The organism is Pseudomonas sp. B21_DOA, from assembly GCA_030544685.1.
Taxonomy (GTDB): domain Bacteria; phylum Pseudomonadota; class Gammaproteobacteria; order Pseudomonadales; family Pseudomonadaceae; genus Aquipseudomonas; species Aquipseudomonas fluorescens_AO.
On the sequence record CP086683.1, the window covers coordinates 4950427 to 5008097 of the forward strand.

Here is a 57671-nt window from a genome sequence, read left to right on the forward strand (position 1 = left end):
GAAACCGGGACCGATCTCGATTTTCCAATCTGCGGCGCGCAGCGTGGCCAGCCCTTCGTGCATGAACCCGAGCCAGGCGGAATCATCCGGCAAGGTAAACATCTCGCCAGGACGATCCATTGCACTCTTGCGCGTGGCTTTCTTGAAGCCATGTTTTTGCAGGTTCTGGCGCAGCTTCTTTTCCAGCGCCGGTTGACGCTGAATGCGCTGGGTTTCGCTGCCGTTGAGGATCATCACTTCCGGGTTGCGATCCACCACCGGATGACCGTTGTAGGTAAACAGCAGAGCGGCACGGTGCTCCAGCACGTATTCCCAGCGTGAGCGCTCTCGACCACTGACCAGGGTCAGTTGCGGCTGCGGCAGCACGTCATCGATGATCCGTTCGGTGAGCTTGTGTGGTGGCGCAATATTGGTAGCCGCGCTCATGCGATGGCTGAACTGCATAGCCTGACGCGCCGGAATGTCTGGCGCCAGGGTCAAATGGCAGGCGAGCTTTTCTTCCAGCTCAGTGAACAGCGGGCCAACCTGGCGCTGCTGGCGATCAAGATAATAAAGCGGCTCCAGCGCCAGCACGGTTTCCTGCGCGGCTTCGGCACTGCTCCATTGCGCGCGGAATCCGCCGTCAGCCTGCTCGGCCCAAGAGAACTCACCCACGCGTTTCGCCCCCGGTGTCAGCGCTCGCAGGTCTTCGAAGTCGAGGAACAGCCGCGAGGTGCGCAGGAGCATGTCCAGCAATTCGGCGCCACTGCTGCCTTCCAGCGGATAGCCGCTGTAATAGGCGTGATGGGAATGCATGGCGACCAACAGCCGGGCGATGCGCAGATCCAGCTCGGACAGGTAGCCGGGCTGGCGCATGAGCATTTCCGCGAGCGAGTACATCGGTTTGACTTCGCGTAACTCGCCGCTCTTGAGCTGATTGACCTTGAAAATATCCAGCAGCCACTTGCCGTTCGCAGACGTCGGTTTGAGCTTGTAAAACAGACGCGTGCCTGCGGTTTGCGCACTTTCTTCAGCGGGCTTGGCCGGCACGGGAATTGTCGAAAGCCAATGCTCCAGCGCTCGTCCCAACGGGGTCTGCGCGTCACTTCCAGACGCATCCTCGCCAGTGCCCAGCAGGTGATAGAGCACCGCTGCGCTGTGCTTGCAGTCGATTGCAACAGGACAGCTGCACAGGCAACGCAGGTTTACCGACCCCAGCCGATCTTCGGACAGGTAAATGCTTTGCGCATACGTCTGGGGGTGAGAACCGACGCAGAACGCCTCAATCTTCCTGTCATCGATCTCGAGGATCTCGACCCGGTCATCGGCGGCATAAGCCCGGGCCTTGGCCAACGCCTTGCTACTGAATGCGTGGGTCCATGTCAGCCCTTTGAGCCGCTCGATGAAAATGCTCATGGACAGTCCTTAGCTGGCCAGCACCCGGGCCAACGTTGATTTCACCTTGCCCATGCCGTCGTGCAGGGCCTGCTCGATTTCGGCCATGGTGATGACTTCTGTGGTCTTGCCTGCTGCAGGATTGACTACCAAGGCGAGACAGGCGTAATCCAGATCCAGCTCACGGGCCAGCGCGGCTTCCGGCATGCCGGTCATGCCGACGATGTCGCAGCCGTCACGTTCCAGTCGCACGATTTCGGCCACCGTTTCCAGCCGCGGCCCCTGGGTGCAGGCGTAGACGCCTTGATCGCTGTATTCGCAGCCTTCGGCGGCCACTGCGGCAATCAGTTGCTGACGCAACGGCTCGCTGTAGGGAAAGCTGAAATCGATGTGGGTGACGTGCTCCAGATCATCAGCGAAATAGGTGTGCTCGCGCCCACTGGTGTAGTCGACGATCTGGTGCGGCACACAGAAATGCCCGGTGCCCATGGCCGGATGAATCCCGCCCACCGCATTGACGGCGATGATCGCTTCGGCACCGGCCTGCTTCAGCGCCCACAGGTTGGCGCGGTAGTTGACCTTGTGCGGCGGGAAACGATGCGGGTGACCGTGTCGGGCGAGGAACAGCACTTCCTTGCCGGCGTACTCACCAATCTGCACCTCGGCCGAAGGCGCGCCGTACAGGGTGTCGACTGCCAGCGACTGGCGAATGCTCAGGCCTTCGAGCTGAGTCAGGCCAGTGCCACCGATGATTGCGTAAACGGTCATAACGAAAAATCCTTAATCGATCAGTTGAGCGTCTTTGAGCGCGCCGAGGGCGGTGAGCCAACGCGGGTCCTGACGATAATCGGTGCTGGCGAAGGCCTGCCCGCGCATCTTCGCGATGCGCGCGGAAGGCTTGACCTTCATGCGCTGCGCCGCGCTGAGCGCCAGCTCGGCTGCCGCACGGTCGTTGCATACCAGACCCATGTCGCACCCGGCACTCAGCGCGGCTTCGATGCGGCTGGCAGCGTCGCCGACCACGTGGGCGCCGGCCATCGACAGATCATCGCTGAAGATCACGCCCTCAAACTGCAATTCGCCGCGCAGGATGTCTTGCAGCCAGCGTCGGGAGAAACCGGCGGGCTGCGAGTCGACTTGCGGATAGATGACGTGGGCCGGCATGACGGCGGCCAACTGCTTGCTCAAACGGGCGAAGGGCACCAGATCATTGGCGCGGATTTCGTCGAGGCTACGCTCGTCGTTCGGAATCGCCACGTGGGAGTCTGCCTCGGCCCAGCCGTGGCCCGGGAAATGTTTGCCAGTGGCGGCCATGCCGGCGCTGTTCATGCCGCGAATGAATGCACCGGCGAGCAAGGCTGCGCGCTCGGGATCGCCTTCGAATGAACGGGTACCGACCACAGCGCTGCGCTGATAGTCCAGGTCCAGCACCGGGGCGAAACTCAGGTCGAGCCCGACTGCCAGCACTTCGGTGGCCATGATCCAGCCGCATTGCTCGGCGAGATACTCTGCATTCGGGTTATCGGCGATGGCGCGCATGGCCGGCAGACGGACGAAACCCTGACGCAAGCGCTGCACGCGCCCGCCCTCCTGATCTACCGCCAGCAAAAGATCCGGGCGAATCGCGCGGATCGCGGCGCTGAGTTCGCGCACCTGGCGTGGATGCTCGATATTGCGGGCGAAAATGATCAGGCCGCCCACTTCGGGCTGACGCAACAATTGGCGATCTTCGGCCGTCAGCCAGATACCGGCGACGTCCACCATCAACGAGCCTTGCAGGCCAGCAGTCATAGAGATTCCTTGAAAACGAAAAACCCGATCTGCTTGCATTCGCTACCGTGGGCAATGCCCGGACGGTCAGCAGAATTCATGCAGATCGGGTTCAGTACGAGAGTCGGCATGGCCGGCTAGCTTAGCGGATACCAGCTGCCGCGCCCACCCGTGCGCGGTCAAACCTTGGCGGCGACCGGCATGGATTTGCTGCGCGGACGCAGTTGCGCACTGGCCATGGCTGTATCGGTGACGCCGGTTTCGGCGCGCATGCCGGCAGCGAGGAACGGCACCATCAGGCGCATCACTTGTTCGATGGAGGTATTGACGCCGAAATCGGTCTCGGCAATCGCGCGCAAGGCCTTGATCCCGGACATGCTGAACGCAGCGGCGCCAAGCATGAAGTGCACGCGCCAGAACAACTCGATCGGCGGAATGCGTGGAGCCGCTTCATTGACCAGCAGCATGTAGCGGCGGAAGACCTTGCCGTACATGTCTTCCAGATAACGCCGCAAGTGGCCTTGGCTCTGGCTGAACGCGAGGCCGAGCAAGCGCATGAAGATCGACAGATCGTTACCGCTGCGAGGCTGCACGACGAGCGCTTGCTCAACGAGTATTTCCAGCAGCTCTTCGAGGGTCGGCTTGTTTTCCGGCTTGGCCTGACGGCGCTCCAGCTCCTTGTCAAGGCTGGCGCAGAACGGTCCAAGGAAACGCGAAAACACCGCCTGGATCAGCGCCTTCTTCGAGCCGAAGTGATAATTCACTGCAGCCAGATTGACGCCAGCCTTGCTGGTGATCAAACGCAATGAGGTTTCAGCGAATCCTTTCTCCGCGAACAACTGCTCGGCAGCATCAAGAATGCGTTCAACGGTTTCCGACTGGGCCATGGCTACTCCGCCTGACAAACACTTGTTTGAAACATACGTTTCAGCCTGTGCCTTGTCAAGCCTGCCAGTTCGTTTTGGGAATGGTCGGTCAGATATTTAACCACATAAGGCGCCCGCATTAATAAACACCCTCGCGACCGCTCGGCGGCCGGCAAAAAACGCCCATTGCCAACAGCGCTTCACTGTATATAATCCCAGTCACTGTATAAAAAGACAGAGCGATCAATATGCTAAAGCTGACGCCACGCCAAGCCGAGATTCTGGCCTTTATCAAACGTTGCCTCGAAGACAACGGCTATCCGCCCACCCGTGCGGAAATCGCTCAGGAACTGGGTTTCAAGTCGCCCAACGCGGCGGAAGAACACCTCAAGGCCTTGGCCCGCAAAGGCGCGATCGAGATGACGCCCGGCGCTTCCCGCGGCATCCGTATTCCCGGCTTCGAAGCCAAGGCCGACGATTCAACACTGCCGATCATTGGCCGAGTGGCTGCCGGCGCGCCAATCCTTGCCCAGCAGCACATCGAAGAATCCTGCAACATCAACCCGACCTTCTTCCATCCCCGCGCCGACTATCTATTGCGTGTGCACGGCATGAGCATGAAGGACATTGGCATCTTCGACGGCGACTTGCTGGCAGTTCACACTACTCGCGAAGCCCGTAACGGCCAGGTTGTGGTTGCACGTATCGGCGACGAGGTGACGGTCAAACGCTTCAAGCGTGAAGGCAGCAAAGTCTGGCTCATCGCCGAAAACCCCGAGTTCGCCCCTATCGAAGTCGACCTGAAAGATCAGGAACTGGTGATCGAAGGCTTGAGTGTCGGCGTCATTCGCCGCTAAAGGAGGCTCCATGCAGTTCCACACACACCTCAGCAAACACAACTGCCTTTGTTTGAAGCGTTTCTGGCGCAGCCGATAGCGCCGATCCTCAAAGACGTGGTCGAGCGTGACTGGAATGCCAAACCTGACGCTTTCAGTGAGCTGTCACTGCGCGGTGCAGCCGGGAACTGCCTGAACCTGCTCGCGCCGATCCTGCGTGAACTCAGCGAGGATCAGGATGCTCGCTGGCTGACGCTGATCGCACCGCCCGCCAGCCTGACGCAATCATGGCTACGCGATGCTGGCCTGAACCGCGAGCGCATTCTGCTACTGCAACCGCGCGGCGCTCAAAGTGCCCAGCAGCTGGCGTGTGAAGCGTTGCGCCTGGGTCGCAGCCACACCGTGGTGACCTGGCTCAATCCGCTGAATGCAAATTCTCGGCAACAACTGATCAGCGCCGCGCGTACGGGCGAAGCTCAGAGTCTGAATATTCGTTTGGGTTGATTGATGGTAGTGCGCGCTGTGTGAAGCGCAGGGCTTCTCCAGGGACAGAGAAGCCGATCTATAGCGCAAGCGACCGAGAAAAGGCCAAGGCGAGGATCAATGAAGAACCCGCGGCCCCTCATCCTTATCAAACTCACCTTCAACCATACGACCTGCCATCTGCACGCCGACGCTCAACATTGCTTTGGCAATTTCAACGTGCTGGCCTTGCAGGAACGCTTTGGCATCCTCGGAGAAATCCAGCGTCACCAGAGAACCTTCGTCCTCAGCCCTGCGCAGTTCGATTCGGCCGTCTGGTAACTCGACAATTTCTAGAAAGGACGTTGGCATAAAGGTCTGTTCTCCACGAAAGGCAGCGATTATATAGACATCATTCGAGCTTCGCTCAGGATCTTGACCAGCAGCATGTTTCAGATTGCCACTGCGCCAAACTGCCTCAGCACTCGTTCAAGCCTTCTCGGAAACGGATGGCCAAGCCCTTGAGGTTCTGCCGCCAGCTCTCCAGCTCTTCTCGATTCAATTCTTCTGGCGCTTGTTCTTCATCAAGGTTAACCGCTTGAATCAGCGGTTGTGTCACGTCGCCTTTCGGCTTGTGTGGCGCCCTCGGTGGCTGAAACAGTGCTGCGTGCGCCGCCAGCAGTTTCGCCAGCCAGGTTTCCGGATTACCGGCCAGCTCGACCATTTCCGCCAGCTCCGGGATCGCTATCGATTCCAGCACTTCGCGCCTCAGCAACTCCTCCGCCCTCGGCGAATTGGCCTGCGGCAGACGATAAAAGCCAGCGATCTCATGACACAAGCCCAGCAGCGCGCCGTATAGGTGGAACAACGCCGACTCACGCCCGGCCTGGATCAGCGCCAGAGAATTCATCGCCCGCCCTTCTTCAGCACGCGCCAGAGCTTCGAGTGACAGACCGGCGAAATAGATCTTCTGGTTGGTGCGGGTATAGAGTTCGTGGGCCATGACGGCAGCCTCCACAACGAAATAATTGCTTCACACAGGCCCGGCAGTGTCATGGATCAGCCGATGCCAGCGCAAGCACAAAACAAAAAGGCCGCATGAAATCCCGAAGGTTTCATGCGGCCTTTTCGCTGTTCAGACTAACGCTTACTCAGCCTTGGCCTTTGCGCTGCGCTTGTCTTCAACTGTCCACTTGCCACCGTCGTAATACGCCTTCCAACCCGTAGGCTTGCCGTCGACTTCGGTCTGCACGTATTGCTCCTTGGTCTTGCGGCTGTAGCGGATAACCGCTGGCAGACCGTCGGGATCCTTCTGCGGAGCTTCGCACAAGAAGTGGTACTTCGGATCGATCTCGTCCTTGTGCGGCAGAATCTCGATCACCAGCGGGGCACGGGTCTCGCGGTTTTTCGGGAATTGGCTGGCCGCGAGAAACAGACCGGAGGCACCGTCACGCAGGATGTAGGTGTCGTTGACCTTTTCGCATTTCAGCTCGGGCATCTTCACCGGGTCCATCTTCGGCGGCGCCGCGTCACCGCTCTTCAGCAGCTTACGGGTGTTTTTGCACTCCGGGTTGGTGCAACCGAAGAACTTGCCGAAACGGCCGGTCTTGAGCTGCATTTCGCTGCCGCACTTGTCGCATTCCAGACTCGGACCTTCATAGCCCTTGATGCGATAGCTGCCCTCTTCAATTTCGTAGCCGGCACAGTCCGGGTTGTTGCCGCAGATGTGCAACTTGCGCTTTTCGTCCAGCAGGTAGGCGTCCATCGCCGTGCTGCAGATCGGGCAGCGATGCTTGCCACGCAGTACCAACGATTCCGATTCGCCCTCGTCGTCCGCTGCGATTTCATCGCCCGGCACCAGGTTGACGGTAGCCTTGCAGCGCTCTTTCGGCGGCAGGCTGTAGCCCGAGCAGCCGAGGAACACGCCAGTCGAGGCGGTACGAATCTGCATCGGACGACCGCAGGTGGTGCACGGAATGTCGGTCATGACCGGCTGGTTGGCGCGCATGCCGCTGTCCGGGTTTTCCGCTACTTCGAGCTTCTTCTTGAAGTCGCCGTAGAATTCGTCCAGCACGTTTTTCCAGTCGCGCTCGCCCTGCGCCACGTCATCGAGGTTCTCTTCCATGCCGGCGGTGAAACCGTAGTCCATGAGATTGGAGAAGCTCTCGGACAAACGCTCGGTGACGATGTCGCCCATCTTTTCCGAGTAGAAACGACGGTTGTGCAGGGTCACATAACCGCGATCCTGAATGGTCGAAATGATCGCTGCGTAAGTCGAGGGACGACCGATGCCACGTTTTTCCATTTCCTTGACCAGGCTGGCCTCGGAGTAACGCGCCGGTGGCTTGGTGAAGTGTTGCGACGGATCGAGCTTGATCAGCTTCATCACGTCGCCCTGGGCCATGTCCGGCAGCACGTCATCGTCGCCAGGCTTGGCAATCTGCGGCATCACGCGGGTGTAACCGTCGAACTTGAGGATACGGCCCTTGGCGCGCAGCTCGAAGTCGCCAGCGCCGACGCTGACGGTGGTCGACAGGTATTGCGCCGGCAGCATCTGGCAGGCGAGGAACTGGCGCCAGATCAGCTCGTACAGACGCTCGGCATCACGCTCCATGCCCGCCAGCTTGCTCGGCGTGGTATTGGCGTCGGACGGACGAATCGCTTCGTGAGCCTCTTGCGCGCCTTCCTTGCTGCTGTAGACGTTCGGCGTTTCCGGCAGGTACTTCTTGCCGAATTCGTCTTCGATGTAAGTGCGCGCCATCGCCACGGCGTCGGCCGAGAGATTGGTCGAGTCGGTACGCATGTAAGTGATGTAGCCGGCTTCGTACAGACGCTGGGCCATCATCATGGTTTTCTTCACGCCGAAACCGAGGCGGTTGCTCGCAGCCTGCTGCAAGGTCGACGTAATGAACGGCGCCGACGGCTTGCTGCTGGTCGGCTTGTCTTCGCGCTTGACGATGCTGTAGCTGGAAGACTTGAGCTTCTCCAGCGCGGCCATGGCCTGGGCTTCGTTCAGCGGCTTGAAGGCTTCGCCTTTTTCGCGAGCCACTTCGAAACGCACGGCCGAGCCTTTGGCAGTGCCGAGATCAGCGTGCACTTCCCAATATTCTTCCGGAATGAACGCACGGATTTCTCGCTCACGCTCGACCACCAGCTTCACGGCAACCGATTGCACGCGACCGGCAGACAGGCCGCGGGCGATTTTGGCCCACAGCAACGGCGACACCATGTAGCCAACCACGCGATCGAGGAAGCGACGCGCCTGCTGGGCGTTGACACGATCAATGTCCAGCTCGCCCGGCTCGGAGAAGGCTTCCTGGATCGCCTTCTTGGTGATTTCGTTGAACACCACGCGCTTGTAGCGGCTGTCGTCACCACCGATGGCTTCGCGCAGGTGCCAGGCAATGGCTTCCCCTCGCGATCCAAGTCGGTTGCGAGATAGATGGTGTCAGCATCCTTGGCGAGCCGGCGTAGCTCTTCAATGACTTTCTCTTTGCCGGGAAGAATCTCGTACTTGGCCTTCCAGCCGTGTTCGGGATCGACGCCCATACGCGAGACCAGCTGCTTGCGCGCTTTGTCTTTAGGCGAGAGCACCGGACCTTCGCCCGCAGCTGCCTTGCCGCGCTTGGCGGCTGGCTCTTTGCTGGCGCTAGCCGAACCGCTGGTGGGCAGGTCTCGGATATGGCCGATACTCGACTTCACCACGTATTGGTTACCCAGATACTTGTTGATGGTCTTGGCCTTAGCCGGGGATTCCACAATGACCAGCGATTTGCCCATGGATCAGAAAATTCCTGAATTCTAGAAGTGAAAGGCGGTTGGCGCCTGACGCGGCACCGCTATATATAGTTGATACAAGGTGAGGTCAAGCGCAGGGTTGTCTGCGCAGCCGCCTCATGCCTTGTCAAAAAGGCTCGGTTCGGCTTGCACCAAAGCAAAGCGCGGCACCTGCTCGCCGTCAACCTCGACCGACTCGACGAACATGCTCAACGGGCGCACCCAAAAGCCGTAATCGCCATACAGGGCTTGGTAAAAGACCACTTCTTCTTCGGTTTCGGAATGCCGCGCAACACTGAATACACGGTATTGCGGACCTTTGTAATGTTGGTAGAGCCCAGGTTGTATCGGCATGCTTCGGCCCTCACTGAAATCTTTTCAAAAATAAATAAAAAACCCAAAAACAAAAACCGGGGCACTGGGCCCCGGCTTCCATCGACGAGACGCTTAAACGCGTTCGAAGACGGTGGAGATGCCTTGGCCGAGACCAATGCACATAGTGGCCACCCCGAAGGTGCCGCTATTCTGCTTCATCACGTTCAACAGGGTGCCGGAAATACGCGCACCGGAGCAACCGAACGGGTGACCCAGGGCGATCGCGCCGCCGTGCAGGTTAACCTTCTCGTTCATCTTGTCGAGCACTTTCAGATCTTTCAGCACTGGCAAGGCCTGTGCGGCGAAAGCTTCGTTGAGCTCGAAGAAGTCGATATCGTTGATGCCAAGGCCCGCACGCTTCAGGGCTTTTTGTGTCGCCGGCACTGGACCATAGCCCATGATCGCCGGGTCCACACCCGCCACTGCCATCGAACGGATCACTGCCATAGGCTGGATACCCAGGTCCTGGGCACGCTGCGCCGACATCACGATCATGCACGAAGCACCGTCGGTGATCTGCGACGAAGTACCGGCAGTCACGGTGCCGCCCTTCGGATTGAATGCCGGCTTGAGCGCCGCCAGACTTTCCAGGGTGGTTTCCGGACGAATGGTTTCGTCGTAGTCGTACAGTTTCAGGAAACCATTCTCGTCGTAACCCTGCATCGGGATGATTTCGTCCTTGAACTTGCCTTCCACGGTTGCCTTGTGGGCCAACTGGTGGGAACGCACGCCAAAGGCATCCTGTTGCTCGCGGGTGATGCCGTGCATCTTGCCGAGCATTTCAGCGGTCAGGCCCATCATGCCCGAGGCTTTCGCTGCGTACAGCGACATGTGCGGGTTCGGATCGACACCGTGCATCATGCTCACGTGGCCCATGTGCTCGACGCCGCCGACCACGAACACGTCACCGTTGCCGGTCATGATCGCTTGCGCAGCGGTGTGCAGCGCGCTCATCGACGAGCCACACAGGCGGCTGACGGTCTGGCCAGCAGAAGTGTGCGGGATCTGGGTCATCAGCGACGCCATGCGCGCGATGTTCCAGCCCTGCTCCAGGGTCTGGTTGACGCAGCCCCAGATCACGTCCTCGACTTCCGCCGGGTCGACCTTGCTGTTGCGTTCCAGCAGTTTGCTTATCAGGTGCGCCGACATGTCTTCAGCGCGGGTGTTGCGGTGCATGCCGCCCTTGGAGCGGCCCATCGGAGTACGACCGAAGTCGACAATCACGACGTCTCTAGGATTCAAGCTCATAAGTTCACTCTCACTCTAGTTGGGGGCGCTTAACCGAAGAAGCTCTGGCCGTTTTTGGCCATTTCGCGCAGCTTCGCGGTCGGGTGGTACAGCGCGCCCAAATCAGCGTACTGGTCAGCCAGGGCAACGAACTCGGCGACACCGATGGAATCGATGTAGCGCAGCGCACCGCCACGGAATGGAGGAAACCGATACCGTAAACCAGACCCATGTCGGCTTCGGCGGCGGTTTCAACGATGCCGTCTTCCAGGCAACGCACGGTTTCCAGGCACAGCGGGATCATCATCCAGTTGATGATGTCTTCGTCAGTGACTTCGCGCTGCTCGTAAACGATCGGCTTGAGCACTTCGAGTACCGACGGATCGGCGACTTTCTTCTGCTTGCCTTTCTTGTCGGCCTCGTAGGCGTAGAAGCCTTTGCCGTTCTTCTGGCCCAGGCGCTTGGCTTCGTACAGCACGTCGATGGCCGAGCGACGGTCATCCTTCATGCGGTCCGGGAAACCTTCAGCCATCACGTCACGACCGTGGTGACCGGTGTCGATGCCGACCACGTCCATCAGGTACGCAGGCCCCATCGGCCAGCCGAATTTTTCCATGACTTTGTCGATGCGGACGAAGTCGACACCGGCGCTGACCAGTTTGGCGAAACCGCCGAAGTACGGGAACAGCACGCGGTTGACCAGGAAGCCCGGGCAGTCATTGACGACAATCGGGTTCTTGCCCATTTTCTTCGCGTAGGCAACGGTGGTGGCGATGGCCAGTTCGCTGGACTTCTCGCCACGGATCACTTCCACCAGCGGCATCATGTGCACCGGGTTGAAGAAGTGCATGCCGACAAAGTTTTCCGGACGCTTGAGGGCCTTGGCCAGCAGGCTTATGGAAATAGTCGAGGTGTTGGACGCGAGGATGGTGTCCTCTTTGACCTGACCTTCGACTTCAGCCAACACGGCTTGCTTGACCTTCGGGTTCTCGACGACAGCTTCGACCACCAGATCGACGTGACCGAAGTCGCCGTAGGACAGGGTCGGACGAATGCCGTTGAGCACTTCAGCCATCTTCGCAGCGGTCATGCGCCCCTTGTCAACGCGGCCAACCAGCAGCTTGGCGGCTTCGGCCAGACCCTGCTCGATACCGTGCTCGTTGATGTCCTTCATCAGGATCGGCGTACCTTTGGAAGCCGACTGATAGGCGATACCGCCGCCCATGATGCCGGCGCCCAGTACGGCAGCCTGCTTCACGTCTTTGGCGATTTCGTCGTAGGCCTTGGCCTTTTTCTTCAGTTCCTGATCGTTCAGGAACAGGCCGATCAGGCTCTGCGCAGCAGAGGTCTTGGCCAATTTGACGAAGCCTGCAGCTTCCACTTCCAGAGCTTTGTCGCGACCGAAGTTTGCGGCTTTCTGGATGGTCTTGATCGCTTCAACCGGCGCCGGGTAGTTCGGCCCAGCCTGGCCAGCTACAAACCCTTTGGCGGTTTCGAAAGCCATCATCTGCTCAATGGCGTTCAACTTGAGTTTTTCAAGTTTCGGCTGGCGCTTGGCCTTGTAATCGAACTCGCCGGAGATGGCGCGCTTGATCAACTCGAGGGCAGCTTCCTGCAATTTTTCAGGGGCGACTACGGCGTCGACGGCGCTGACTTTCAGCGCGTCTTCAGGACGGTTTTCCTTACCGGCGGCAATCCACTCGATGGCATTATCAACACCGATCAAGCGTGGCAGACGTACGGTGCCGCCGAAGCCTGGGTAGATGCCCAGTTTGACTTCCGGCAGACCGATCTTGGCCTTAGTGGACATGACGCGATAGTCGGCCGCCAGGCACATTTCCAGACCGCCACCGAGGGCGATGCCGTTGATGGCCGCGACGGTTGGTACGTTGAGGTCTTCGAAATCGCTGAAGATCTTGTTGGCTTCGAGATTGCCAGCAACAAGCTCGGCATCCGGCAGCTTGAAGTTGTCGACAAATTCGGTGATGTCGGCGCCGACGATGAACACGTCCTTGCCGCTGCTGACGATCACGCCCTTGATCGAAGCATCTGCCTTGATGGTGTCTACAGCCTGACGCAATTCGTTCAGGGTTAGACGGTTGAACTTGTTGACGGACTCACCCTTGAGGTCGAATTTCAATTCGACGATGCCACTTTCAAGAGCTTTAACCGTGATGGCTTTACCTTCGTAAATCATCAACTGATCTCCACGATATGGAAGCTGAACAGTACACGTCGGACGCAGACTTATGGCTCAGAAGGACGCTTTGCTCGTCGATACTGACACCGTCCGCCTGGCACACCCGCCAACGCGATAGTCGGGATTCTGTAGGAGCAGTCTGTAAGACAAACGCTCAATTCATACGCCCGTTTGATTCGGGTACGCCACCTTCACGGAATTTCTGACAATTGTCAATCGCCCTAAATTCGGGCTGAAACGCGACTTTGCAGTCATTTCTGCACCATGATGAGCAGCAACACCTGCCTCGATGTTCAGCCATTCATAGAATCAATAGTTAGAAAAGTCGCCCTAATTCCCGCCGAGCCCCGCCCAGAAGGCTACGCTGGGTGGACTGCAAGGAAATCTGCCGAGGCGAAAAGCGCCTGCCGCAGAAAAGATTACCGGCCTGCCTGGCCAACCCGCCCGACGAATCATGTCGGGCTTTTTATTGGGCGTCTGCCGGACGTTCTACACCGTTGCAGTGAGAAAAATCGCCGTCTCACGCCAGCGCTTTCAGCGTCGCGTCGATATCCTGCAGAACCGTCGCCTCGCCCTTCTCGCCCCAGTACAAGGCGATCATCTGCTTGTCCGCTTCGATCTTGAAAACATTGCCCGGCAATTTTTCGAAATAATCGAGCAGCGCCCGGTCATCGCAGACTTCTTGCCATTGATTGACCCACACGCCCGGGGTTTTCTGCCAATAGGTCCAGCACGCCGGTTGACTGCCACGCCGGGGTCGGTGGTACTGGGCGCAGGGATTCGGCGGCTCCGGCAGCAGCCAGTGTGGCCACTCCTGCGGCGCCAGCTGCATCGCCAGGCCGATGCGTCGCGCCTCCATGCGCAGCGCCATGCGCCCGCTCTGCGCGCGCGATGGGCGCAACCATGCCAGTGGACTTAAAACTACCAGCAGGATTGACACCACCAGCCAGACCGTCATATCTGTACTCCCGATTTTTGATGAGCCCATTGTCTCACTAGCGAACCAATGCGCTTGAAACCAGCCATACTTACCAATATCGAACCCTCAGGAGGAGCACCTCATGCCCTACCACCACATACTGGTCGCCGTAGATCTGACCGAAGAGTGCGACCCTGTGATCCACCGCGCCCGCGAGCTGTCGGTGAGCAATAGCGCCAAGCTGTCGCTGGTGCATATCGTTGAACCAATGGCCATGGCCTTCGGTGGCGACGTGCCGATGGACCTGTCACAACTGCAACAACAGCAGTTCGATCAAGCCAAGGAACGCCTTGAAAAACTCAAATCGAAATATCCCGAGCTTGAGGGCGCCAATTGCCATCTGACCTACGGCCAGCCACGCCAGGAAATCCATCATTTCGCCAAGGAACAAGCGTGCGATCTGATCGTGGTCGGCAGCCATGGCCGTCATGGCCTGGCATTGCTCCTCGGCTCGACTGCAAATGACGTGCTGCACGGCGCGCCTTGCGATGTGCTGGCGGTGCACCTGGTCAAACGCTGATCTGTCTTGCTCTTTGTGGGAGCGAGCCAGCTCGCGAATACCTCGGCACATTCAACTTCGGTGCTGCGCGGAACACCGCTTTCGCGAGCAGGCTCGCTCCCACAGGTGACGTGCTCCCGCCTGTAGATCGCATTACATATGAAAAGCCCGGCGCTCATTACTGAGCGCCGGGCTTTTTCACCTCAGGAGCAATCAGGCATCCAGCTCGGCCCAACGCTCCACCAACGCATCCAGCTCGGCCTGCAATTGCTCCAGCGAAGCAATCACTTTGGCCGTTTCCGCCGGCGGACGCTGGTAGAAACCGGCTTCAGCCATTTCCGCTTCAACCGCGGCGATCTGCTGCTCCTTGGCGTCGATGTCGCCCGGCAAGGCTTCCAGTTCGCGCTGCAGCTTGTAGCTCAGCTTCTTCTTGGCAACCGGAGCAGCAGCCGCAGGCGCAGCCACCGGAGCCGGCTCAGCGGTAACCACCGCCGAATTCAGGTCAGCCTTGCCCGACTTGCTTTCAGTCACGCCCAGCAGACGCGGCGAGCCGCCCTGACGGATCCAGTCCTGATAACCGCCGACGTATTCACGAACCTTGCCTTCACCTTCGAAGACCAGGGTGCTGGTCACCACGTTATCGAGGAATGCCCGGTCGTGGCTGACCATCAGCACGGTGCCGTTGAAGGTCAGCAGCACCTCTTCGAGCAGCTCGAGGGTTTCCACGTCGAGGTCGTTGGTCGGTTCGTCGAGTACCAGCAGGTTCGCCGGCTTGCTGAACAGCTTCGCCAGCAACAGACGCGCACGCTCGCCACCGGACAACGCCTTGACCGGCGTGCGTGCACGCTGCGGGCTGAACAGGAAGTCGCCGAGATAGCTCAGCACATGGCGGCTCTGCCCGTCGATGTCGATAAAGTCGCGACCTTCGGCGACGTTGTCGATCACGGTTTTTCTAGATCCAGCTGATGGCGCAATTGGTCGAAGTAGGCGACGTCGATGCGCGTGCCCTCTTCCACTTTGCCGCTGGTCGGTTGCAGACCGCTGAGCATTAGCTTCAACAGTGTGGTCTTGCCGGTACCGTTGGCGCCGAGCAGACCGATACGGTCGCCGCGCTGCAGGACCATTGAGAAATCCTTGATCAGGAAAGGCCCGCCCGGATGCGCGAAGCTGACGTTCTCCAGCACCATCACCTGTTTGCCGGACTTGTCCGCGGTTTCCAGCTGGATGTTGGCTTTGCCGGTACGCTCGCGACGCTCACTGCGCTCAACGCGCAGGGCTTTCAGGGCGCGGACGCGACCTTCGTTACGGGTGCGCCGGGCCTTGATGCCCTGACGGATCCACACTTCTTCCTGAGCAAGACGCTTGTCGAACAGCGCGTTGGCGGTTTCTTCAGCGGCCAGCGCAGCTTCTTTGTGCACGAGGAAACTGGCGTAGTCGCCGTTCCAGTCGATCAGGCCGCCGCGATCCAGTTCGAGGATGCGCGTGGCGAGGTTTTGCAGGAAGGAACGGTCGTGCGTGATGAACAACACGGCCCCTGGAAATCCTTCAGCGCTTCTTCGAGCCAGGCAATCGCGCCGATGTCCAGGTGGTTGGTCGGTTCGTCGAGCAGCAGCAGATCCGGTTCGGACACCAGCGCCTGCGCCAGCAGCACGCGACGACGCCAGCCGCCGGACAACTCGGCGAGGGTCTTGTCGGCCGGCAATTGCAGGCGGCTCAGGGTGCTGTCGACCAACGTCTGCAAGCGCCAGCCGTCACGGGCTTCGAGGTCGTGCTGAACGTGCATCAGCTTGTCCAGATCAGCGTCGGTGACAATGTTCTGGCTCAGGTGATGGTATTCGGCGAGCAAGGCGCCAACACCGTCGAGGCCCTCAGCCACCACATCGAATACCGTCCGGTCGTCGGCCACTGGCAATTCTTGCGGCAATTCGCCGATTTTCAGACCGGGGGCACGCCACACCGAACCGTCATCGGGCTTCTGGTCGCCCTTGACCAGTTTCATCATGCTGGACTTGCCAGTGCCGTTGCGGCCGATGATGCACACCCGCTCACCACGGGCGATCTGCCAGGACACCTTGTCCAACAACGGCATAGCGCCGAACGCAAGGGACACATCGCTGAATTTGAGCAGGGTCATGAGCTTCTCCAAAAACCGGGCGCGCATTCTACCTGACTTGAGGCTTCAGCAGGCCGGCAATTTGTCTGTCGAAGCACTCTGCACAACATTTGTTGCGAACTTGTGCAGCGAGGCGCGCAAAGCTTTCGCCGCTTGCTGGCAAAAGGCTAAGCTACAGGCAATTCAGTGCGGATCCCGATCGGCACTTGTCATGATTTCTCTGCCCGGATGTCTCATGCGCAGTCGCCTTTTCAGTGTTTTGTCCTGCTTGTTTCTTACCGCCACTGCCGCTCAATCCGTCCAGGCGGTGGACCTTTCCACCCAACGCCAGTATTACGATGAAGCCAAGCGCGCCTTGGCCAAAGGTGATACCGGCCCATATTTGCGCTACAGCCAGGCGCTCGCCGATTACCCGCTCGAACCTTACCTGGCCTACGACGAACTGACCGCGCGCCTGAAGACCGCGAGCAACGCGGAAATCGAGAAATTCCTCGCCGAACACGGTGACCTGCCGCAAGCCAACTGGATGAAACTGCGCTGGTTACGCTGGCTCGCCGACCGTGGCGACTGGGCGACCTTCGTCAAGTATTACGACCCGAAACTGAATTTCACTGAGCTCGATTGCCTCAACGCGCAGTATCAGATCAGCCACGACAAGAAGGCTGAAGGCTATGCCAGTGCGGAAAAACTCTGGCTGACCGGCAAATCGCAACCGGCTGCGTGTGACGCCCTGTTCGGCATCTGGGCTGCCGACGGCCAACTGACCGAGCAGAAACGCTGGGAGCGCACCAAACTTGCCGCGCAGGCACGCAACTATCCGCTGGCCAACAGCCTGATCAACGGCCTGACCACCCTGGCCCCGCGCGGTCGCTTGCTGGTCGACGTGGCGCAGAAACCCGAACTGCTCAACCAGCCGTCGCGCTTCACCCCGGCCGACGAGCCGATGTCCGACGTGGTCAGCCTCGGCCTGCGCCGCCTCGCTCGGCAGGACCCGGACAAGGCCATGGCCCTGCTCGACGGTTACGCCAGCAGCATGCATTTCTCTCGCGATGAAAAAGTCGCGATCGCCCGCGAGATCGGCTTGACCCTCGCCCGGCGTTTCGACAGCCGCGCGCTCGACGTAATGACCAAATACGATCCGGAACTGCGCGACAACACCGTCTCGGAATGGCGCCTGCGCCTGCTGCTGCGTCTGGCACGCTGGAATGATGCCTACGAGCTGACCAAACGCCTGCCGCAAGACCTCGCCACCACCAACCGTTGGCGCTACTGGCAGGCGCGCAGCCTGGAACTGGCCCAGCCACAAAACCCGCAAGCGCTGACCCTGTACAAGAATCTGGCGCGGGAACGAGACTTCTACGGCTTCCTCGCCGCAGACCGTTCACAATCGCCTTACTCGCTGAACAACAAGCCGCTGGTGCTCAGCCAGGCGCTGATCAACAAGGTCCGTAACACCCCGGCGTGCGCCGCGCGCTGGAGTTTCATGCACGCGGGCAGATCGTCGACGGGCGTCGCGAGTGGTATCACGTCAGCCGTCATTTCAACCGCGATGAAATGGTCGCCCAGGCCAAACTGGCCTACGACCTGAAATGGTACTTCCCGGCGATCCGCACCATCAGTCAGGCGCAATACTGGGACGACCTGGATATCCGCTTCCCGATGGCGCACCGCGATACCCTCGTGCGTGAAGCCAAGGTCCGCGGCCTGCATTCGAGCTGGGTGTTCGCCATCACTCGGCAGGAAAGTGCCTTCATGGACGACGCGCGCTCCGGCGTCGGCGCCAGCGGTCTGATGCAGTTGATGCCCGGCACCGCCAAGGAAACCGCGCGCAAGTTCAGCATTCCACTGGCCTCACCCCAGCAAGTGCTCGATCCGGACAAGAACATCCAGCTCGGCGCCGCTTATCTCAGCCAGGTGCACAGCCAGTTCAACGGTAACCGCGTGCTCGCCTCCGCCGCCTACAACGCCGGCCCCGGCCGCGTGCGTCAGTGGCTGCGCGGTGCCGATCACCTCAGTTTCGACGTCTGGGTGGAAAGCATCCCGTTCGACGAAACCCGCCAGTATGTGCAGAACGTGTTGTCGTACTCGGTGATCTACGGCCAGAAGCTCAACTCGCCGCAACCGCTGGTGGATTGGCATGAGCGATATTTTGATGATCAATGAGCAGGCAGTGACCGCATGAGAATGAAAAATGCCCGCATCGTGAGATACGGGCATTTTTTTATGGATCATTACCAGTCGGTTACTGGATCGGTTAATCAGGCTGACCATCATTGAACTGCAACGCCGCCAGCCGCGCGTACAGCGGATTGCTGGCGATCAATTGCTGATGTGTCCCCACCGCTACCAGCTTGCCTTGATCCATCACCGCAATTCGATCAGCGTTCTTGACCGTGGCCAGCCTGTGGGCAATCACCAGTGTCGTGCGGTTTTCCATCAGCGTTGGCAGGGCCTGCTGGATCAGATGCTCGCTCTGGGCGTCGAGGGCACTGGTGGCTTCGTCCAGCAGCAGGATCGGCGCGTCCACCAGCAAGGCGCGGGCGATGGCCAGACGCTGGCGCTGACCGCCGGACAATCCGAGGCCGCCGTCGCCGAGGTGAGTCTGATAGCCGTCCGGCATTTGTTCGATGAAGTCATGGGCGTGGGCAATTCGCGCAGCTTCCTTGACCTGCGCGAGCGTGGCCGTCGGGCAGCCGTAGCGAATGTTCTCTTCCACACTGCCGAAAAACAATGCAGGAGTTTGCGAGACCAGCGCGAAACAGCGGCGCAGGTCCAGCGGGTCAAGACTGGTCAGTGGCACGCCATCGAGGAGAATCTGCCCCTCGCGCGGATCGTAGAAGCGCAGCAACAGGTCGTAGACCGTAGATTTGCCCGCGCCTGACGGCCCCACCAACGCCAGGGTTTCGCCTGCTCTCACCGCCAGATTCAAGCCATCGACTGCGTAGCTTTCCGGACGCGAGGGGTAGGAAAAGCGCACGTCGCGCAGTTCAAGCTCACCTTTGACCCGCACCGGCAACGTCACCACCCCGGTCGCCGGGGGCTGGATGATGCTTTCCGAGCGCAGCAATTCTGCGATGCGTTCAGCGGCACCCGCAGCGCGTTGCAGTTCGCCGATCACTTCGCTCAGCGTGCCGAACGCGCTGCCGACAATCAGGCTGTAGAAAACGAATGCCGCCAGCTCGCCGGCCGAAATACGTCCGGCCATCACATCCATGCCGCCGACCCACAACATCACCGCCACCGCGCCAAGCACCAGCACGATCACCAAAGTGATCAACCACGCTCGCTGGAAGATCCGTTTGCGCGCGGTTTCGAACGCCTGCTCGACGGTCGAGGCGAAACGCTGCTCGTCCTGCACCTGGTGGTTGTAGGCTTGCACGGTTTTGATCTGGCCGAGGGTTTCCGACACATAGCTGCCAATGTCGGCGATACGGTCCTGGCTCTGGCGCGACAGATTGCGCACACGGCGGCCGAAAATCAGGATTGGCGCGATCACCAGTGGCAGGGCGATCACGACAATGCTGGTCAGTTTGGGATTGGTGATGAACAGCAACACCACACCGCCGATCACCATCAGTAGATTGCGCAGAAACAGCGAGAGCGAGGAACCGATCACCGACTGCAGCAGTGTGGTGTCGGCGGTCAGGCGCGACTGGATTTCCGAGCTGCGGTTGTCCTCATAAAAGCCCGGATGCAGATACACCAAGTGATTGAACACTTGCCGGCGAATGTCGGCGACCACGCGCTCGCCAATCCATGAAACAAGATAGAACCGTGCAAAAGTGCCCAGCGCCAACCCGAGCACCAGCAGCATGAAAATACCGATGGACTGATTGAGCAGATGTGGCGAGCGGGTCATGAAACCCTGATCGACCAGCAACTTGATGCCCTGCCCCATCGACAACGTAATGCCCGCTGTGACGATCAACGCGAGCAGCGCGCCGAAAGCATGCCAGCGGTACGGCAGGAGAAAATGACTGGTCAGGCGCAGGGCGCGCCGGTGTCGGGAAGAAAGCATGGAGATCATGGAATTCACGTCTGCGCAGATGAATCGGGCCAGCCTACAGACCCAGATGGGGTGGAACTCTGTAAATCACAATGAGTCAGGTTAAATATGCCCGGGATGTCCGGATGCTAGAAACGATTGGTCTAAGGTTGCGGTTGAGACGAATCGTCATTTCTGTTTGAGTAGAGATGCCGCCCCGCCGACAGACCGCAGGGAGTTGTCACAGCCTGGTCACGTGGCGGTTTTACCTTAGGCACACAACCTGATGAGGAGACAGGCCATGTCCTTGCAACACAGCAGCGAAGACAAGATTGAAGTGATCCGCACCCAACCCGACCAGTCTCTGGGTTGCTCGATTATCGATGAGCAGGGCCGCGAGGTACCGATCACTGAAGACATGATCCAGAACGCCTGCCGCGAACTGGAAAAGCGATTGGTCAAGCCTGCCGAACAAGAGTGATATAGCCACCGTCTTCCTGACCCGGTCCTGAGTGGCCGGGTTTTTTGTATCTGTAATTTAGCTGTGTATCGTGTCGGAGCTGCCGAAGGCTGCGATCTTTTGATCTTCAAAAGCAAGATCAAGAGATCGCAGCCTCGTTTCACTCGACAGCTCCTACAGGACACGGGTTGCCCCCAGCGCCTCAACCATCTGCCGCAACACCAGCGCATCACCTTCAATCCGCACCTTCAGGCCTTCGATCTCGCGTCGCACCGGGTACTGCTTGCGCAGCACGTCAAACGCCGCACGCTGTTCAGCGACATTTCCCACCAGGCTGCGGCGAAAATCCGCATCATCGCGGCGCGGGTCGTACACGCCCCGGCACAACATCGCCAGCGCCCACGCAGGATCGCTGTCACCGTGCAAGGAAACTTCCGACAACCAGGTTGCTGGCAGCAGATCGCTGAGCTGAATCGCCGCAGGTTGACCGCTGAAAGCGCAGTAGGCCTGATAGATTTGCGCGGTGCCGCGTTGCTTGCCATCGAGGCTGTAACCGGCGATGTGTGGCGTGGCCAATACGCAGAGCTCCGCCAGCGCAGGGTCAACTTCCGGCTCTTTTTCCCAGACGTCGAGCACCGCTTGCAGGTCCTCGCGCTCCAGCAGCACCTCACGCAGCGCAGCGTTATCCACCACAGGGCCGCGCGCCGCATTGATCAGCCATGCACCCTGCTTGAGTTGCTGCAGACGCTGTTGATCGAACAGGTGCCAGGTTGCAGAGTCGCCGCTGCGGGTCAATGGCGTATGCAGACTGATCACGTCGCACTGCTCGATGATCTGTTCAAGGCTGACATAATCGCCGCCCTCGGCGGCCTGACGCGGCGGATCGCAAACCTTGACGTTCCAGCCCAAGCCCTTGAGGACCTTGATCAAGCGCCCTCCCACTTCACCGGCGCCGACGACGCCGTAAGTGCGCTGACTCAGATCAACCCCTTCGATTTCTGCCAGTGTCATCAGACTGCCCAGTACGTAATCGACCACGCCCCGGGCATTGCACCCCGGCGCGCTCGACCAGCAGATCCCGGCCTCGTTGAAGTAATCCAGATCCAGATGATCGGTGCCAATGGTGCAGGTGCCGACAAAGCGCACCTTGCTGCCCTCGAGCAGCGCACGATTGACGTTGGTCACCGAGCGCACCAGCAACACATCGGCCTGCTCGACCGTCGTGCGGTCGATGGAGCGACCCGGACTCGGCGGATGTCGCCGAAACCGGCAAAAAAGCATCGAGCAGCGGGATATTTTCGTCGGCAACAATCAGCATGGCGGGCTCCTTGGGCGGATCGGCAGTTTAGGTGCAGACGCGTCGATCGGCCAGCAGGGTTTGCGCTTACAAATACGCAACAGAGGATTTTTCCTGACCGAGGCGTCAGCGGCGTAGAATGCGTCGCCTTGCGTATCAACACTATCCGGACGCTTTGCCTGTGAACCCTGTAACTGACCAACCTGTCGCCGTCTCCCTGACTCGCCCAGCGCGGATTCGTCTGGAGCTGAAAAATCTGCTCGCCCTGGCGTTGCCGATCATCATCGCGCAACTGGCGACCACCGCCATGGGCTTCGTCGATGCGGTGATGGCCGGGCGCGTCGGGCCCAAGGATCTGGCGGCAGTGGCACTGGGCAACTCGATCTGGGTCCCGGTGTTTCTATTGATGACCGGCACACTATTGGCCACCACGCCAAAAGTCGCTCAACGTTTCGGCGCTGGCAAGCACAGCGAAATCGGCCCGATCGTGCGGCAGGCGCTGTGGCTGGCATTGGTCGTCGGCTTGATCGCTACCTCGATGCTGGTCGCCGCCGAGCCGGTGCTGCACCTGATGAAGGTCGATCCCGAATTGATCGGCCCGTGCATGCAATACCTGCACGGCATCGCCAGCGGCTTGCCGGCGGTGGCCTTTTATCACGTGCTGCGCTGCACCAGCGACGGCATCGGCCGCACCCGCCCGGCCATGGTGCTGGGCCTGTGCGGTCTGGCGCTGAACATTCCCCTGAACTACATCTTCATCTATGGCCACTTCGGCGTGCCCGCCATGGGCGGCGTCGGCTGCGGCTGGGCCACGGCGATCGTGATGTGGGTGATGGCGCTGGGCCTGGCCGGTTACGAACGCTGGGCGCCAGCCTATCGCTCAAGCGAACTGTTCAGCCGCTTCGACTGGCCGCAGTGGGCGGTGATCAAGCGTCTGCTGTCGATTGGTTTACCGATCGGCATCGCGGTGTTTGCCGAGTCGAGCATTTTCGCCGTGATTGCACTGCTGATCGGCAGCCTCGGGGCGACGGTGGTGGCCGGGCATCAGATCGCGCTGAACGTCAGCTCGCTGGTGTTCATGATTCCCTATTCGCTGGGCATGGCGGTCACCGTGCGCGTCGGCCAGGCGCTGGGCCGCGAGGAACCCCGTGAGGCGCGTTTCGCTGCAGGTGTCGGCATGGGCACCGCACTGGCCTACGCCTGCCTGTCGGCGAGCCTGATGCTGGCTCTGCGCGAGCCGATTGCGGCGATCTATACCGCTGATCCGACGGTGATTCACATTGCGGCCATGCTGATCGTCTATTCGGCGCTGTTCCAGTTTTCCGATGCGATCCAAGTGACAGCAGCCGGCGCGCTGCGTGGTTATCAGGACACGCGGGTGACGATGATCCTGACTCTGTTCGCCTACTGGGGCATTGGTTTGCCGGTCGGTTACGCGCTGGGCCTGACCGATTGGCTCGGCGAGCCACGGGGCCCGAGCGGGTTGTGGCAGGGTCTGATTGTCGGTTTGAGCTGCGCGGCGCTGATGCTGTCAATCCGGCTGACACGCAGTGCGCGCAAGCGAATCCGGATCAGTCGTTCGGCGGGTTGATCACCCATAAAAAAGACCTGCATTTGCAGATCTTTTTGCCCAGATTCAGGACTTCTTGCGAATCCAGTAAAGATAGGTACCGGCCTCTTCATGCTGGCTGACCAGTTCATGGTCAAGAAACACGCAGAACTTGGGGATATCGCGCTTGGTCGAGGGATCGGTAGCGATCACCTTGAGCAGGCCGCCGGGCACCAGATCGCGGATGTGCTGGTGCAACATCATCACCGGCTCCGGGCAATTGAGGCCGGTGGCGTCGAGGGTGCCGTCGACCGGGGTATCGATCATTTCACTCATGGTTCACTCCAGAAACTGGCCGGCATTGTCGCGCATTGCTTGGGATATCGTCCAACCCATGTGGCAGCGAGCCTGCTCGCGAATGCGGTGCTTCATCCAACATTGATGTCGGCTGACAAGACGCTTTCGCGAGCAGGCTCGCTCCCACAAGAGTTCGCTCTGCTTCAGCGGGACTTGGGCTTTTTGCTGTCGTGCCGGCGCAGATGGCAAGTCACCTCCTCACGATCGTGATACAGCTGCTTGCAGCCGATATCAACCTTGATCCCCGTGCCTTGAATCCATCGGCAATGCGCTCGAGCAGCCGCTTCACTTCGGCATAACGCTGCTTCATCGGCAACTTCAGGTTGACCACCGCCTCGCGGCAATGTCCCTCGCCAATCCACTCTTCCAGCATCGCGGCGTTGCGCGCCGGTTTCTCGACGATGTCGCAAACCATCCAGTCCACCGGCTGCTTGGGCTTGAAGGTAAATCCGTCCGCCATCAGATGCTGGACCAGCCCGGTTTCCATCAGGCTTTCAGCCATCGGGCCGTTGTCGATCGCCGTCACCAGCATGCCACGGTTGACCAGTTGCCAAGTCCAGCCCCCGGCGCGGCGCCGAGGTCGACACCGGTCATATCGCTGTGCAGGCGATCTTCCCACTGATCACGCGGGATGAAGTGGTGCCACGCCTCTTCCAGCTTCAGGGTCGAACGGCTTGGCGCTTCGCGGGGAAATTTCAGGCGTGGAATGCCCATCGGCCACATCGCCGAATTGCCGGCATCGGCCAGGCCGAGAAAAACTTCGCGGCCGCTTTTGAAAGTCAGCAACAAACGCGGCTTGCTGGCGTCCTCCACCAGTTTGCCAGCGGCGATCAGTGCCTTGCGCAGCGGGCCTTCGAACTTCTTGCAGAAGTTCGACAGCTCCTTGCCGTCATTGGTATCGACCACTTCCAGCCACAGACTGCCGCACACCGGGAAATCGGCCATGTGCGCGAGAATCACGCTGATCCGGTCGTTTTCCGGCAGATCGATGAAAAAGCCGCGCGCCCACTGCCGCGGGAAGATCAGTTCGGCGAAACGCTGCCCGCGCATCAGGCGTTCGGCACCGTCTGCTTCGGTGCAGACAAACTCGGCGCAGGCCGCAGCCGTTTTGGCTTTGGCGTAACCGGCGACATTGAGACGGGCGGCAAGGTCGGAAATCTCCGAACAGACTTCGCCTTCGAAGCCGGGCCGGCAATGCATGAATAGGGTGTTCATTCTTACTCCTGGGCAGCGGTCGATCATTCGACCGCTGCGCGATGCTCAAGCCTTGCGTTGCCGCAATGCCTGTCACGAAAACCGGCGCATGATAGCCGAAGTCGGAACCTTGGTTCCGTCCATAGAGTCCAGTTATTAGCCAGCTACTCAAAACAGGGCTAGGTTTAATGCTCTGCCCGTCCCCTCAGTCCGTAGCCGTGCGGACTCAAAGGAGTGATCGTAATGCCGTCCCTCGATAGTCTGAAATCACTGAAAACCCTACAAATCGACGCCACGACCTACCACTATTTCAGCCTGCCGGAAGCCGCCAAGAGCCTGGGCGACCTCGACAAGCTGCCGATGTCGTTGAAGGTGCTGTTGGAAAACCTGCTGCGCTGGGAAGACGAAAAAACCGTCACCGGCGCCGACCTCAAAGCCATCGCCGCCTGGCTCAAGGAGCGCCGCTCCGATCGAGAAATCCAGTACCGCCCTGCCCGTGTATTGATGCAGGATTTTACTGGCGTTCCCGCCGTGGTCGATCTCGCCGCCATGCGTGCGGCAATGGCCAAGGCCGGCGGCGATCCGCAGCGGATCAACCCGTTGTCGCCGGTGGATCTGGTGATCGACCACTCGGTAATGGTCGACAGGTTTGGCAGCGCCAGTGCGTTTGAACAGAACGTCGACATCGAAATGCAACGCAACGGCGAGCGCTATGCCTTCCTGCGCTGGGGCCAGAGTGCGTTCGATAACTTCAGCGTGGTACCGCCGGGCACCGGCATCTGCCACCAGGTCAACCTCGAATACCTCGGCCGCACCGTGTGGACCAAAGACGAGGATGGCCGCACCTACGCCTTCCCCGACACGCTGGTCGGCACCGACTCCCACACCACCATGATCAACGGTCTCGGCGTGCTCGGCTGGGGCGTTGGCGGGATCGAAGCGGAAGCGGCGATGCTCGGGCAACCGGTGTCGATGCTGATTCCCGAAGTGATCGGCTTCAAACTCACCGGCAAGCTCAAGGAAGGCATCACCGCTACCGATCTGGTGCTGACCGTGACGCAGATGCTGCGCAAGAAAGGCGTGGTCGGTAAATTCGTCGAATTCTATGGCGACGGTCTCGCCGATCTGCCACTGGCCGACCGTGCAACGATCGCCAACATGGCTCCAGAGTACGGAGCGACATGCGGTTTCTTCCCGGTCGATGATGTCACGCTGGAATACCTCCGCTTGTCTGGCCGGCCGCCGGAAGTAGTGAAATTGGTTGAGGCGTACACCAAGGCTCAAGGCCTGTGGCGTCTGCCGGGTCAGGAGCCAGTGTTCACCGACAGCCTGGCGCTGGACATGGGCAGCGTCGAAGCCAGTCTGGCCGGGCCGAAACGTCCGCAGGATCGCGTCTCGCTGCCGAACGTCGCGCAAGCCTTCAGTGATTTCATCGACCTGCAATTCAAACCCACCAGCAAGGAAGAAGGACGCCTGGAAAGCGAGGGCGGTGGTGGCGTCGCCGTGGGCAACGCCGATCTGGTCGGCGAAGCGGACTACGAATACGAGGGCAAGACCTATCGCCTGAAAAACGGTGCTGTGGTCATCGCCGCGATCACTTCCTGCACCAACACTTCCAACCCGAGCGTGATGATGGCGGCCGGGTTGCTGGCGAAGAAAGCCGTGGAGAAAGGGCTGACGCGCAAGCCTTGGGTGAAGAGTTCATTGGCGCCGGGTTCGAAAGTCGTCACCGACTACTACAAGGCTGCCGGACTGACGCAGTACCTCGATCAACTCGGTTTTTCGCTGGTCGGCTATGGCTGCACCACCTGCATCGGCAACTCCGGGCCACTGCCGGAGCCGATCGAGAAAGCCATTCAGAAAGCCGATCTGACCGTCGCATCGGTACTGTCCGGCAACCGCAACTTCGAAGGTCGCGTGCACCCGCTGGTGAAAACCAACTGGCTGGCCTCGCCACCGCTGGTTGTCGCCTACGCATTGGCCGGCAGTGTGCGTACCGATATCAGCAGCGAACCGCTGGGCGAGGATCAACAGGGCAATCCGGTGTATCTGCGCGATATCTGGCCGAGCAGCCGGGAAATCGCCGAGGCGGTTAATCAGGTCAACACTGCAATGTTCCACAAGGAATACGCCGAAGTGTTTGCCGGCGACGAGCAATGGCAAGCCATTGAGGTACCGCAAGCGGCGACTTACGTGTGGCAGGACGATTCGACCTACATCCAGCATCCACCTTTCTTCGACAATATTTCCGGTCCTCTGCCGGAGGTGAAAGATGTCAAAGGCGCGCGGGTATTGGCTTTGCTCGGTGATTCGGTAACCACAGACCACATCTCCCCCGCCGGCAATATCAAGGTCGACAGCCCCGCTGGGCGTTATCTGCAGGAGAAAGGTGTCGAGCCGCGCGACTTCAACTCCTACGGTTCACGTCGTGGCAACCATGAAGTGATGATGCGCGGAACGTTTGCCAACATCCGAATTCGCAATGAAATGCTCGGGGGCGAGGAAGGTGGCAACACAATTTACATCCCCACCGGGGAAAAAATGGCGATTTACGATGCAGCCATGAAATATCAAGCGTCGGGCACGCCTCTGGTGGTGATTGCCGGCCAGGAATATGGCACCGGATCAAGCCGTGACTGGGCGGCCAAGGGTACCAATCTGCTCGGCGTCAAAGCGGTGATCGCAGAAAGCTTCGAGCGTATTCACCGCTCCAATCTGGTCGGGATGGGCGTCCTGCCGTTGCAGTTCAAGCTTGATCAGAATCGCAAGAGTCTCAACCTGACCGGCAAAGAGACGTTCGAGATTTTGGGATTGACCGGCGTTGAACTGACGCCGCGAATGAACCTGCCGTTGGTGATTACTCACGAGGATGGGCGTCAGGAAAAGATCGAAGTTCTGTGCCGCATTGATACGCTGAATGAGGTCGAGTACTTCAAATCCGGCGGGATCCTGCATTATGTGTTGCGGCAGTTGATTGCTTCGTAACGGGGTGACATTCGCAGCAGGCTGCGATCTCTTTGACTTGGGTTTATAAGAGCAAGATCAAAAGATCGCAGCCTTCGACAACCCCTACGTACAGGCGAAAAAAACCCGCCGAAGCGGGTTTTTCCCAAGACCATTATCGACTCCCTGTCGGCAGCGATCCTTGCAATGGTCGATCGTCCATGATCCTGAAACACTCCCTGTGTCCCAGTTGATGTGTGTAGATTACCCAGTGGATCCAATCAGCAATAGTCGTAAAAGCTACTAACGCGTGTAAGACATTCGCCATACAAACACTTCCGAAAACCCTTAGGCCCGTCAGGCACCGCCGCTTTCGCGAGCCTTGGCGCTTTCGGCGAGAAACTGTTCAAGCCTGCTCAATTGCTCCTCCCAACCGCGACTGTCCATGTAATACGCCTCTTTCTGACGGATATCAGGGATGTGCGCGAAGCCGGATTCCGAGACCTTGAGTAGAGTGCCGTCTTCGAAGTCCTGCAATTCGAACTTGACCAGTGTGGTCGGCTCTTGTGAATAGTCGATCTTCGGGTTGACCGCATACGGGTGCCAGCGAAAAGAAAACAACTGCTGCGGCTCGACCCGCTCGATCAGCACATTCCACAATACGTGTTCATAACCGGGGTAAGTGACCTGGCCCTGCGTCCACTCGCCGGCAATGAAACGCCGGCCCTCGAGCGCCACGCCAAACCACTGGCCAAACGCCTCCGCATCGACCAATGCGCGCCAGACGTGGGAACGCGACGCCTTGAGCGTGATCTTGCGTTCGAAACTGTTAGGTACTGGTTTCATACGTCACCTCCTGTTCTGAACACTAGGCTTGTATGACCACATGTCCAATGCGAAGTTGTATCCAGGCGCTGCAGACATCGATTCGAGCGGACACATCCTGCGGCAGTTTGCACTCTGTGATCGGCGCCGCTTGACCTGTTATCTTTCCAGCGAATCCGCAGAAACAAGGACGAATCATGCAGCCCTCACTTGCCGATCGATACCGCGGCGCCCTCCTCGGCCTGGCTTGCGGCGATGCGGTCGGCACAACAGTTGAGTTCCAGCCGCGAGGATCATTCCAGCCGCTGAGCGACATGGTCGGCGGCGGCCCGTTCCAGCTCAAGCCAGGGCAGTGGACCGATGACACTTCAATGGCACTTTGTCTAGCCGAGAGCCTGCTGCGCAAAAACGGTTTTGACGCGGCCGATCAAATGGGCCGCTACCTCAATTGGTGGAAATGGGGATACCTGAGTTCCACCGGTGAATGTTTCGACATCGGCATGACGGTCAGCCAGGCGCTGGAACAGTATCAGCGAACCGGGGAGCCTTTCGCAGGCTCGACTGACCCGTTAACTGCCGGCAACGGATCGCTGATGCGATTGGCGCCCGTCGTGCTGTTCTATTTTCCTGATTTTCGACAGATCCAGACCTCCGCTGCCGATTGCTCGCGCACAACCCATGCCGCGCCGGAGGCAATTGAGTGCTGCCAATTGCTGGCTGATCTGATCACGAGAGCGCTTGAGGGTGCGGAGAAAACACAGCTTCGCCGGTCGCCATTGTTAGAGCTTTCCCAGCCCAAGGTGGTTGCTATCGCGCAGGGCGATTACCTCGATAAAACGGAAAACGAAATCAAAGGCAGCGGCTATAGCGTGCAATCGCTGGAAGCTGCCTTGTGGTGTTTCCATCGAACGCAGACCTACGCTGACGCGGTACTGAAAGCAGCCAATCTCGGAGATGATGCGGATACTACAGCGGCTATCGTGGGTCAGTTGGCCGGCGCTTACTATGGCGTTCGGGCGATCCCGGAACACTGGCTGGAGCAGCTGCATGAAGGCGAGGAAATCGCAGCCACGGCGGATCGCTTGCTGGAAGCTTCCAGGTCACGCACCTGACCATCGTTACACTGTTTTGCTCCTTCCACTTGATACAGCGAGAACCTCATGTCAAAGCATCTGCTTCTAGCCTTCGCGCCCTTTTTGTTTTTCCCTTTCGCCCATGCCGCCGATGATTGTGCCAACGCCAGCGATCAGGCGACGATGAATCAATGCGCGGGGCAAGCGTTCAAAGCGGCAGACAAGGAATTGAACGCGGTTTACCAGCAGATCACCGCACGCTTGAAAGACAATCCAGACGGCAAGAAGCTGTTGGTGGGCGCACAGCGGGCATGGATTGGATTTCGGGACTCGGAATGCAAATTTTCGGCATCAGGAGTGGCGGGCGGGAGTGTTTATCCATTGATTTACAGCGATTGCCTGACCAGCATGACCAAGACGCGTGTCGAGGCGCTCAAGCAATATTTGAAATGTGAGGAAGGTGACATGAGTTGCCCGGTTCCTGGGGCGTAAGCGCAGGCTCAGCTAGCGTGAGCCTGCGCTGCGGAGCCACCATGCGTCAGACGTGCGGATCACCCGGTGCTTTACTCGGCGCAGCATATTGGGGCTTCAGGTGGCCATCCTGATCGAGTAACCAGGCATCCATGATCTGCCGGACCACTGGCCCTGCCACTCGGCCTCCTGCCTCGCCATTCTCGATCATTACCGAGATGGCGATCTTTGGATGCTCTGCCGGTGCGAATCCAACAAACAAAGCGTTGTCACGGTGACGCTCGAGGGTTTTTTCGCGGTTGTAGCGTTCCCCCTGCTTGATCGCCACCACTTGCGCCGTACCACTCTTGCCGGCGATGCGGTATTGCGCCCCCGCAGCGGCCGCACGGGCAATGCCTCGAGCATCGTGCATGACCATCTGCATACCGTGGTTGACCTGCTCCCAATCGCGCGGGTCCTTGAGCAGGATGTTCGGCATCGGGTGCTCGTCGACCGGCGCTACGCCGTCGACCGATTTGGCCAGGTGCGGCCGATTCCATATTCCTTTGTTGGCAATCAGTGCAGTAGCTTGGGCCAATTGCAGCGGCGTGACCTGCATGTAGCCTTGGCCGATGCCAAGAATAACGGTTTCACCGGGATACCAGGCCTGTCGCCGCGTTGCGCGTTTCCAGGCTTGCGACGGCATCAGACCGGGAGACTCTTCAAACATGTCCAGCGAGACTTTTTCACCGAGGCCAAACATCGCCATGTAATCATGCAGACGATCGATGCCGAGCTTGTGCGCCAAGTCGTAGAAGTAAGTGTCGTTGGAGCGCATGATCGCCGCGTCCATGTCCACCCAGCCGTCACCGCTGTGGTTCCAGTTGCGGTACTTGTGGTCGAAGTCCGGCAGTTGGTAGTAGCCGGGATCGAAGACGCGGGTTTGTGGGGTCACGACGCCGGCGTCCAGGCCTGCGATAGCGACTTCTGGTTTGATCGTCGAGCCTGGGGCGTACAGGCCGCGCAATACTCGGTTGAACAGCGGCCGGTCAATGGAATCCCGCAGCGCCGAGTATTCCTTTGAGCTGATACCCGTGACGAACAGATTCGGATCGAAGCTGGGATTGCTGACCATGGCCAGCACTTCTCCGGTGGATGGATCAAGAGCAACCACGGATCCACGGCGATCACCCAACGCGGCTTCGGCGGCTTCCTGCAATTTCACGTCGAGGCTCAGAACGATGTTTTTGCCGGGCACCGGATCGGTGTGCTTGAGTACCCGCAGCACTCGGCCTTGAGCGTTGGTTTCGACTTCTTCGTAACCGACATGGCCATGCAGCTGCGTTTCATAAAAACGCTCGATACCAGTTTTACCGATGGACTGCGTACCACGGTATTCAACGGAGTCGAGAGTTTTGATTCTTTTTCATTGATCCGACCGACATAACCGATCGAATGGGCGAAATGCGCGCCGAGGGGATAGTGCCGGACAAACTGCGGTTCGACATCAAGTCCCGGTAAGCGAAACTCGTTAACCGCCAGGACGGCAATCTGCTCTTCCGTCAGCTCATAAAATAGGGTGACCGGTGTGAACGGATGCCGGGATTGCTTCATCGCCTTGTCGAATACCGTGCGGTCTTCGGCAGGCAGGTGCAGCAAGTTGATGACTTCGTCCAGCTCCTGATTGACGTCAGTTGCGCGCTCACGGGTGATGGTCAGGTTGTAGCTGGGGCGATTGTCGGCGAGCAACACACCGTTGCGGTCATAGATCAATCCGCGCGTTGGCGGGATCGGCAGGACATGGACACGGTTGTTTTCGGAGATGGTCGAATGGTAGTCGAACTCTACGACCTGAAGGATGTACAGGCGCACCACCAGAGCACAGCTGATGGCAAAGACGAACAGAGCACAGGCAATCAATCGTTTATTGACCAGCCGCGTTTCTTTTTCATGATCCTTGATCGGGATTGGTTCAGGCATTTCTACAGCAACTCTTTGACATAAATGAGTGCCGATCCGTGGTCAGGACATCAGTCCGTTAAAAAAACGAGCTGCACCATACCAAAACCGGCCGTCCACTTCAGGATGAATTTACCCGATTGCAGCCTGAAAAATTTTCTCGCAGGCAAAACAAAACCCCAACTGCTTTCGCAATTGGGGTTTCGGAATTTAATCTTGACGATGACCTACTCTCACATGGGGAAACCCCACACTACCATCGGCGATGCATCGTTTCACTGCTGAGTTCGGGATGGGATCAGGTGGTTCCAACGCTCTATGGTCGTCAAGAAATTCGGGTACTGACTCGTGACCAGATGGTCTCGCTTCAGCAAATTGGGTATGTGACAGCTGGTGTTTGTGCGTTTCGAACTTTCGGTTCGTTTCGTCTTCACACACCGCAATCTGGTGCCTTCTCAGGTCAGCAAATTGCTTGGGTGTTATATGGTCAAGCCTCACGGGCAATTAGTATTGGTTAGCTCAACGCCTCACAGCGCTTACACACCCAACCTATCAACGTCGTAGTCTTCGACGGCCCTTCAGGGAACTCAAGGTTCCAGTGAGATCTCATCTTGAGGCAAGTTTCCCGCTTAGATGCTTTCAGCGGTTATCTTTCCCGAACATAGCTACCCGGCAATGCCACTGGCGTGACAACCGGAACACCAGAGGTTCGTCCACTCCGGTCCTCTCGTACTAGGAGCAGCCCCTCTCAAATCTCAAACGTCCACGGCAGATAGGGACCGAACTGTCTCACGACGTTCTAAACCCAGCTCGCGTACCACTTTAAATGGCGAACAGCCATACCCTTGGGACCGGCTTCAGCCCCAGGATGTGATGAGCCGACATCGAGGTGCCAAACACCGCCGTCGATATGAACTCTTGGGCGGTATCAGCCTGTTATCCCCGGAGTACCTTTTATCCGTTGAGCGATGGCCCTTCCATACAGAACCACCGGATCACTAAGACCTACTTTCGTACCTGCTCGACGTGTCTGTCTCGCAGTCAAGCGCGCTTTTGCCTTTATACTCTACGACCGATTTCCGACCGGTCTGAGCGCACCTTCGTACTCCTCCGTTACTCTTTAGGAGGAGACCGCCCCAGTCAAACTACCCACCATACACTGTCCTCGATCCGGATAACGGACCTGAGTTAGAACCTCAAAGTTGCCAGGGTGGTATTTCAAGGATGGCTCCACGCGAACTGGCGTCCACGCTTCAAAGCCTCCCACCTATCCTACACAAGCAAATTCAAAGTCCAGTGCAAAGCTATAGTAAAGGTTCACGGGGTCTTTCCGTCTAGCCGCGGATACACTGCATCTTCACAGCGATTTCAATTTCACTGAGTCTCGGGTGGAGACAGCGCCGCCATCGTTACGCCATTCGTGCAGGTCGGAACTTACCCGACAAGGAATTTCGCTACCTTAGGACCGTTATAGTTACGGCCGCCGTTTACCGGGGCTTCGATCAAGAGCTTCGCGTTAGCTAACCCCATCAATTAACCTTCCGGCACCGGGCAGGCGTCACACCCTATACGTCCACTTTCGTGTTTGCAGAGTGCTGTGTTTTTAATAAACAGTCGCAGCGGCCTGGTATCTTCGACCGGCATGAGCTTACGGAGCAAGTCCTTCACCCTCACCGGCGCACCTTCTCCCGAAGTTACGGTGCCATTTTGCCTAGTTCCTTCACCCGAGTTCTCTCAAGCGCCTTGGTATTCTCTACCCAACCACCTGTGTCGGTTTGGGGTACGGTTCCTGGTTACCTGAAGCTTAGAAGCTTTTCTTGGAAGCATGGCATCAACCACTTCGTCACCCAAAGGGTAACTCGTCATCAGCTCTCGGCCTTAAGATCCCGGATTTACCTAAGATCTCAGCCTACCACCTTAAACTTGGACAACCAACGCCAAGCTGGCCTAGCCTTCTCCGTCCCTCCATCGCAATAACCAGAAGTACAGGAATATTAACCTGTTTTCCATCGACTACGCTTTTCAGCCTCGCCTTAGGGACCGACTAACCCTGCGTCGATTAACGTTGCGCAGGAAACCTTGGTCTTTCGGCGTGGGTGTTTTTCACACCCATTGTCGTTACTCATGTCAGCATTCGCACTTCTGATACCTCCAGCAAGCTTCTCAACTCACCTTCACAGGCTTACAGAACGCTCCTCTACCGCATCATCCGAAGATGATACCCGTAGCTTCGGTGTATGGTTTGAGCCCCGTTACATCTTCCGCGCAGGCCGACTCGACTAGTGAGCTATTACGCTTTCTTTAAAGGGTGGCTGCTTCTAAGCCAACCTCCTAGCTGTCTAAGCCTTCCCACATCGTTTCCCACTTAACCATAACTTTGGGACCTTAGCTGACGGTCTGGGTTGTTTCCCTTTTCACGACGGACGTTAGCACCCGCCGTGTGTCTCCCATGCTCGGCACTTGTAGGTATTCGGAGTTTGCATCGGTTTGGTAAGTCGGGATGACCCCTAGCCGAAACAGTGCTCTACCCCCTACAGTGATACATGAGGCGCTACCTAAATAGCTTTCGAGGAGAACCAGCTATCTCCGAGCTTGATTAGCCTTTCACTCCGATCCACAGGTCATCCGCTAACTTTTCAACGGTAGTCGGTTCGGTCCTCCAGTCAGTGTTACCTAACCTTCAACCTGCCCATGGATAGATCGCCCGGTTTCGGGTCTATTCCCAGCGACTAGACGCCCTATTAAGACTCGCTTTCGCTACGCCTCCCCTATTCGGTTAAGCTCGCCACTGAAAATAAGTCGCTGACCCATTATACAAAAGGTACGCAGTCACAGAACAAAGTCTGCTCCCACTGCTTGTACGCATACGGTTTCAGGATCTATTTCACTCCCCTCTCCGGGGTTCTTTTCGCCTTTCCCTCACGGTACTAGTTCACTATCGGTCAGTCAGTAGTATTTAGCCTTGGAGGATGGTCCCCCCATATTCAGACAAAGTTTCTCGTGCTCCGTCCTACTCGATTTCATGACTAAGAGATTTTCGCGTACAGGGCTATCACCCACTATGGCCGCACTTTCCAGAGCGTTCCGCTAATCTCAAAGCCACTTAAGGGCTAGTCCCCGTTCGCTCGCCACTACTAAGGGAATCTCGGTTGATTTCTTTTCCTCAGGGTACTTAGATGTTTCAGTTCCCCTGGTTCGCCTCTTGCACCTATGTATTCAGTACAAGATAACCATCTTATGATGGCTGGGTTCCCCCATTCAGACATCTCCGGATCAAAGTCTGTTTGCCGACTCCCCGAAGCTTTTCGCAGGCTACCACGTCTTTCATCGCCTCTGACTGCCAAGGCATCCACCGTATGCGCTTCTTCACTTGACCATATAACCCCAAGCAATCTGGTTATACTGTGAAGACGACATTCGCCGAAAATTCGAATTTCTCAACTAAGAGAACTCACAAATTTTACCTTAGCCTGATCCGTTACCAGTGAAAGTAACGTTCAGTCTATCTTTCTATCACATACCCAAATTTTTAAAGAACGATCTAGTCAAAGACTAGAAATCAACATTCATCACCGAACCGGTGGAATGCTCATTTCTAAGCTTTCAAACTTCAGAAGCAGTAGTGGTGGAGCCAAGCGGGATCGAACCGCTGACCTCCTGCGTGCAAGGCAGGCGCTCTCCCAGCTGAGCTATGGCCCCGTATTTCTACAGGCGTTTCCCACACAAAATTGGTGGGTCTGGGCAGATTCGAACTGCCGACCTCACCCTTATCAGGAGTGCGCTCTAACCAACTGAGCTACAGACCCAATTTCGGGCTGCTTCTATCGTCTTCTTCAATGAATCAAGCAATTCGTGTGGGAGCTCATGCAGCAGCTGATGTCGTCGATTAAGGAGGTGATCCAGCCGCAGGTTCCCCTACGGCTACCTTGTTACGACTTCACCCCAGTCATGAATCACACCGTGGTAACCGTCCTCCCGAAGGTTAGACTAGCTACTTCTGGTGCAACCCACTCCCATGGTGTGACGGGCGGTGTGTACAAGGCCCGGGAACGTATTCACCGCGACATTCTGATTCGCGATTACTAGCGATTCCGACTTCACGCAGTCGAGTTGCAGACTGCGATCCGGACTACGATCGGTTTTATGGGATTAGCTCCACCTCGCGGCTTGGCAACCCTTTGTACCGACCATTGTAGCACGTGTGTAGCCCAGGCCGTAAGGGCCATGATGACTTGACGTCATCCCCACCTTCCTCCGGTTTGTCACCGGCAGTCTCCTTAGAGTGCCCACCTTAACGTGCTGGTAACTAAGGACAAGGGTTGCGCTCGTTACGGGACTTAACCCAACATCTCACGACACGAGCTGACGACAGCCATGCAGCACCTGTCTCAATGTTCCCGAAGGCACCAATCCATCTCTGGAAAGTTCATTGGATGTCAAGGCCTGGTAAGGTTCTTCGCGTTGCTTCGAATTAAACCACATGCTCCACCGCTTGTGCGGGCCCCCGTCAATTCATTTGAGTTTTAACCTTGCGGCCGTACTCCCCAGGCGGTCAACTTAATGCGTTAGCTGCGCCACTAAGAGCTCAAGGCTCCCAACGGCTAGTTGACATCGTTTACGGCGTGGACTACCAGGGTATCTAATCCTGTTTGCTCCCCACGCTTTCGCACCTCAGTGTCAGTATCAGTCCAGGTGGTCGCCTTCGCCACTGGTGTTCCTTCCTATATCTACGCATTTCACCGCTACACAGGAAATTCCACCACCCTCTACCATACTCTAGCTTGCCAGTTTTGGATGCAGTTCCCAGGTTGAGCCCGGGGATTTCACATCCAACTTAACAAACCACCTACGCGCGCTTTACGCCCAGTAATTCCGATTAACGCTTGCACCCTCTGTATTACCGCGGCTGCTGGCACAGAGTTAGCCGGTGCTTATTCTGTCGGTAACGTCAAAATTGCAGAGTATTAATCTACAACCCTTCCTCCCAACTTAAAGTGCTTTACAATCCGAAGACCTTCTTCACACACGCGGCATGGCTGGATCAGGCTTTCGCCCATTGTCCAATATTCCCCACTGCTGCCTCCCGTAGGAGTCTGGACCGTGTCTCAGTTCCAGTGTGACTGATCATCCTCTCAGACCAGTTACGGATCGTCGCCTTGGTGAGCCATTACCTCACCAACTAGCTAATCCGACCTAGGCTCATCTGATAGCGCAAGGCCCGAAGGTCCCCTGCTTTCTCCCGTAGGACGTATGCGGTATTAGCGTTCCTTTCGAAACGTTGTCCCCCACTACCAGGCAGATTCCTAGGCATTACTCACCCGTCCGCCGCTGAATCCAGGAGCAAGCTCCTTTCATCCGCTCGACTTGCATGTGTTAGGCCTGCCGCCAGCGTTCAATCTGAGCCATGATCAAACTCTTCAGTTCAAACATCTTTGGGTTTTTAAGAAACCCTAAACTTGGCTCAGCAATCGTTGGTTACATCTTTGATTTCTCGCGGAGTAACTTGTGATGCTGATAATCTTGTTGACTATCAGTCTGACTGCACAAGCACCCACACGAATTGCTTGATTCAGTTGTTAAAGAGCGGTTGGTTAAGATCTTTCGTCTCAACCGAGGCGCGCATTCTACAGCAGCCTCATTTGCTGTCAAGTGATTATTTTCAGAAGTTTTCGAAGAATTCTTCAACAACTTCAAACACTTGCGCTTCCGATCTCTCGTTAGCGGGAGGCGAATTCTACAGCGTTAATCGCTGCTGTCAACACCTCTTTTTCTCCGCTTTCGACCGAGAAGATCGAACCGTTAAAAGAGCTACACATCAATGCTCTTTCAACTCCTTCCAGGCTTCGATGATCTGAAGCAAGCCGCTGTCGAAAACTGCGTAACTCTTTGAATCTCAAGGAGTTTTCCGTTTCGACTGCGCCGGAAGTGGGGCGAATTATAGACCTCTGGAATCTGCCGTCAACCGTTAATTTCGCTTTTCTTCCAAAAGAGTAAAAAGCGCCTCTATATATAGACGCAGCCCACTCCGATGCGCAGTATATTGCCCATCCCCACAACAATACTGTTTTTGCCTTGGATGCTGCCACGCAATGAATGACCAACCCCGCTCTCTCGCCTCGACATTGTTTCCGGTGGGCCTGCTCATGATCGCCATGGCATCCATCCAGTCAGGTGCTTCTCTGGCCAAAAGCATGTTCCCGATTATCGGCGCACAAGGAACCACCACGCTGCGCCTGATCTTCGCCAGCGTGATCATGCTGCTGATACTGCGCCCATGGCGTGCAAAGTTGACCTCCAAGTCCCTTCGTACCGTGATCGTCTACGGAATGGCACTGGGCGGAATGAACTTCCTCTTCTATATGTCCTTACGGACGGTTCCGCTGGGCATCGCCGTTGCGCTGGAATTCACCGGCCCGCTGGCTGTAGCTATATATGCCTCACGTCGCGCCATCGATTTTGTCTGGATCGCTCTCGCCGCAGCCGGCTTGCTTCTATTGATACCCACTGGAGCAACAACTGCTGGCATTGACTTGGTCGGTGCGGGCTATGCGTTGGGAGCCGGGGTCTGCTGGGCGCTGTACATTTTGTTCGGGCAGAAGGCTGGCGCCGACAATGGCGTAACGACGGCTGCGCTGGGCGTGATGATCGCCGCGCTGTTCGTGGCGCCGATCGGAATCGTTCATGCCGGCGCTGCGCTGCTTACACCATCACTGATTCCGATTGCTATCGGAGTCGCCATTCTATCCACCGCCCTGCCCTACACCCTGGAAATGGTCGCCCTCACTCGAATGCCAGCACGCACCTTCGGCACGCTCATGAGTATCGAACCGGCATTCGGCGCGCTGTCAGGCCTGCTCTTTCTCCAGGAATACCTTTCATTGTCACAATGGCTGGCCATCCTGTGCATTATCCTGGCTTCCGTGGGCGCAACGATGACCATGGGTAACGGAGCAAAGCCCGCGGTAGCGGCCGACTGAGGCGTAATCAAACTGACTCTGGTAATTGGCGCTCATTTAGGCCATGTTTAGCTTCGTAACCCATCGCCAGGCATGGATTTTTTCGCAAAGGACGGCACAACGCTGCAAACGCGAGCGAATACAGGCAGACCCGAGCACCAGACTCGTGGCCGCTATTAAGGATGGTAATGAAACGAATTTTGCTATTGATCGCCCTTCTGGCGATCGCGAGTTGCGCAGCGACCTCGGAAACCCAGGTCAAACGCGGCAAGAAGGGGCTGCATATCAACTGTTCCGGACTTTCATCCTCATGGGACAAGTGTTACACCAGCGCCGCCAACTCCTGCGCCCCAAGGGCTACAAGGTGATCGCCAAATCCGGGGATGCGGTAGAGGAACCTGGTGACTATCCGTTCGGCTTGAACCCCGCCGGTTATACCAGCCGCAGCATGATCGTCATCTGCAAATAACTACTCGGCTCGTGGCAAAGCGAGCTGACGTGTAATTTCCTCGTGACTCGAGCGCAACACCGTACGCTGCACGTCCGGTGTTGCCAGCATCCGCGCGACCACCAACGCACCCACGCATTGCGAAAGTACCGACCAGGCCAGACTTTCGCTTTCCAGTATCTGCGCCCAGCTTTGCTGAAGACGACAGATCCACTCTTCAGCCTGCTCACGCACCTGCACATCGGCACGGGCAATCTCCGCGCCCAAGGTCGGCAGCGCGCAACCGACCTCGGGTTGTTCGACGTGGGCCATGCTCAGGTAATGCTTCAGACAACGCTCCAGTCGCTGCCGATCCGCACCGCCCTGCCCGCCAAGACGCTCAAGACTCTCGCTCAACTCCCGCTCGACGATGGCTGCGAACAAGGCATCCTTGGATGAAAAGTGGCTGTAGAACGCCGCGCCACTCAAACCGATGGCTTTCATCAGGCCATCCACGCCCACTGTGGAAAACCCCGATTTTTTCGCCGACAGCGCGCTGCTTTGCAGCAACCGTTCGCGGGTTTCCGATTTGTGTCCGGCCGAATAACGCATGTCATCTCCTGAAATAGCTCGCCTTGACGCTGCCCGAATCCTAGCATAACGTTCGTTAACTAAACGATCGTTAACCCAAAGGGATTCACCCATGAATAACAAGAAGGTCGTATTGGTTGTCGGGGCCGGGGATGCCACGGGCGGAGCGATTGCCAAGCGTTTTGCCAGTGAGGGTTTCATTGCCTGCGTGACCCGGCGCAGCGCCGAAAAACTGCAGCCACTGGTTGACGCAATCATCGCTGAGGGCGGTGAGGCTCATGGTTTCGCCTGCGATGCACGTAAGGAAGAAGACGTCATCGCGCTGATTGAAGACATCGAAACCCGAGTCGGCCCGATTGAGGCCTTTGTCTTCAACATCGGTGCCAACGTGCCCTGCAGCATTCTCGAAGAAACCGCACGCAAATATTTCAAGATCTGGGAGATGGCCTGCTTCTCCGGCTTTCTCAATGCCCGTGAAGTGGCCAAGCGCATGGTGACCCGGCAGCGCGGCACGATTCTGTTCACCGGTGCCACTGCCGGATTGCGCGGTGCTTCAGGGTTCGCCGCTTTCGCTGGAGCCAAACATGGCATTCGCGCATTGGCACAAAGCATGGCGAGAGAGTTGGGGCCGATGAACATTCATGTCGCCCACATTGTGGTTGATGGTGCGATCGACACCGATTTCATCCGCAACAGCTTTCCCGAGAAATACGCGACCAAGGATCAGGACGGCATTCTCAAGCCAGAGCACATTGCCGAAAATTACTGGTATCTGCACAGTCAGCCTCGGGATGCCTGGACCTTCGAGCTGGACCTGCGCCCATGGAATGAACGCTGGTAAGCCCTCTCCCGCATTACAACAACAAGAGCGCAACTTGATCATGACGAAAACCGTGGAATTCTATTTCGACCTTGGCAGCCCCGCCACCTATCTGGCGTACACCCAACTGCCGAAGATTTGCGCTGATACCCAAAGCGAATTGACCTACATTCCAATGCTGTTGGGAGGTGTGTTCAAAGCCACTGGCAACGCTTCGCCGGCAATGATTCCGGCCAAGGGTCGCTACATGTTTCAGGACCTAGATCGCTTCGCCAAACGCTATGGCGTCCAGCTTAGATTCAATCCGCACTTCCCGATCAATACGCTGACATTGATGCGTGCCGTCACCGGCATCCAACTACATCAGCCGCAACGCTTCGCCGAGTTCGTCGATTGCCTGTTCAGGGCCCTTTGGGTGGAAGGCCGCAACCTCAATGACCCGCAGACCATCGCCGCCGTGCTGACTGAAAACGGCTTCGATCCTCAAGAGATCATGACGCTGTGCAACGATGAATCGGTCAAAGCCACTCTCAAGGAAAACACCGAAGCCGCCATCAAGCGCGGCGTTTTCGGTGCTCCCAGCATGTTCATCGGCGATCAGTTGTTCTTCGGTCAGGATCGACTCGACTTCGTAGAAGAGGCGTTGCGCCAGGATTGAAGCCGAGCCCCAAGGCACCGCGAGCGGCGCCTTGGGTAAATCGATCAAACGGCCACAGTACGCTCGTTCAGCCAGCTCAGCGCCGCGCCGTCCAGCAATGGGCTCAGACGCTCGCGCACTTCGCGATGGTAGTCGTTCAGCCACTGCTTTTCTTCTTGGGTCAGCAGGTCGGCAATCAGGCAGCGGGTATCAATCGGGCACAGCGTCAGGGTTTCGAACTCGAGGAAGTCGCCGAATTCGCTGCTGCCGGCCTCGCGGTTCATCGCCAGGTTCTCGATGCGCACGCCCCAGCGGCCCGGGCGATAAGTGCCGGGTTCGATCGAGGTAATCATCCCCGGCTGCATCGCCGTCTGCGGTGCCGGTGCCGCTTGATAAGCGATCACTTGCGGACCTTCGTGAACATTGAGGAAATAGCCCACGCCATGACCGGTGCCGTGACCGTAGTCGACGTTGTCAGCCCAGATCGGTGCACGGGCGATGGCATCGAGCAGCGGCGACAAAATGCCTTTGGGGAATCGTGCCCGCGACAAGGCGATCACGCCTTTCAACACGCGCGTACAATCCTGTTTCTGCTCTTGCATCGGCGTGCCCACCGGGACCATCCGCGTGATGTCTGTGGTCCCGCCGAGGTACTGGCCGCCGGAATCGATGAGCAACAGACCATCACCCTCAATCACAGCATGCTCTTCTTCAGTAGCGTGATAGTGCGGCATCGCGCCGTTGGCGTTGAACGCAGCAATCGTGTTGAAGCTCAGCGAAACATAATCGGGACGACGTTCGCGGGCAGCGGTGAGTTTTTCGTCAATGGTCAGCTCGGTGATGCGCTCGCGACCCCACGCCGATTCCAGCCAGGCGAAGAATTCGCACAACGCCGCGCCATCCTGCTCCATCGCTTTGCGGATGTGCTGAGCGTCGGCTTCGCTTTTCTGCGATTTGGCCAACGTAGTCGGGTTGAGACCCTCGACCAGTTTCACGTCACTGTCCAGGTTATCCAGCAACCCCGTGGTCACTCGCGCCGGATCGACCAGCAGGCTCGCGTCACTCGGCACAGCACGCAATGCATCGGCCACTTCGCGGTAGTCACGCAGCGTCACGCCATCCTGCTCAAGCACCGCGCGCAGATCGGCATCGACCTTGCTCAGCGCCACGAACAGCGTGGCCTGTTGCTGATTGATCAAGGCGAACGAAACAAACACCGGATTGAACGAAACATCACCGCCACGCAGGTTGAACAGCCAAGCGATGTCGTCGAGGGTGGCGATGAAATGCCAATCGGCGCCACGCTCTTGCAAGGTTTCGCGCAATTTCGCCAGTTTCTCGCCACGGCTGACGGTCGCTTGTGGCGGCAGATGCTGATAGATCGGCGCGTTCGGCAGGCTTGGGCGATCACGCCAGACTTCCTGCAACAGGTCGGTATCGGTGCGCAGGCGAGCACCGCGTGCCTCAAGCTTGCTGCTCAGTGTGCGCGCCGAAGCCACCGCCATTACTGCACCATCCACTGCAACCACGCCGCCCTCGGGTGTTTGCTCCGCCAGCCAGTCCAGCGGGCTCGGTTGCCCCGGTTGCAGCTTGACCAGTTCGATGCCGCTGCCGTTGAGCTCTTTCGTCGCCTGTTCCCAGTAACGACTGTCGGCCCACACACCGGCGAAATCCGCAGTGACGATCAACGTACCGACCGAACCGTGGAAACCCGACAGCCATTGCCGGCCCTGCCAGTAACCCGGCAGGTATTCCGAAAGATGCGGGTCGGCGGACGGCACCAGCAGCGCATGGATGCCTTCGCGGCGCATCAGTTCACGGGTACGCGCCAGGCGCTGAGGCACCGATCCTTCGGTCAAGGTGTGGGAACTCATTATGTCTCCTGCTAATCGCGTCATCGTTATTGTTCGTAGCCTTCGCGGCCATGGAAAGCGTCTGCTGTTTAAAGCCCTGTCGCCCAGAATGCCGGGGCACTGGCGCAGGCGGTTGTGATCAGGTCAACGGCCTTGTCGACATCCTCAACGGTGGTAAACCGCCCGAGGCTCAAGCGAATGGTGCGCCCCGCCAGCCGCGCATCGTGTCCGAGCGCGAGCAGCACGTGGGACGGCGCATTACTTGCGGAATTACACGCCGACGTCGCGGAAAACGCGATCGAATGGCTCAAAGCAGCGCTGTTGAACTCGCCTTCGCTGAAAGTCAGGCTCAGGGTGTGCGGAATACGTTGCGAGGCACTGCCATTGAGGCGCACGCCCGGCAGACTCATCAGTTGCTCGAGCAAGCGTTCGCGCAAAGCGACAATAGAGTTTTTTCTTCATCGAATGCGTCAGCGGCCAAAGCGAATGCTGCACCCATGCCGGCAATCTGGTGAGTCGCCAGGGTCCCGGAGCGCAAGCCACCTTCATGACCGCCACCATGGATTTGCGCCTGCAGGCGTTGCTGCGCGAGCGGGCCCACATACAGGGCGCCGATGCCCTTGGGACCGTAGAGTTTGTGTGCGGAAAACGACATCAGATCCACCGGCCAGCGGCTCAGATCGATCGCGACTTTGCCCGCGCCTTGCGCCGCATCCACATGAAACAACGCCTGCCGACTGCGCACCACCTCGCCAATCGCCTCGACATCATTGACCGTGCCCAACTCGTTGTTGACCAGCATAAGCGACACGAGAAAGGTGTCGTCACGCATCGCTTCACTGACCGCTTGCGGCGTGATCAGGCCTTCTGCGTCCGGCACCAGATAGGTCACGGCAATGCCTGAATCCTGCAATTGCCGGGCGGTGTCGAGGATCGCCTTGTGTTCAATCTGGCTTGTAATGATGTGGCCGCCCGAGATGCCACGAGCCTGGGCGACGCCTTTGAGCGCGAGGTTGTTGGATTCGGTGGCACCGGAGGTCCAGACAATCTGCTCAGGCTGCGCGCCGACCAGATCGGCGACTTGTCGACGTGCCTGCTCGACCGTCTGCCGGGCCTGCTGGCCGAAGGCGTGGGAGCTGGACGCCGGGTTGCCGAAGTTACCGTGAAAACCCAGACATTCGATCATCACCCGGATGACCCGCTCGTCCACCGGGGTGGTGGCGGCGTAATCGAAATACAACGGACGTGTGTTCATAAAGGACTCGCAGAGCGTGTTCCGGGATCAGGAGGCTCGTGTCTGCAAACGACGATGCACAGCCTCGTGAGCTGTGCATGGGTTCGAGAGCGTCATCAATACCTGATCGGATGCCGTTAAAGAAGTAGGGCTTCATTTAAAAGTGCGTAGGAACGCTCCTGAAACCGAGCTTAACAGGCATCGGGCCGGCGATTGAAGCAATGCGTCAATGAAAGCTTTCGAGAAGTAACGGATACAGCGAGATCACCAACAGCGCCGCCATGCCCCAATTGAACACGCGCAACCAGCGCGGATCCTTGAGCACATTGCGCAACAGCGTGCCGCACGCCGCCCACAGGCCGACACTGGGCAGATTGATGATGGCGAATACCGCCGCGATGATCACAACGTTGTAGAAATAACCCTGCATCGGCGTATAGGTGCTGATGGCACCGATGGCCATGATCCACGCTTTGGGATTGACCCATTGGAACGCCGCGGCGCCCAGATAGCTGATCGGTTTCGCCTCGCTGTCGGCGCTGTCGCCGACCGGGCCGGAGTGGGCGATCTTCCACGCCAGATACAGCAAATATGCCGCGCCGACATAGCGCAGCACCGTATACAGAATCGGATAGGCCTGAAACACCGCGCCAAGGCCGAAGCCCACCGCGACCACCAATAGAAAGAAGCCGCAGCTGATGCCGAGCATGTGCGGAATGGTGCGGTTGAAGCCAAAGTTCACGCCGGACGCCAGCAACATGGTGTTGTTCGGCCCCGGTGTGATCGAGGTAACAAGGGCAAACAGGGCAAAGCCCAACAGCAGATCAAGCGAGAGGTTCATCGAGGCAGTCCATCCAGGGTCATCCAGCTGTTGACCCTATCCCACACGGCCCGGCAAACCCACGGACAGTTAGGGAAAACTTCAAGCAGTACAGTTTGCTTTCAGCTTGGACGACCGTGCAGCTGTATGGCACGTTCGGCGCTCATCTCGCCCTGCTGATCGAAGCCGAAAGTCTTCTGCGGCTGGCCGAGCAATTGGGCTTTTTCGCGTGGTATTCGTCGAACGACAAACCGCTGCGGTTCAGCGCTTCCAGCGCCAGTTCGCGGGATTCTTCAGCGGTGTAAGGGCGCAGCTCGGGCGAAACATGGCCGGCACAACCGGCGAGTACGGAAACAGCGAGCATCAGCGAAACAGTCAGTAAACGGTTCATGGGAGCGTCCTGGCGAGCAATGTGGGGTCGATGGAGAAAGGCTACGCCCGGGCACGCTCGCGCAGAAATCAACGCTCTCAATAGTGGCTATCAGCTTTGCGCTAATACTGGCTAAACCGGCAGACGGCAATGCAGCGCATCGTCGTGGCTGCGGGCAATGCTGCTGTGCACCTGGAATGAATTGAAGGTCACGGTTTTCGCCCGATGGGTGCGGATCAACTGCCAGAAATCCTCCTCGCCGCTTTCGAAACTGCGAAATGCCGCCTCCCCGCTTCGCGACTTTGCCACTGCAAAAAGCTCAGCACGCGGCGGCCGTCGTCGCTGGCCTGCACGCTGGCGCTGAGAAACCCGTCGGAACGCTGGGCCAGCCCCTCGGTCTGCGTGGCCAGTGCCGAGACCAGCGCCGCTTGCTGACGGGGTTCGATTTCGAATTCGATCAATTGGGTAAAACTGCGATTGCTCATGGAAAGCCCCATTTATTGAAGCGAGCCTTGCGACCCGAAGAGCTGCAGGGTAAAACCTCTAGTTAAGTCAAGGTCAAGAGTATTTTCCGCATGATCAGCAAGGAGCAGGTGCACAAGCCTCTCACCGTGGGCGAGGTTGCGGCGCGCAGTGGCGTCGCGGTCACCGCGCTGCATTTTTACGAAGCCAAAGGGTTGATCAAGAGTGAACGCAACGCCGGCAATCAGCGCCGTTATCCGCGCGCCGTCCTGCGCCGGGTGGCGTTGATCAAAGTCGCGCAACGGCTGGGGATACCGCTGGCGGAGATCGGCGAAGCGCTGAAAATCCTGCCGCAGGATCGCGCGCCGTCGGCGGCGGACTGGAAAATGCTCTCTGAACAATGGCAGCGCGAGCTCGACGAACGGATCAGGCAACTGACGCTGATGCGCGATCAGCTCACCGGGTGCATCGGCTGCGGCTGTTTGTCCATGGAAGCGTGTCCGCTGCGCAATAAAGGCGACATGCTCGGTGACCAAGGGCCAGGCCCGCACTTTCGCGATGAATGATGAGCGCGGCTCGTCGGCGCAAATTCCGCGCAGTAAGGACGGTTCTATAGTGATTGCTCCGGGCAAATCCGGCGTAACCACATTTGTTGAAAACAAAACAGGGAGAACGTCATGAGCGTCAAACCCATTCCCGAGGGGTATCACAGCATTACCCCGTATCTCGGCATCCAACAGGCTGCCGAGGCCATCGAGTTCTACAAGAAAGCCTTCGATGCCAGCGAAGTGATGCGCCTGACCATGCCCGACGGCAACATCGGCCACGCCGAGCTGCGCATCGGCGACAGCGCGATCATGCTCGGCACGCCTTGCGATCAAGGGCCGTTGAGCAATCCACAGCAAGCGGTCTCGATCGGCTTGCATCTCTACGTCACCGATGTCGACCAATCCTTTCAACAAGCGCTGGATGCCGGGGCGCAAAGCGTCTCCGAGGTCAAAGACCAGTTTTACGGTGACCGCAGCGGCACGTTGAGAGATCCGTTCGGCCATCTGTGGTTTCTCGCCACGCGCAAAGAGGATTTGAGCGAAGAGCAGATTCGCCAGCGAGCGATGGAGATGTTCAACCAAGGCTGAGGGCTTGTTGCCTCTGATCAACCGGCAAAATATGCACTGCCGATGTAATTGCGAAACATTTGCTTTCATATCCGCTTTCGGGATTTTCTTCGCTCATCCGTCTTATAGGAATGCAGGCCGTTCGCGTAGGCAAAAGCCACGAGCGGCCTCCCGGGAAGTTCCGTGCTGCGAAGCCCGTAGCCCGGCCCCTTCCACCGCAATCAAGACGCGCAATCATGTCGAAGAAATCCCGTTCCAAACTGTGGTTCCTGGTGCATAGCTGGCTCGCGTTGCCGATCTGGTTCTTTGTATTGATCGTCTGTGTCACCGGCACGCTGGCGGTGGTCAGCCAGGAAATTGTCTGGCTGGCCAACCCGCAAATGCGCGCCAGTCAGCCGTCGGACGATGCGCCGCGACTGAGCTACGACCAGATCCTCGCCGCGATCAAACAAGCCGAGCCGCAAACCCTGGTGCAGAGCATCAATCGTCCGGACGAGTCGCACTTTGCCCTCGACGTCGAAGTCAGCTACCCCGACGGGCGCTCGTTGACGGTCTATGTCAATCCCTACACCGGCGTCATTCAGGGCACCGCGCCGGCCTTCGATTTCAAGGCCTTTACCCGCGCCCTGCATGGCTGGTGGCTGGTGCCGTTCACCAATGGCTACAGCTGGGGCTGGTATCTGGTGTCGTTGCTCGGCGTGCCGATGCTGGTGTCGCTGATTACCGGGCTGGTGGTCTACAAGCGCTTCTGGAAAGGTTTTTTGCGCCCGACCCTGCGCGTACGCCATGGCGCGCGGATTTTCTGGGGCGACTTCCATCGCCTGTGCGGCATCTGGTCGATCTGGTTCATCGCGGTGATTTCCATCACCGGCATCTGGTTCCTGATCAAGGCGATCCTGTTCGATAACCAGATTTCGATTTCCAGCGAGCCGATCATTCCGGCGATGTCCCGCGAAAGTGTGCCGATTTCGGCCGCCGGCACCCCGCCGCCGCGCATCAGCCTGGACCGCGCCATCGAAATCGCTCAGCAGAAGATTCCGGGGCTGGAAGCCAGCTACGTCAACCTGCCGGGCAATGCCTACTCGCACATGAGCGTCAGCGGCCGTGGCTGGTATCCGCTGATGTATCAGACCGCGACACTCAACCCCTACAACGGCGAAATGGCTTCCTCACGCTTGCTGTCCGACCGCTCCTCGCTGGAATTCGTCACCGAATCCATGCGTCCGCTGCATACCGGCGACTTCGGTGGGATCTGGATCAAGTTGATCTGGTTCTTCTTCGGTCTGTTGCTGAGCATGATGATCCTCAGCGGCCTGCTGATCTGGACCAAGCGCACCGCGTTGGCCACCGCCAATGCGCTGAAACGCGAGGACAAGAAAAACCGCATCAAGGCACAACCGGCGCTGCGCCGTGAACCTTCGGAGGCCAGCCTGTGAACAAAGCCATCTCGGTCACACCGCCCTCGCGCCTGTCGCGTTTCTGGCACAAGTGGCGCTTCCACATCAATGTCCTGCTGCTGCTGATCCCGCTGGGCTTCATGCCGAAATACTTTGCCGATGCCTCGCTGTTTCGCGGCGACAGTGGCCTGGGTCAACGGGAAATTGGCACGGTTCAGGTCGGCCCATGGAGCCTGCGCCTGGCCGAGTTACGCGAAGAGGCGCCGCACCTGAGCGGTCCGGCCGGCTATATGAAGGATTTCACTGCCGCCGTTTGTGATGCCTGCGTCGAACAGGTCAAGGCGACTTACCTGCGCATCGGCAAACCGCGCAGTCTGCGCGCCGCTGGCACGATCTTCTTCGGTACGCCTTATCGCATGGGCACGCAAATGCCGATCCCGGCAAAGACCAAACCTGACGCCGAGCTGTGGATCACCATGGAAGGCTGGGACGGCAGCATGCACCAAGCCGCGATTCCCCTGATCCAAGCCTCCCCGCCACGGTTGCATGGCTGAACAAACAAGGAGCCAAACCATGACTCGCTCACCCCTTCATACCCGTTTGCTCGCCAGCGCCGCGCTGCTGCTGAGCGCCGGTTTCAGTACCGGCGCTTTGGCGCACAACCCGATGTGCGAATGCAAAGCCATCGATGCCGAACAGATCAAATGCACCGGCGGTTTCTCCGATGGCAGCGGCGCGCCGGGGTGACCCTCGATGTGATCGGCTACGACGAAACCATTCTGGTGCCGGGCAAATTAGGCGATGACTCGACCCTGACGTTCAAGAAGCCCGGCAGCGAGTTCTATGTGCTGTTCGACGCCGGCCCCGGCCACGTGGTGGAAATCGACCAAGCGGATATCGAAGCCCCATGAGTAGCCCGACGACGCAAGTGGTACGCCCGGCCGGCGCCGGTCATGAAACTTTCAACGTGCTGCTGTTGTGCCTGCTGATCCTCGCGGTCGCCGGTTCGGTGGTGGCGTGGCGCGGGGTTTCCCATGAACCGGAGCCGGTCGCGAGCAACCAGTACGATGCCCGCCGCGATCTCAGCGCCGCCGAGCAAGGCATCTATGCCGACCTGCGAGTGACCCTCGACGAAATCCGCTTGCTGCGCGAAGAGCAACAAACCCTGCCGACGCCTCAGATGCTGGCCGACGAAGGTTTCGCGCCGTTCGCGCAGGATGCCAGTTCGGTCAGCCGTGGTGGTCACGCATGGCAAATGCTCGCCGAGCGCGCCTATTTCGGCCGCAGCGCAACGCCTGATGTCGCCGGTTCATTTCTGATGCGTGTCGGCACTGACGCCAACGCGGTGCCGGACATCTGGCTCAACCGTGGCGCCGATCCCGCACCTGCTGAGGATCTGTCTGACGCCGCGCTGTCCGCCGCTGGCTGGAAACAGATCGTCGCGCAATTCGATGCCGGGGTTACCCGCGAACATCGCCATTGATTCCTCGCCTTTATCCGAGAGAAGACTGCTTGCCCATGCCCATTTCATCTCCTCGCCGTCCATTGTTACGCCTGTTTCTGCTTGGCCTGTGCGCCTGCCTGCTGAGCCCGTTGGCCAGCGCCGAGCAAGGCAAACGCCTGCGTATCGGCATCACTCTGCATCCGTATTACAGCTATGTCGCCAACATCGTCGGCGACAAGGCCGAAGTGGTGCCGTTGATTCCTGCGGGCTTCAATCCGCACGCCTACGAACCGCGCGCCGAAGACATCAAGCGCATCGGCGGACTGGACGTGGTCGTGCTCAACGGCGTCGGCCATGACGACTTCGCCGACCGGATGATCGCCGCCAGCGAAACACCCAACGTGAAAACCATCGAAGCCAACGAGAACGTGCCGCTGCTGGCGGCCACCGGTGTCGCTGCGCGCGGCGCCGGCAAAGTGGTCAATCCGCACACGTTCCTGTCGATCAGCGCTTCCATCGCCCAGGTCAACAACATCGCGCGCGAGCTGGGCAAGCTCGATCCGGACAATGCCAAGACCTACACCCAGAACGCCCGCGCCTATGGCAAACGCCTGCGGCAGATGCGCGCCGACGCGTTGGCCAAACTGACCCAGGCACCGAACGCCGAACTGCGCGTGGCCACGGTGCATGCGGCTTACGACTATCTGTTGCGTGAATTCGGTCTGGAAGTGACGGCCGTGGTCGAGCCCGCCCACGGCATCGAGCCAAGCCCGAGCCAGCTGAAAAAGACCATCGACCAGTTGCGTGAACTCGACGTGAAAGTGATCTTCTCCGAGATGGATTTCCCCTCCAGCTACGTCGACACCATCCAGCGCGAATCCGGGGTGAAGCTGTACCCGCTGTCGCACATTTCCTACGGCGAATACACCGCCGACAAGTATGAAAAGGAAATGACCGGCAACCTCAACACCGTGGTTCGGGCGATTCAGGAGTCGGGGGCATGACGTCGAAAGAAACCCTCATCCCTGACAACATCAATAACCCTGTGGAGCGAGCCTGCTCGCGAAGGCGCCGGATCAGCCAACATCTTCGTTGAGTGACACACCGCATTCGCGAGCAGGCTCGCTCCCACAGGAAAAACGGGCCGGCGCTGGAGTTTGCGGGTATCAGCCTGACCTTGGGGCGTACGACGATTCTCGACAAGGTCAGCTTCCAGGTGCAGCCCGGCAGCGTGCATGCGCTGGTCGGCCCCAACGGCGGTGGCAAGAGTTCGCTGATCAAGACCCTGCTAGGGCAGATGCCGCATCAGGGCCAGCTCAGTCTGCACTGGCCCGGCGAGCCCGGCACCATTGGTTACGTCCCGCAGGCGCTGGAGTTCGATCGCGGCTTGCCGATGACCGTCGACGATTTCATGGCGGCAATGTGTCAACGCCGCCCGGCCTTCCTCGGTTTGAGCAAACACTACGCCGGCGCCATCGGCGCGGCGCTGGAGCGCGTCGGCATGGAGGACAAGCGCAAGCGGCGCATGGGCGCGCTGTCCGGTGGTGAGCGGCAGCGGGTACTGCTCGCGCAGGGCTTGATTCCGGCACCGCAACTGCTGGTGCTCGACGAGCCGATGTCGGCCCTCGATGAGGCCGGGATCCAGGTGTTCGAACGTCTGCTGACTGACTGGCGCGCGGCGGGCATCACGGTGTTGTGGATCGAACATGACCTGGAAGCGGTGGGTCGGCTGGCCGATCGGGTTACCGGTCTCAACCGCCGCGTGCTGTTCGACGCCACTCCGCAACAGGCGCTGACTCCGGAACGTCTCCTGACGCTGTTTTCCACCCATCCACGGAGCGCGGTCTGATGAGTTACGAAGCCTTTCGTTTGATGGTTCAGGGCTGGGCGTCTTCCGGTTATCTGCCGGAAGCGCTGGCCTACGGTTTTGTCGTCAACGCCTTGCTCGCCGGCCTGCTGATCGGCCCGGTGCTAGGCGGGCTCGGCACGCTGGTGGTGGTCAAGCGCTTTGCGTTCTTTTCCGAAGCAGTCGGCCATGCGGCGTTGACCGGTGTCGCCATCGGCATCCTGCTCGGCGAACCCTACACCGGCCCGTACGGCAGCCTGTTTGGCTACTGCCTGCTGTTCGGTATCCTGCTCAATTACTTGCGCAACCGCACCGGACTGGCACCGGATACGCTGATCGGCGTGTTTCTCTCGGTGTCACTGGCACTGGGCGCAAGCCTGCTGCTGATTCTCGCCGGCAAGATCAACGTGCACATTCTGGAAAACGTGCTGTTCGGTTCGGTACTGACCGTCAACGGCAATGATCTGGCGGTGCTGGCCATCGTCGGTTCGCTGGTCATGGCCCTCGCCCTGCCGCTGTACAACCGCATCATGCTCGCCAGTTTCAATCCGCAACTGGCGGCGGTGCGTGGCGTAGCGGTGAAGACCCTGGATTACCTGTTCGTGATTCTGGTGACCTTGATCACCGTTGCGGCAGTGAAGGTGATTGGCGCGATTCTGGTCGGTGCCTTGCTGGTGATTCCGGCGGCAGCGGCGCGCTTGCTCAGTCAGTCGCTGAAAGGCTTTTTCTGGTGCTCGGTGCTGATCGCCACTGTCAGTACGCTGTGCGGGATACTTGCGCCAATCGTGTTCGACCTGCCGATTCCATCCGGCGCCGCGATCATTCTGGTCGCCGGCATCGCTTTCGCCCTCGCCGCCATTGCGCGCGGCGTCGTCCCCAGCCTGAAAGGGAACCTTGGATAAATGGCTTTTTCACTGCGTAACCTGACTCTGGCCATGGCCCTGTGTGGCGTGGTCTGCACCCCGCTGCTGGCGGCTGAAAGTGCGAAACCCTTGCGCGTTCTGGCCTCGTTACCGATCACCTATGGATTGGGCGAAGCATTGCTCAAGGGTACCGACGTCAATCTCGAACGTGCAGCGCCGGCCAACCTTCCGGGTAGCCGTCAGACTGCGTATTTCACCGGCCGTGGCGCGCCGGCGCTGAGCAAACTGGCGACCGACGCGGACGCGGTAATCGGTCTGCGTTCGCTGTGGGCCGATGATCCGCTGTACCCAATCGCGCGGCGCAGCAACATCCGTATCGTCGAAGTCGACGCTGCGCGCCCGGTCGACGGCGCCCTGCCCGGCATCGCCGTGCAGCCGGGCCTGCAGGTTGATGGCCTGAACAGTCAGCCATGGCTGGCGAGCAACAACATGGGACGCATGGCCGATGTGATGGCGGCGGACCTGGTGCGCCTGGCACCGAGCGCCAAGCCTGCGATCGAGGCCAACCTGGCGGCGTTGAAACAGCGCCTGCTGAAACTCAGCGCCGACACCGAAGCGCGCTTGGCCGAAGCAGACAACCTGAGCGTGATGAGCTTGAGCGATCACTTCGGCTATCTGATTGGCAGCCTCAATCTCGAACTGGCCGGACAGGACGCGCGTCCTGATGCCGAGTGGACGCCAGATGAGTTGAAGAAGCTGACGGCGACGCTCAAGGACAACGACGTGGCGGTGGTCCTGCACCATCGCCAGCCAGCGGAGCCGGTGAAAGCGGCGATTGCCGAATCCGGCAGCCGCCTGGTGGTGTTGAGTACCGATGCGGCGGATCCGCTGGCGGAGCTGGAAGGGAATGTGGATGTGTTGCTCAAGGGGTTGAGCGGAGCGTAGTTTGAGTAAATCCGCGTCATCGTTCATCGCTGGCAAGCCAGCTCCCACAAAGTTTTTGGCGAACACACATTTGTGATCAACCACAATACCTGTGGGAGCTGGCTTGCCAGCGATGAGACTGTGCAGGCAATACAAATTCAAGGCATGAAAAAACCCGCTGACCATCACTGGTCCAGCGGGTTTTTTATGCCCGATCGCTTATTGCGCCACGACTTGTGCATCCATCTTCTGGCGCAGGCTCAACGGGCGCATGTCGGTCCAGACTTCTTCGATGTAGGCCAGGCATTCCTTTTTCAGGCCGCTCTTGCCAACGGTACGCCAGCCTTCCGGCACGGCTTTGTAATCGGGCCAGATCGAGTATTGCTCTTCGTGGTTGACCACGACCTGAAAGAGGATGTCCTCGCGGTCGAATACTGACGTCATGCTGGTTCTCCATCGTTGTAGGGTCGGCTGCACAATGGATGCAGCCGGGGTATGTAGAAAGAACGTTCGCCGCGCGAAAAATTTACAGCGCGGTGGTGGCAGCGGCCAATGCGCGACCGAAGATCTCGGCCACCCGATCGATTTCCGCGGCAGTGATCACCAGCGGCGGCAGGAAGCGCACCACCGCACCATGCCGACCGCCCAGCTCCAGAATCAGGCCACGCTTGAGGCATTCACGCTGCACCAGCGGCGCCAGACACGCAAACGCAGGCGGATGACCGAGCGCGTCGGGTGCGCCGTTCGGGTCCACCAGTTCAACGCCGAGCATCAGGCCGCGACCACGAATATCGCCCAACTGCGGGAAGTCGCGCTGCAGAATGTGCAGATGCTCCCTGAGTCGATCACCCATGGCGGCGGCGTGCTCGCAAACCTTGTGCTCCACCAGATAGCGCATCACCGCTGAACCGGCGGCCATGGCCATCTGATTGCCGCGGAAGGTGCCTGCATGGGCGCCCGGTTGCCAGGTGTCGAGCCAGTCGCGGTAAACCACTACCGCCAATGGCAGGCTGCCGCCGATGGCTTTGGACAGTACAACCACATCCGGAACAATGCCCGCGTGTTCAAAGGCAAACATCTTGCCGGTACGGGCGAAACCGCTCTGAATCTCATCGACAATCAGCGCCACGCCGGCCTTCTCGGTGATTCGGCGCAAACCGCGCAACCATTCGATATCAGCTGGAATCACTCCGCCCTCACCCTGTACCGCCTCAACGATCACCGCCGCCGGCAATTGCACGCCGGCCTCGGGATCGTTGAGCAGGCTTTCCAGATAACTCAGATTGGCGTTGACGCCCGCTGCGCCGCCCAGACCGAACGGGCAACGGTAATCGTAGGGAAAAGGCATGAACTGCACGCCGTTGCTGAGCAACGCACCCAATGGTTTTTTCGGCCCCAGGCTGCCCATCAGGCTCAACGCACCTTGGCTCATGCCGTGATAACCGCCGGAAAATGACAGCACGGTGCTGCGCCCGGTTGCGGTGCGCACCAGTTTCAGCGCTGCTTCCACGGCGTCGGTGCCGGTCGGGCCACAAAACTGGATCTTCGCTTGCGCCGCCAACTCCGTCGGCAGCAGTCCGAACAGGTCTTGGACGAATTGATCCTTGACCGGCGTAGTCAGGTCGAGGGTGTGCAGCGGCAACTCATCGGCCAGCACTTGCTGGATCGCCTCGATCACCACCGGGTGGTTATGCCCCAGCGCCAGCGTGCCAGCTCCAGCCAGGCAGTCGATGAATGTACGTCCTTCAACATCCTCGACATACAGGCCCTTGGCACGCTTGAGCGCCAAGGGAATACGCCGAGGGTAACTGCGCGCGTTGGACTCCTGCCGGCTCTGCCGCGCCAACAACGGTGATTCGTTGAATTCGAACAACGTTTCCGCCGGCGCCGAGGCGACCCGGGCCGACGACGCTTCGATAAGACTGGTGGCGACTGACATCTCTCGACCCCTCAATTCGCTATGGATAGTGACCAGAACAGCACACCGACAGGTGCGCGTTCCGGTCGCGGGGCGCACTTGCAGGTTTTCCTGTTCTGGAAACGCTTCAGCGCGGTGCGGATTTACACCCTTGATCGAGTTGTTCGGCCGGTGAGGACAAAGGTTTGCGCAGCGGCACGGTTTGCAGGCCGATGGAGTGGCCGGGTGGCGCTGCCTGTTGGTAACCCAGATGCCGATAGAACGCCTCGGCGGTGCGGGTGCTGTTGAGGTGCACATGCTGCACACCACGAATGCGCAACCAACCCTCGAGATTGTGCATCAGCGCTCTGCCGACGCCTCGGCGGAAGGATTCCGGCTGGACGTAACACAGCAGGATTTCGCCACTGACCCGGGCCATGCCGACACCGACCGGTTTGTCTTCAAGCAAAGCGACGCAGAGATAGAAATGTGGGTCGGCGAGCCGGCTACTGATGAAATCGGCGGGAGAACGGTTGAGCCAGTCGCTGACGAGAAGTGGATGGTTGCGGTGATCGAGTGCACATCCGATGCGGATCGAGCGCTCGACAATGCGGTTGATGATGCCGGTGTCGGCCAAGGTGGCCGGACGTATACAGACGGGTGCTTCCATGGCGCAGTTCCCTCAATCCATTGAGTCAAAGCTGGGTTGACCTTAGCCCCAACCCTGGCGGATAGCGAACGCCGAAAAGTTACATTTGATGTGCCAGAACATGTTTTTTGTGGAGCGAGCCTGCTCGCGAAAGCATCAGGCCATTCAACGTCGATGTTGAATGACTTACCGCATTCGCGAGCAGGCTCGCTCCCACAGGGGATCTGAGGTGAGATCAGAGGGTTTGCAACGGCATGGTCAGTTCGACCCGCAAGCCATCCGCGCGGCTGTCGAAATGCAAGGCGCAGTCACAGCGCTGCACAATCGCCTGGACAATCGCCAGACCCAGCCCGCAGCCGGTGCTTTGCCCGTTGCGCCAGAAGCGCTGAGTCAGATGTTGTATGTCGTCAGGCGCGATGCCCGGGCCATGGTCGCGCACCACAAACCGCACGCGCTTGCCGATGTTTTCCAGCTTGACCTCGACCGCACACTCTTCAGGCGTATGGCGCAGAGCGTTGTCGAGCAGGTTGCGCAGGGCAGCAATCGCCAGTACCGCAGGCATTTGCAGCGGCGCGGCGGACAGGTCATCCGGCACATGCAGTTTGATCCGCAGTCGCTCACCGCCGGTGGCGTCCTGGATCGCCAGTCGGGCCACTTGCTCGGCACTGCATTGCGAACCGTCATCGAACGACAGACTGCCCTCGACCCGCGCCAGCAACAGCAACTGTTCAAGGGTGCGGTGCAGGCGATCGGCGCCCTCCTCGGCGCGAGCCAGCGACTGATCGCGGGCACTGCC

Annotated in this window: 38 protein-coding genes, 2 tRNA genes, 3 rRNA genes and 13 pseudogenes (2 of these 56 only partly in view); 23 read left to right on the top strand and 33 right to left on the bottom strand. The window is 58.8% G+C overall.

Annotation, left to right across the window (positions count from 1 at the left end):
- The 4 genes from LJU32_22865 to LJU32_22880 all read right to left on the bottom strand — a co-directional run.
- Positions 1-1395, bottom strand: the 5' end (the start) of a protein-coding gene (locus tag LJU32_22865) for a DEAD/DEAH box helicase (protein ID WKV88288.1). Its footprint begins 1899 nt before the window's first position; 1395 of the gene's 3294 nt are visible here — the first part of the coding sequence; it begins with the start codon at positions 1393-1395; its stop codon lies off the left edge, out of view.
- 9 nt (positions 1396-1404) lie between these two features.
- Positions 1405-2142: an S-methyl-5'-thioinosine phosphorylase gene (locus LJU32_22870; GenBank protein WKV88289.1), complete on the bottom strand. Its 738-nt coding sequence runs from the start codon at positions 2140-2142 to the stop codon at positions 1405-1407.
- A 12-nt stretch (positions 2143-2154) separates the two neighbouring features.
- Positions 2155-3165, bottom strand: a complete 1011-nt coding sequence (gene nagZ, locus LJU32_22875) for a beta-N-acetylhexosaminidase (protein ID WKV88290.1) — start codon at positions 3163-3165, stop codon at positions 2155-2157.
- Positions 3166-3323: 158 nt separating this feature from the next.
- The gene (locus tag LJU32_22880; protein ID WKV88291.1) at positions 3324-4031 is read right to left on the bottom strand and encodes a TetR family transcriptional regulator; all 708 of its coding nucleotides are present in this window, start codon (positions 4029-4031) and stop codon (positions 3324-3326) included.
- A gap of 227 nt (positions 4032-4258) precedes the next feature.
- On the opposite strand from LJU32_22880, the gene lexA reads away from it, so the two are divergent.
- Together lexA and LJU32_22890 are read left to right on the top strand one after the other, a co-directional pair.
- Positions 4259-4867 carry a transcriptional repressor LexA gene (gene lexA, locus LJU32_22885; GenBank protein ID WKV88292.1) on the top strand — a complete coding sequence of 203 codons (609 nt, stop codon included), beginning with the start codon at positions 4259-4261 and terminating at the stop codon, positions 4865-4867.
- A 42-nt stretch (positions 4868-4909) separates the two neighbouring features.
- A complete protein-coding gene (locus LJU32_22890) occupies positions 4910-5350 on the top strand; it encodes a CDP-glycerol--UDP-pyrophosphoryl-N-acetylglucosaminyl-N-acetylmannosamine glycerophosphotransferase (protein ID WKV91178.1) in 441 nt (146 codons plus the stop codon).
- Between the two features lie 96 nt (positions 5351-5446).
- Here LJU32_22890 and LJU32_22895 read toward each other — a convergent pair whose 3' ends face one another.
- The 7 genes and pseudogenes from LJU32_22895 to LJU32_22925 form a co-directional block, all read right to left on the bottom strand.
- Positions 5447-5680, bottom strand: coding sequence for a hypothetical protein (locus LJU32_22895; GenBank protein WKV88293.1), 234 nt, complete (start codon positions 5678-5680; stop codon positions 5447-5449).
- Positions 5681-5786: 106 nt separating this feature from the next.
- A complete protein-coding gene (locus LJU32_22900) occupies positions 5787-6311 on the bottom strand; it encodes a PasA protein (GenBank protein ID WKV88294.1) in 525 nt (174 codons plus the stop codon).
- A 144-nt stretch (positions 6312-6455) separates the two neighbouring features.
- Positions 6456-9088: pseudogene (gene topA, locus LJU32_22905) on the bottom strand (type I DNA topoisomerase).
- 114 nt (positions 9089-9202) lie between these two features.
- Complete coding sequence (locus LJU32_22910; GenBank protein ID WKV88295.1) at positions 9203-9439, bottom strand: DUF1653 domain-containing protein; 237 nt, start codon at positions 9437-9439, stop codon at positions 9203-9205.
- A 93-nt stretch (positions 9440-9532) separates the two neighbouring features.
- On the bottom strand, positions 9533-10708 hold the full coding sequence (fadA, locus tag LJU32_22915) for an acetyl-CoA C-acyltransferase FadA (GenBank protein ID WKV88296.1): 1176 nt from the start codon (positions 10706-10708) through the stop codon (positions 9533-9535).
- A 29-nt stretch (positions 10709-10737) separates the two neighbouring features.
- Positions 10738-12884: pseudogene (gene fadB, locus LJU32_22920) on the bottom strand (fatty acid oxidation complex subunit alpha FadB).
- A 523-nt stretch (positions 12885-13407) separates the two neighbouring features.
- Positions 13408-13845 (bottom strand): hypothetical protein, encoded by a 438-nt coding sequence (locus LJU32_22925; GenBank protein ID WKV88297.1) that lies wholly within the window; start codon positions 13843-13845, stop codon positions 13408-13410.
- Between the two features lie 103 nt (positions 13846-13948).
- Between LJU32_22925 and LJU32_22930 the strand changes: the two genes are divergently transcribed.
- A complete protein-coding gene (locus LJU32_22930; protein ID WKV88298.1) occupies positions 13949-14386 on the top strand; it encodes a universal stress protein in 438 nt (145 codons plus the stop codon).
- Positions 14387-14578: 192 nt separating this feature from the next.
- Here the strand turns inward: LJU32_22930 and LJU32_22935 are convergent.
- Positions 14579-16499, bottom strand: a pseudogene (locus LJU32_22935) (ATP-binding cassette domain-containing protein).
- 214 nt (positions 16500-16713) lie between these two features.
- Between LJU32_22935 and LJU32_22940 the strand changes: the two are divergent.
- A pseudogene (locus LJU32_22940) lies at positions 16714-18641 on the top strand (transglycosylase SLT domain-containing protein).
- A gap of 91 nt (positions 18642-18732) precedes the next feature.
- Here the strand turns inward: LJU32_22940 and LJU32_22945 are convergent.
- Positions 18733-20505 carry an ATP-binding cassette domain-containing protein gene (locus tag LJU32_22945; GenBank protein ID WKV88299.1) on the bottom strand — a complete coding sequence of 591 codons (1773 nt, stop codon included), beginning with the start codon at positions 20503-20505 and terminating at the stop codon, positions 18733-18735.
- Between the two features lie 259 nt (positions 20506-20764).
- Here LJU32_22945 and LJU32_22950 point away from each other — a divergent pair, with 259 nt between their 5' ends.
- Complete coding sequence (locus LJU32_22950; GenBank protein ID WKV88300.1) at positions 20765-20944, top strand: hypothetical protein; 180 nt, start codon at positions 20765-20767, stop codon at positions 20942-20944.
- Between the two features lie 153 nt (positions 20945-21097).
- Here LJU32_22950 and pdxB read toward each other — a convergent pair.
- A pseudogene (pdxB, locus tag LJU32_22955) lies at positions 21098-22241 on the bottom strand (4-phosphoerythronate dehydrogenase PdxB).
- A 118-nt stretch (positions 22242-22359) separates the two neighbouring features.
- Between pdxB and LJU32_22960 the strand changes: the two are divergent.
- Positions 22360-23811, top strand: coding sequence for an MATE family efflux transporter (locus LJU32_22960; protein ID WKV88301.1), 1452 nt, complete (start codon positions 22360-22362; stop codon positions 23809-23811).
- A 45-nt stretch (positions 23812-23856) separates the two neighbouring features.
- Here the strand turns inward: LJU32_22960 and tusA are convergent, their stop codons facing one another.
- Positions 23857-24105, bottom strand: a complete 249-nt coding sequence (gene tusA, locus LJU32_22965; protein WKV88302.1) for a sulfurtransferase TusA — start codon at positions 24103-24105, stop codon at positions 23857-23859.
- 164 nt (positions 24106-24269) lie between these two features.
- A pseudogene (gene rlmM, locus LJU32_22970) lies at positions 24270-25341 on the bottom strand (23S rRNA (cytidine(2498)-2'-O)-methyltransferase RlmM).
- A gap of 222 nt (positions 25342-25563) precedes the next feature.
- On the opposite strand from rlmM, the gene acnA reads away from it, so the two are divergent.
- On the top strand, positions 25564-28305 hold the full coding sequence (gene acnA, locus LJU32_22975) for an aconitate hydratase AcnA (GenBank protein WKV88303.1): 2742 nt from the start codon (positions 25564-25566) through the stop codon (positions 28303-28305).
- A gap of 315 nt (positions 28306-28620) precedes the next feature.
- Here the strand turns inward: acnA and LJU32_22980 are convergent, their stop codons facing one another.
- Entirely contained in the window at positions 28621-29109 is a 489-nt protein-coding gene (locus LJU32_22980; protein WKV88304.1) for an SRPBCC family protein, read from the bottom strand.
- Between the two features lie 176 nt (positions 29110-29285).
- Here LJU32_22980 and LJU32_22985 point away from each other — a divergent pair, with 176 nt between their 5' ends.
- Both LJU32_22985 and LJU32_22990 read left to right on the top strand, forming a co-directional pair.
- Positions 29286-30200 carry an ADP-ribosylglycohydrolase family protein gene (locus LJU32_22985; protein ID WKV88305.1) on the top strand — a complete coding sequence of 305 codons (915 nt, stop codon included), beginning with the start codon at positions 29286-29288 and terminating at the stop codon, positions 30198-30200.
- A gap of 48 nt (positions 30201-30248) precedes the next feature.
- Entirely contained in the window at positions 30249-30653 is a 405-nt protein-coding gene (locus tag LJU32_22990; protein WKV88306.1) for a lysozyme inhibitor LprI family protein, read from the top strand.
- Between the two features lie 46 nt (positions 30654-30699).
- On the opposite strand, the pseudogene mrdA reads toward LJU32_22990, so the two are convergent.
- The 6 genes and pseudogenes from mrdA to LJU32_23020 form a co-directional block, all read right to left on the bottom strand.
- A pseudogene (mrdA, locus tag LJU32_22995) lies at positions 30700-32591 on the bottom strand (penicillin-binding protein 2).
- A 193-nt stretch (positions 32592-32784) separates the two neighbouring features.
- Positions 32785-32900, bottom strand: a 5S ribosomal RNA gene (gene rrf, locus LJU32_23000).
- A gap of 153 nt (positions 32901-33053) precedes the next feature.
- Positions 33054-35946: ribosomal RNA gene (locus tag LJU32_23005) — 23S ribosomal RNA — on the bottom strand.
- 247 nt (positions 35947-36193) lie between these two features.
- Positions 36194-36269 (bottom strand) — tRNA-Ala (locus tag LJU32_23010).
- 30 nt (positions 36270-36299) lie between these two features.
- Positions 36300-36376: transfer RNA gene (locus LJU32_23015), tRNA-Ile, on the bottom strand.
- An 81-nt stretch (positions 36377-36457) separates the two neighbouring features.
- Positions 36458-37994: ribosomal RNA gene (locus LJU32_23020) — 16S ribosomal RNA — on the bottom strand.
- Together the 16S, 23S and 5S rRNA genes with 2 tRNA genes alongside form the textbook arrangement of a ribosomal RNA operon.
- Positions 37995-38659: 665 nt before the next feature.
- Between LJU32_23020 and rhtA the strand changes: the two genes are divergently transcribed.
- Positions 38660-39547, top strand: a complete 888-nt coding sequence (gene rhtA, locus LJU32_23025) for a threonine/homoserine exporter RhtA (GenBank protein WKV88307.1) — start codon at positions 38660-38662, stop codon at positions 39545-39547.
- Between the two features lie 167 nt (positions 39548-39714).
- Positions 39715-39995: pseudogene (locus LJU32_23030) on the top strand (hypothetical protein).
- Here LJU32_23030 and LJU32_23035 read toward each other — a convergent pair.
- On the bottom strand, positions 39996-40565 hold the full coding sequence (locus LJU32_23035) for a TetR/AcrR family transcriptional regulator (GenBank protein ID WKV88308.1): 570 nt from the start codon (positions 40563-40565) through the stop codon (positions 39996-39998). It abuts the pseudogene before it with no gap.
- Between the two features lie 91 nt (positions 40566-40656).
- Between LJU32_23035 and LJU32_23040 the strand changes: the two genes are divergently transcribed.
- Complete coding sequence (locus LJU32_23040; protein WKV88309.1) at positions 40657-41385, top strand: SDR family oxidoreductase; 729 nt, start codon at positions 40657-40659, stop codon at positions 41383-41385.
- Positions 41386-41425: 40 nt separating this feature from the next.
- Positions 41426-42022 carry a 2-hydroxychromene-2-carboxylate isomerase gene (locus LJU32_23045; GenBank protein ID WKV91179.1) on the top strand — a complete coding sequence of 199 codons (597 nt, stop codon included), beginning with the start codon at positions 41426-41428 and terminating at the stop codon, positions 42020-42022.
- Positions 42023-42066: 44 nt separating this feature from the next.
- Here the strand turns inward: LJU32_23045 and LJU32_23050 are convergent, their stop codons facing one another.
- From LJU32_23050 to LJU32_23070, 5 genes and pseudogenes are all read right to left on the bottom strand, one after another.
- Positions 42067-43875: an aminopeptidase P family protein gene (locus LJU32_23050; protein WKV88310.1), complete on the bottom strand. Its 1809-nt coding sequence runs from the start codon at positions 43873-43875 to the stop codon at positions 42067-42069.
- 68 nt (positions 43876-43943) lie between these two features.
- A pseudogene (locus tag LJU32_23055) lies at positions 43944-45109 on the bottom strand (aminotransferase class V-fold PLP-dependent enzyme).
- A 205-nt stretch (positions 45110-45314) separates the two neighbouring features.
- Positions 45315-45929, bottom strand: a complete 615-nt coding sequence (locus LJU32_23060; protein ID WKV88311.1) for a LysE family translocator — start codon at positions 45927-45929, stop codon at positions 45315-45317.
- A 101-nt stretch (positions 45930-46030) separates the two neighbouring features.
- Positions 46031-46299 (bottom strand): annotated as a pseudogene (locus tag LJU32_23065) (hypothetical protein).
- A 111-nt stretch (positions 46300-46410) separates the two neighbouring features.
- A pseudogene (locus tag LJU32_23070) lies at positions 46411-46763 on the bottom strand (antibiotic biosynthesis monooxygenase).
- Between the two features lie 90 nt (positions 46764-46853).
- Here LJU32_23070 and soxR point away from each other — a divergent pair.
- From soxR to LJU32_23120, 10 genes and pseudogenes are all read left to right on the top strand, one after another.
- On the top strand, positions 46854-47306 hold the full coding sequence (gene soxR, locus LJU32_23075) for a redox-sensitive transcriptional activator SoxR (GenBank protein WKV88312.1): 453 nt from the start codon (positions 46854-46856) through the stop codon (positions 47304-47306).
- 111 nt (positions 47307-47417) lie between these two features.
- Positions 47418-47876: a VOC family protein gene (locus tag LJU32_23080; protein ID WKV88313.1), complete on the top strand. Its 459-nt coding sequence runs from the start codon at positions 47418-47420 to the stop codon at positions 47874-47876.
- A gap of 215 nt (positions 47877-48091) precedes the next feature.
- The gene (locus tag LJU32_23085) at positions 48092-49291 is read left to right on the top strand and encodes a PepSY domain-containing protein (protein WKV88314.1); all 1200 of its coding nucleotides are present in this window, start codon (positions 48092-48094) and stop codon (positions 49289-49291) included.
- Positions 49288-49829, top strand: a pseudogene (locus LJU32_23090) (thiamine pyrophosphate-binding protein). Before LJU32_23085 ends, LJU32_23090 begins: the two are co-directional and overlap by 4 nt.
- A pseudogene (locus tag LJU32_23095) lies at positions 49826-50163 on the top strand (hypothetical protein). The pseudogenes LJU32_23090 and LJU32_23095 overlap by 4 nt, the downstream one beginning before the upstream one ends.
- Positions 50160-50735 (top strand): DUF6162 family protein, encoded by a 576-nt coding sequence (locus tag LJU32_23100; protein WKV88315.1) that lies wholly within the window; start codon positions 50160-50162, stop codon positions 50733-50735. Before LJU32_23095 ends, LJU32_23100 begins: the two are co-directional and overlap by 4 nt.
- Before the next feature lie 35 nt (positions 50736-50770).
- The gene (locus LJU32_23105; GenBank protein WKV88316.1) at positions 50771-51700 is read left to right on the top strand and encodes a metal ABC transporter substrate-binding protein; all 930 of its coding nucleotides are present in this window, start codon (positions 50771-50773) and stop codon (positions 51698-51700) included.
- Positions 51701-51804: 104 nt separating this feature from the next.
- On the top strand, positions 51805-52545 hold the full coding sequence (locus tag LJU32_23110) for a metal ABC transporter ATP-binding protein (GenBank protein ID WKV91180.1): 741 nt from the start codon (positions 51805-51807) through the stop codon (positions 52543-52545).
- Positions 52545-53444: a metal ABC transporter permease gene (locus LJU32_23115; protein ID WKV88317.1), complete on the top strand. Its 900-nt coding sequence runs from the start codon at positions 52545-52547 to the stop codon at positions 53442-53444. Before LJU32_23110 ends, LJU32_23115 begins: the two co-directional genes overlap by 1 nt.
- Positions 53445-54350, top strand: coding sequence for a zinc ABC transporter substrate-binding protein (locus LJU32_23120; GenBank protein WKV88318.1), 906 nt, complete (start codon positions 53445-53447; stop codon positions 54348-54350). It abuts the gene before it with no gap.
- Positions 54351-54548: 198 nt separating this feature from the next.
- Here LJU32_23120 and LJU32_23125 read toward each other — a convergent pair whose 3' ends face one another.
- The 4 genes from LJU32_23125 to LJU32_23140 form a co-directional block, all read right to left on the bottom strand.
- Positions 54549-54773 carry an MbtH family protein gene (locus LJU32_23125; protein WKV88319.1) on the bottom strand — a complete coding sequence of 75 codons (225 nt, stop codon included), beginning with the start codon at positions 54771-54773 and terminating at the stop codon, positions 54549-54551.
- Positions 54774-54855: 82 nt separating this feature from the next.
- Positions 54856-56268: an aspartate aminotransferase family protein gene (locus tag LJU32_23130; protein ID WKV88320.1), complete on the bottom strand. Its 1413-nt coding sequence runs from the start codon at positions 56266-56268 to the stop codon at positions 54856-54858.
- A 106-nt stretch (positions 56269-56374) separates the two neighbouring features.
- On the bottom strand, positions 56375-56896 hold the full coding sequence (locus LJU32_23135; protein ID WKV88321.1) for a GNAT family N-acetyltransferase: 522 nt from the start codon (positions 56894-56896) through the stop codon (positions 56375-56377).
- Positions 56897-57110: 214 nt separating this feature from the next.
- Positions 57111-57671, bottom strand: the end of a protein-coding gene (locus LJU32_23140; protein ID WKV88322.1) for a two-component sensor histidine kinase. 762 nt of this gene lie beyond the right edge of the window; the window shows 561 of its 1323 coding nt (coding positions 763-1323); the start codon falls outside the window, past its right edge; its stop codon occupies positions 57111-57113.

Coding starts and splice junctions, on each gene's coding strand:
- LJU32_22870 (WKV88289.1), bottom strand. CDS start 2,142: ATGACCGTTTACGCAATCATCGGTGGCACTGGCCTGACTCAGCTCGAA.
- nagZ (WKV88290.1), bottom strand. CDS start 3,165: ATGACTGCTGGCCTGCAAGGCTCGTTGATGGTGGACGTCGCCGGTATC.
- LJU32_22880 (WKV88291.1), bottom strand. CDS start 4,031: ATGGCCCAGTCGGAAACCGTTGAACGCATTCTTGATGCTGCCGAGCAG.
- lexA (WKV88292.1), top strand. CDS start 4,259: ATGCTAAAGCTGACGCCACGCCAAGCCGAGATTCTGGCCTTTATCAAA.
- LJU32_22895 (WKV88293.1), bottom strand. CDS start 5,680: ATGCCAACGTCCTTTCTAGAAATTGTCGAGTTACCAGACGGCCGAATC.
- LJU32_22900 (WKV88294.1), bottom strand. CDS start 6,311: ATGGCCCACGAACTCTATACCCGCACCAACCAGAAGATCTATTTCGCC.
- LJU32_22910 (WKV88295.1), bottom strand. CDS start 9,439: ATGCCGATACAACCTGGGCTCTACCAACATTACAAAGGTCCGCAATAC.
- fadA (WKV88296.1), bottom strand. CDS start 10,708: ATGAGCTTGAATCCTAGAGACGTCGTGATTGTCGACTTCGGTCGTACT.
- LJU32_22925 (WKV88297.1), bottom strand. CDS start 13,845: ATGACGGTCTGGCTGGTGGTGTCAATCCTGCTGGTAGTTTTAAGTCCA.
- LJU32_22930 (WKV88298.1), top strand. CDS start 13,949: ATGCCCTACCACCACATACTGGTCGCCGTAGATCTGACCGAAGAGTGC.
- LJU32_22945 (WKV88299.1), bottom strand. CDS start 20,505: ATGATCTCCATGCTTTCTTCCCGACACCGGCGCGCCCTGCGCCTGACC.
- LJU32_22950 (WKV88300.1), top strand. CDS start 20,765: ATGTCCTTGCAACACAGCAGCGAAGACAAGATTGAAGTGATCCGCACC.
- LJU32_22960 (WKV88301.1), top strand. CDS start 22,360: ATGCGTCGCCTTGCGTATCAACACTATCCGGACGCTTTGCCTGTGAAC.
- tusA (WKV88302.1), bottom strand. CDS start 24,105: ATGAGTGAAATGATCGATACCCCGGTCGACGGCACCCTCGACGCCACC.
- acnA (WKV88303.1), top strand. CDS start 25,564: ATGCCGTCCCTCGATAGTCTGAAATCACTGAAAACCCTACAAATCGAC.
- LJU32_22980 (WKV88304.1), bottom strand. CDS start 29,109: ATGAAACCAGTACCTAACAGTTTCGAACGCAAGATCACGCTCAAGGCG.
- LJU32_22985 (WKV88305.1), top strand. CDS start 29,286: ATGCAGCCCTCACTTGCCGATCGATACCGCGGCGCCCTCCTCGGCCTG.
- LJU32_22990 (WKV88306.1), top strand. CDS start 30,249: ATGTCAAAGCATCTGCTTCTAGCCTTCGCGCCCTTTTTGTTTTTCCCT.
- rhtA (WKV88307.1), top strand. CDS start 38,660: ATGAATGACCAACCCCGCTCTCTCGCCTCGACATTGTTTCCGGTGGGC.
- LJU32_23035 (WKV88308.1), bottom strand. CDS start 40,565: ATGCGTTATTCGGCCGGACACAAATCGGAAACCCGCGAACGGTTGCTG.
- LJU32_23040 (WKV88309.1), top strand. CDS start 40,657: ATGAATAACAAGAAGGTCGTATTGGTTGTCGGGGCCGGGGATGCCACG.
- LJU32_23045 (WKV91179.1), top strand. CDS start 41,426: ATGACGAAAACCGTGGAATTCTATTTCGACCTTGGCAGCCCCGCCACC.
- LJU32_23050 (WKV88310.1), bottom strand. CDS start 43,875: ATGAGTTCCCACACCTTGACCGAAGGATCGGTGCCTCAGCGCCTGGCG.
- LJU32_23060 (WKV88311.1), bottom strand. CDS start 45,929: ATGAACCTCTCGCTTGATCTGCTGTTGGGCTTTGCCCTGTTTGCCCTT.
- soxR (WKV88312.1), top strand. CDS start 46,854: ATGATCAGCAAGGAGCAGGTGCACAAGCCTCTCACCGTGGGCGAGGTT.
- LJU32_23080 (WKV88313.1), top strand. CDS start 47,418: ATGAGCGTCAAACCCATTCCCGAGGGGTATCACAGCATTACCCCGTAT.
- LJU32_23085 (WKV88314.1), top strand. CDS start 48,092: ATGTCGAAGAAATCCCGTTCCAAACTGTGGTTCCTGGTGCATAGCTGG.
- LJU32_23100 (WKV88315.1), top strand. CDS start 50,160: ATGAGTAGCCCGACGACGCAAGTGGTACGCCCGGCCGGCGCCGGTCAT.
- LJU32_23105 (WKV88316.1), top strand. CDS start 50,771: ATGCCCATTTCATCTCCTCGCCGTCCATTGTTACGCCTGTTTCTGCTT.
- LJU32_23115 (WKV88317.1), top strand. CDS start 52,545: ATGAGTTACGAAGCCTTTCGTTTGATGGTTCAGGGCTGGGCGTCTTCC.
- LJU32_23120 (WKV88318.1), top strand. CDS start 53,445: ATGGCTTTTTCACTGCGTAACCTGACTCTGGCCATGGCCCTGTGTGGC.
- LJU32_23125 (WKV88319.1), bottom strand. CDS start 54,773: ATGACGTCAGTATTCGACCGCGAGGACATCCTCTTTCAGGTCGTGGTC.
- LJU32_23130 (WKV88320.1), bottom strand. CDS start 56,268: ATGTCAGTCGCCACCAGTCTTATCGAAGCGTCGTCGGCCCGGGTCGCC.
- LJU32_23135 (WKV88321.1), bottom strand. CDS start 56,896: ATGGAAGCACCCGTCTGTATACGTCCGGCCACCTTGGCCGACACCGGC.